Source organism: Abyssibacter sp. (assembly GCF_964229365.1).
GTDB lineage: Bacteria > Pseudomonadota > Gammaproteobacteria > Nevskiales > OUC007 > Abyssibacter.
This window is the reverse complement of sequence record NZ_CAXRDQ010000054.1, coordinates 1-57,671: the sequence shown is the minus strand read 5'-3', so window position 1 is coordinate 57,671 and position 57,671 is coordinate 1. Positions and strand designations below refer to the sequence as shown.

The 57,671-nt window shown below is 62.3% G+C and carries 50 protein-coding genes (1 of these 50 running past the window's edge); 30 read left to right on the top strand and 20 right to left on the bottom strand.

All coding sequences use genetic code 11. The annotated features are described in order from the left end of the window. The 6 genes in view from ACE1EY_RS09075 to bcsD are tightly spaced (at most 52 nt apart) and all read right to left on the bottom strand, a layout consistent with a single transcriptional unit that may run on beyond the window. Positions 1–3,609, bottom strand: partial view of a cellulose synthase subunit BcsC-related outer membrane protein gene (locus ACE1EY_RS09075; RefSeq protein ID WP_370300000.1) — the 5' portion only. It extends 729 nt beyond the left edge of the window; only the first 3,609 of its 4,338 coding nucleotides appear in the window; the start codon lies at positions 3,607–3,609; its stop codon lies off the left edge, out of view. Beyond that, complete coding sequence (gene bcsZ / locus ACE1EY_RS09070) at positions 3,582–4,691, bottom strand: cellulose synthase complex periplasmic endoglucanase BcsZ (RefSeq protein ID WP_370299999.1); 1,110 nt, start codon at positions 4,689–4,691, stop codon at positions 3,582–3,584. Before bcsZ ends, ACE1EY_RS09075 begins: the two co-directional genes overlap by 28 nt. 49 nt (positions 4,692–4,740) lie before the next feature. Further along, complete coding sequence (bcsA, locus tag ACE1EY_RS09065; RefSeq protein WP_370299998.1) at positions 4,741–9,228, bottom strand: UDP-forming cellulose synthase catalytic subunit; 4,488 nt, start codon at positions 9,226–9,228, stop codon at positions 4,741–4,743. Beyond that, on the bottom strand, positions 9,225–10,010 hold the full coding sequence (bcsQ, locus tag ACE1EY_RS09060) for a cellulose biosynthesis protein BcsQ (RefSeq protein ID WP_370299997.1): 786 nt from the start codon (positions 10,008–10,010) through the stop codon (positions 9,225–9,227). Before bcsQ ends, bcsA begins: the two co-directional genes overlap by 4 nt. Before the next feature lie 52 nt (positions 10,011–10,062). Then, positions 10,063–11,022, bottom strand: a complete 960-nt coding sequence (locus ACE1EY_RS09055; protein WP_370299996.1) for a hypothetical protein — start codon at positions 11,020–11,022, stop codon at positions 10,063–10,065. Between the two features lie 26 nt (positions 11,023–11,048). After that, a complete protein-coding gene (bcsD, locus tag ACE1EY_RS09050; protein ID WP_370299995.1) occupies positions 11,049–11,531 on the bottom strand; it encodes a cellulose biosynthesis protein BcsD in 483 nt (160 codons plus the stop codon). Positions 11,532–11,673: 142 nt separating this feature from the next. Between bcsD and sthA the strand changes: the two genes are divergently transcribed. Further along, positions 11,674–13,074: a Si-specific NAD(P)(+) transhydrogenase gene (gene sthA / locus ACE1EY_RS09045; RefSeq protein ID WP_370299994.1), complete on the top strand. Its 1,401-nt coding sequence runs from the start codon at positions 11,674–11,676 to the stop codon at positions 13,072–13,074. A 64-nt stretch (positions 13,075–13,138) separates the two neighbouring features. On the opposite strand, the gene ACE1EY_RS09040 is transcribed toward sthA, so the two are convergent. Further along, complete coding sequence (locus ACE1EY_RS09040; protein WP_370299993.1) at positions 13,139–14,326, bottom strand: OmpA family protein; 1,188 nt, start codon at positions 14,324–14,326, stop codon at positions 13,139–13,141. Between the two features lie 118 nt (positions 14,327–14,444). Continuing rightward, complete coding sequence (locus ACE1EY_RS09035; RefSeq protein ID WP_370299992.1) at positions 14,445–15,518, bottom strand: quinone-dependent dihydroorotate dehydrogenase; 1,074 nt, start codon at positions 15,516–15,518, stop codon at positions 14,445–14,447. Positions 15,519–15,680: 162 nt separating this feature from the next. Between ACE1EY_RS09035 and ACE1EY_RS09030 the strand changes: the two genes are divergently transcribed. Further along, positions 15,681–15,980 (top strand): hypothetical protein, encoded by a 300-nt coding sequence (locus ACE1EY_RS09030; RefSeq protein ID WP_370299991.1) that lies wholly within the window; start codon positions 15,681–15,683, stop codon positions 15,978–15,980. A 60-nt stretch (positions 15,981–16,040) separates the two neighbouring features. Next, the gene (locus ACE1EY_RS09025) at positions 16,041–17,099 is read left to right on the top strand and encodes a hypothetical protein (RefSeq protein ID WP_370299990.1); all 1,059 of its coding nucleotides are present in this window, start codon (positions 16,041–16,043) and stop codon (positions 17,097–17,099) included. Here the strand turns inward: ACE1EY_RS09025 and ACE1EY_RS09020 are convergent, their stop codons facing one another. Next, entirely contained in the window at positions 17,100–17,381 is a 282-nt protein-coding gene (locus tag ACE1EY_RS09020; protein WP_291514001.1) for a hypothetical protein, read from the bottom strand. 200 nt (positions 17,382–17,581) lie between these two features. On the opposite strand from ACE1EY_RS09020, the gene gtfA reads away from it, so the two are divergent. Beyond that, on the top strand, positions 17,582–19,021 hold the full coding sequence (gene gtfA / locus ACE1EY_RS09015) for a sucrose phosphorylase (protein WP_291514000.1): 1,440 nt from the start codon (positions 17,582–17,584) through the stop codon (positions 19,019–19,021). A gap of 93 nt (positions 19,022–19,114) precedes the next feature. Continuing rightward, entirely contained in the window at positions 19,115–20,635 is a 1,521-nt protein-coding gene (locus tag ACE1EY_RS09010) for a fumarate hydratase (RefSeq protein ID WP_291513999.1), read from the top strand. A gap of 49 nt (positions 20,636–20,684) precedes the next feature. On the opposite strand, the gene ACE1EY_RS09005 is transcribed toward ACE1EY_RS09010, so the two are convergent. Next, positions 20,685–23,099, bottom strand: a complete 2,415-nt coding sequence (locus ACE1EY_RS09005) for a GGDEF domain-containing protein (RefSeq protein WP_370299989.1) — start codon at positions 23,097–23,099, stop codon at positions 20,685–20,687. 305 nt (positions 23,100–23,404) lie between these two features. On the opposite strand from ACE1EY_RS09005, the gene ACE1EY_RS09000 reads away from it, so the two are divergent. The 3 genes from ACE1EY_RS09000 (at position 23,405) to ACE1EY_RS08990 (ending at position 27,399) form a co-directional block, all read left to right on the top strand. Next, a complete protein-coding gene (locus ACE1EY_RS09000; protein WP_291513997.1) occupies positions 23,405–24,607 on the top strand; it encodes a DcaP family trimeric outer membrane transporter in 1,203 nt (400 codons plus the stop codon). Between the two features lie 122 nt (positions 24,608–24,729). Beyond that, positions 24,730–26,679, top strand: a complete 1,950-nt coding sequence (acs, locus tag ACE1EY_RS08995; protein ID WP_370299988.1) for an acetate--CoA ligase — start codon at positions 24,730–24,732, stop codon at positions 26,677–26,679. Positions 26,680–26,685: 6 nt separating this feature from the next. Further along, on the top strand, positions 26,686–27,399 hold the full coding sequence (locus ACE1EY_RS08990; RefSeq protein WP_370299987.1) for a response regulator: 714 nt from the start codon (positions 26,686–26,688) through the stop codon (positions 27,397–27,399). A 62-nt stretch (positions 27,400–27,461) separates the two neighbouring features. Here the strand turns inward: ACE1EY_RS08990 and ACE1EY_RS08985 are convergent, their stop codons facing one another. After that, complete coding sequence (locus ACE1EY_RS08985) at positions 27,462–30,866, bottom strand: PAS-domain containing protein (RefSeq protein ID WP_370299986.1); 3,405 nt, start codon at positions 30,864–30,866, stop codon at positions 27,462–27,464. 295 nt (positions 30,867–31,161) lie between these two features. Between ACE1EY_RS08985 and ACE1EY_RS08980 the strand changes: the two genes are divergently transcribed. From ACE1EY_RS08980 to ACE1EY_RS08950, 7 genes are all read left to right on the top strand, one after another. Beyond that, complete coding sequence (locus ACE1EY_RS08980; RefSeq protein WP_291513993.1) at positions 31,162–31,428, top strand: DUF4212 domain-containing protein; 267 nt, start codon at positions 31,162–31,164, stop codon at positions 31,426–31,428. 6 nt (positions 31,429–31,434) lie between these two features. Then, positions 31,435–33,210, top strand: a complete 1,776-nt coding sequence (locus ACE1EY_RS08975; protein ID WP_291513992.1) for a sodium:solute symporter family protein — start codon at positions 31,435–31,437, stop codon at positions 33,208–33,210. 154 nt (positions 33,211–33,364) lie between these two features. After that, positions 33,365–35,140: an SLC13 family permease gene (locus ACE1EY_RS08970; protein ID WP_291513991.1), complete on the top strand. Its 1,776-nt coding sequence runs from the start codon at positions 33,365–33,367 to the stop codon at positions 35,138–35,140. Positions 35,141–35,157: 17 nt separating this feature from the next. Beyond that, entirely contained in the window at positions 35,158–35,523 is a 366-nt protein-coding gene (locus ACE1EY_RS08965; protein ID WP_291513990.1) for an ArsC/Spx/MgsR family protein, read from the top strand. Between the two features lie 15 nt (positions 35,524–35,538). Further along, on the top strand, positions 35,539–35,979 hold the full coding sequence (locus ACE1EY_RS08960) for a VOC family protein (RefSeq protein WP_291513989.1): 441 nt from the start codon (positions 35,539–35,541) through the stop codon (positions 35,977–35,979). Between the two features lie 101 nt (positions 35,980–36,080). Next, a complete protein-coding gene (locus tag ACE1EY_RS08955; protein ID WP_291513988.1) occupies positions 36,081–36,959 on the top strand; it encodes a hypothetical protein in 879 nt (292 codons plus the stop codon). An 8-nt stretch (positions 36,960–36,967) separates the two neighbouring features. Beyond that, a complete protein-coding gene (locus tag ACE1EY_RS08950) occupies positions 36,968–37,462 on the top strand; it encodes a hypothetical protein (RefSeq protein WP_291513987.1) in 495 nt (164 codons plus the stop codon). Here the strand turns inward: ACE1EY_RS08950 and ACE1EY_RS08945 are convergent. Further along, complete coding sequence (locus ACE1EY_RS08945) at positions 37,452–38,378, bottom strand: LysR family transcriptional regulator (RefSeq protein WP_291513986.1); 927 nt, start codon at positions 38,376–38,378, stop codon at positions 37,452–37,454. The genes ACE1EY_RS08950 and ACE1EY_RS08945 overlap by 11 nt on opposite strands. Positions 38,379–38,482: 104 nt before the next feature. Here ACE1EY_RS08945 and ACE1EY_RS08940 point away from each other — a divergent pair, with 104 nt between their 5' ends. The 12 genes from ACE1EY_RS08940 to ACE1EY_RS08885 all read left to right on the top strand — a co-directional run bounded on the left by ACE1EY_RS08940 (position 38,483) and on the right by ACE1EY_RS08885 (position 51,510). Further along, entirely contained in the window at positions 38,483–39,175 is a 693-nt protein-coding gene (locus tag ACE1EY_RS08940) for a histidine phosphatase family protein (RefSeq protein ID WP_291513985.1), read from the top strand. An 8-nt stretch (positions 39,176–39,183) separates the two neighbouring features. Further along, positions 39,184–39,954: an SDR family oxidoreductase gene (locus ACE1EY_RS08935; protein WP_291513984.1), complete on the top strand. Its 771-nt coding sequence runs from the start codon at positions 39,184–39,186 to the stop codon at positions 39,952–39,954. Between the two features lie 15 nt (positions 39,955–39,969). After that, positions 39,970–40,809 carry an SDR family NAD(P)-dependent oxidoreductase gene (locus ACE1EY_RS08930; RefSeq protein ID WP_291513983.1) on the top strand — a complete coding sequence of 280 codons (840 nt, stop codon included), beginning with the start codon at positions 39,970–39,972 and terminating at the stop codon, positions 40,807–40,809. A gap of 35 nt (positions 40,810–40,844) precedes the next feature. Next, complete coding sequence (locus ACE1EY_RS08925; protein WP_291513982.1) at positions 40,845–41,828, top strand: NADPH:quinone oxidoreductase family protein; 984 nt, start codon at positions 40,845–40,847, stop codon at positions 41,826–41,828. A 1-nt stretch (position 41,829) separates the two neighbouring features. Further along, complete coding sequence (locus tag ACE1EY_RS08920; protein ID WP_370299985.1) at positions 41,830–42,903, top strand: phosphotransferase; 1,074 nt, start codon at positions 41,830–41,832, stop codon at positions 42,901–42,903. 350 nt (positions 42,904–43,253) lie between these two features. Then, positions 43,254–44,471 carry an acyl-CoA dehydrogenase family protein gene (locus ACE1EY_RS08915; RefSeq protein ID WP_291513980.1) on the top strand — a complete coding sequence of 406 codons (1,218 nt, stop codon included), beginning with the start codon at positions 43,254–43,256 and terminating at the stop codon, positions 44,469–44,471. Positions 44,472–44,490: 19 nt separating this feature from the next. After that, the gene (locus ACE1EY_RS08910) at positions 44,491–45,495 is read left to right on the top strand and encodes an NADP-dependent oxidoreductase (protein WP_291513979.1); all 1,005 of its coding nucleotides are present in this window, start codon (positions 44,491–44,493) and stop codon (positions 45,493–45,495) included. A 90-nt stretch (positions 45,496–45,585) separates the two neighbouring features. Beyond that, on the top strand, positions 45,586–46,542 hold the full coding sequence (locus ACE1EY_RS08905) for an alpha/beta fold hydrolase (protein WP_370299984.1): 957 nt from the start codon (positions 45,586–45,588) through the stop codon (positions 46,540–46,542). A gap of 69 nt (positions 46,543–46,611) precedes the next feature. Further along, entirely contained in the window at positions 46,612–47,979 is a 1,368-nt protein-coding gene (pncB, locus tag ACE1EY_RS08900) for a nicotinate phosphoribosyltransferase (RefSeq protein ID WP_370299983.1), read from the top strand. Positions 47,980–48,035: 56 nt separating this feature from the next. Continuing rightward, a complete protein-coding gene (gene pncA, locus ACE1EY_RS08895; RefSeq protein WP_291513976.1) occupies positions 48,036–48,653 on the top strand; it encodes a bifunctional nicotinamidase/pyrazinamidase in 618 nt (205 codons plus the stop codon). 153 nt (positions 48,654–48,806) lie between these two features. Beyond that, the gene (locus ACE1EY_RS08890) at positions 48,807–50,756 is read left to right on the top strand and encodes an aconitate hydratase (RefSeq protein ID WP_370299982.1); all 1,950 of its coding nucleotides are present in this window, start codon (positions 48,807–48,809) and stop codon (positions 50,754–50,756) included. Between the two features lie 400 nt (positions 50,757–51,156). After that, positions 51,157–51,510 carry an EF-hand domain-containing protein gene (locus ACE1EY_RS08885; RefSeq protein WP_370299981.1) on the top strand — a complete coding sequence of 118 codons (354 nt, stop codon included), beginning with the start codon at positions 51,157–51,159 and terminating at the stop codon, positions 51,508–51,510. 93 nt (positions 51,511–51,603) lie between these two features. Here the strand turns inward: ACE1EY_RS08885 and ACE1EY_RS08880 are convergent, their stop codons facing one another. From ACE1EY_RS08880 to ACE1EY_RS08870, 3 genes are read right to left on the bottom strand one after another with little or no spacing between them, the layout of a single operon-like run. Further along, positions 51,604–51,882, bottom strand: coding sequence for a hypothetical protein (locus tag ACE1EY_RS08880; RefSeq protein WP_370299980.1), 279 nt, complete (start codon positions 51,880–51,882; stop codon positions 51,604–51,606). Continuing rightward, positions 51,879–52,343 carry a biopolymer transporter ExbD gene (locus ACE1EY_RS08875; RefSeq protein WP_291513972.1) on the bottom strand — a complete coding sequence of 155 codons (465 nt, stop codon included), beginning with the start codon at positions 52,341–52,343 and terminating at the stop codon, positions 51,879–51,881. The genes ACE1EY_RS08880 and ACE1EY_RS08875 overlap by 4 nt, the downstream gene beginning before the upstream one ends. A gap of 3 nt (positions 52,344–52,346) precedes the next feature. Next, positions 52,347–52,994 carry an outer membrane beta-barrel protein gene (locus tag ACE1EY_RS08870; protein ID WP_291513971.1) on the bottom strand — a complete coding sequence of 216 codons (648 nt, stop codon included), beginning with the start codon at positions 52,992–52,994 and terminating at the stop codon, positions 52,347–52,349. A gap of 78 nt (positions 52,995–53,072) precedes the next feature. Between ACE1EY_RS08870 and ACE1EY_RS08865 the strand changes: the two genes are divergently transcribed. Then, on the top strand, positions 53,073–53,618 hold the full coding sequence (locus ACE1EY_RS08865) for a hypothetical protein (protein ID WP_291513970.1): 546 nt from the start codon (positions 53,073–53,075) through the stop codon (positions 53,616–53,618). On the opposite strand, the gene ACE1EY_RS08860 is transcribed toward ACE1EY_RS08865, so the two are convergent. Continuing rightward, entirely contained in the window at positions 53,615–54,400 is a 786-nt protein-coding gene (locus ACE1EY_RS08860) for an NAD-dependent deacetylase (RefSeq protein WP_370299979.1), read from the bottom strand. The two genes, ACE1EY_RS08865 and ACE1EY_RS08860, sit on opposite strands and share 4 nt — an antisense overlap. Positions 54,401–54,477: 77 nt before the next feature. On the opposite strand from ACE1EY_RS08860, the gene ACE1EY_RS08855 reads away from it, so the two are divergent. After that, positions 54,478–55,113: a TetR/AcrR family transcriptional regulator gene (locus ACE1EY_RS08855; protein WP_291513968.1), complete on the top strand. Its 636-nt coding sequence runs from the start codon at positions 54,478–54,480 to the stop codon at positions 55,111–55,113. Between the two features lie 9 nt (positions 55,114–55,122). On the opposite strand, the gene ACE1EY_RS08850 is transcribed toward ACE1EY_RS08855, so the two are convergent. Continuing rightward, a complete protein-coding gene (locus tag ACE1EY_RS08850; protein ID WP_291513967.1) occupies positions 55,123–55,458 on the bottom strand; it encodes a hypothetical protein in 336 nt (111 codons plus the stop codon). Beyond that, the gene (gene orn / locus ACE1EY_RS08845; RefSeq protein WP_370299978.1) at positions 55,455–56,027 is read right to left on the bottom strand and encodes an oligoribonuclease; all 573 of its coding nucleotides are present in this window, start codon (positions 56,025–56,027) and stop codon (positions 55,455–55,457) included. Before orn ends, ACE1EY_RS08850 begins: the two co-directional genes overlap by 4 nt. A gap of 167 nt (positions 56,028–56,194) precedes the next feature. Here orn and ACE1EY_RS08840 point away from each other — a divergent pair, with 167 nt between their 5' ends. After that, positions 56,195–56,479 (top strand): 4a-hydroxytetrahydrobiopterin dehydratase, encoded by a 285-nt coding sequence (locus ACE1EY_RS08840; protein WP_370299977.1) that lies wholly within the window; start codon positions 56,195–56,197, stop codon positions 56,477–56,479. 30 nt (positions 56,480–56,509) lie between these two features. Here the strand turns inward: ACE1EY_RS08840 and recR are convergent, their stop codons facing one another. Together recR and ACE1EY_RS08830 are read right to left on the bottom strand one after the other, a co-directional pair. Next, complete coding sequence (recR, locus tag ACE1EY_RS08835) at positions 56,510–57,109, bottom strand: recombination mediator RecR (protein ID WP_370300035.1); 600 nt, start codon at positions 57,107–57,109, stop codon at positions 56,510–56,512. A gap of 17 nt (positions 57,110–57,126) precedes the next feature. Then, complete coding sequence (locus ACE1EY_RS08830; RefSeq protein ID WP_370300034.1) at positions 57,127–57,450, bottom strand: YbaB/EbfC family nucleoid-associated protein; 324 nt, start codon at positions 57,448–57,450, stop codon at positions 57,127–57,129. Positions 57,451–57,671: the final 221 nt, after the last annotated feature.

Sequence of the window (57,671 nt, the reverse complement as noted above, 5' to 3'; positions counted from 1 at the left end):
GCTGTCGGAGACCGAACGGCGCGAAAGGTCCAGCTGCCAGATGAGATCCCCTGTCCGTGGCGCCCAGCGAATACCGCCTTGCAAATCTTCCTCCCGGAAGCCCAGCGGTGTCGAGCCGGCGTCCAGCCGCAGATTGGCCACTTCATAGACCAGCCCAACGGCAACGCCAGCGTCGTCCTGGGAAAAGCTCAAGTCCTCGCGGTCACCAGCCACAACGCCTTCGACCAACGGCAAGGCGCCAAAGAAGGCCAACTCGCGTCCGTCCAGATTTCCGGCATCGAGAAACACCGGTACGGCGCGCAAACGAATGCGACCAGCCGCTGGCGCAAAACTGAATTCGACCGGCAATTCGAGGTCGGTCAACTCGTCCAGACCACGTTGACCATCCCGCGTCCGTAAACTCAGACCGCCGGCTCCGTAAGCGCTGCGCTGAGCACGAATCTCGGAAATCTCGCGCAGGATGTCGTCGCGCGGATCGGTGGATACTCGCGCGGCCCGTCGCGGTTGGATCTGCACAGGGGCCGGCCGCAGCGGCTCGCGCGCCGGGTATTCATAGATGACGGCCGGACGCTGCGGTGCGGGCTCCGTTGCCGGTAGCGTGCGAACCGAACTCGGCGCTCTCTGCTGGATCGGGTAGGTCGGCGGCGGTGGAACAGCCGCGCCCTGGTAGCTCGGATAGGTTAGCGTTTCGTAAGTGTTGCTACGACCTATCCCCGGCTGGGACAGTTGCTCGTCCAGCGCATAGGGCGCGGACTCATAAACGATTTCGCCCTCGTAAGGACCTTGAGGGCGAATCGGGTACACGCTGGAATCAGAGGGCCTTCGCGTCTCGATCCGAGGGGCCAATGTGGCATCGAACCGATTCGACGATAGCCTCGCTGGCGAATCTCGCGGTTCGCCACTGCTGCCGTCGGCCGGTGCACCGGTTCGCTCGAACGAAAACGCGTCCAGCCTGCGGTTCGTGGCCACGGTGCGAACCGACTGAGAAGCCGCGCCTGGACTCACAACAGCCCGATCATCCTTAAGCTGGGTATCAAGCGCGAGCGAATCGCCCACGCTCGAACGGTTGCTGCCAAGCTGGGCTCGTTCCGGATCGATCAGATAAAGCGTGGGTGCGTGACGCCAGCTGTCGCTGCCCCCCAACTCGCCGCGGTTGTTCTCAGCATCGAGCGCCAGCGCCTGTCGAAAATATTCCAACGCTTGGCCATCCTGGCCGCGAATCCTGGATAGGCGGCCTGCGAGAGCATAGAGACGGGCGTTGCCCGGCTCAATCTGCAAGGCCTGATCCAGCAGCGCCCCTGCCCGGTCGTGCTGCTGCAAGGAAATCGACGCAGCGATGGCCCCTTTGTAGGCATCGATGCTTTCCGGGTCGATTCGAAGTACCCGATCGTAAATCTCCAGCGTTCGGTCATATTCCCTGGCATCGCTGTATAGACGCGCCAAGGCCATCAGCAGCCGCGGATCGTTTGGGTTGACCTTCAGCAGCGGATGCAGATATTCGTATGCCAACGCCAGGTCGCCTTCCTCGCGCACGACATCGGCCTGGCGCAGTCGGTGAGCAACTTGGAGATTGGCCAGATCCTGGCGCTGCTGGGGCGTCAGTCTCGGCTCGTCCTGCAGGTCGTCAACCTGGACTTCAAACTCGGCATCCTGGCGTAGTTTCAACAGCAACGACGCGTACTGCAGTCGGGTTCCCGGATCGGGCACGGACTGTCTGGCTAATGCCATTCGCATATAGCGCAGCGCCTCGCCCTCTTCGCCGATCTCGGCGAGTGAGGTCGCCAACGCACCCAACAATTCTGGAGACTCGCCAACCAGCGGTTCGATCTGGCGCAGAATCTGCGCTGCCTGTTCGGGGCGGCCGAGACGGGCGAACACGGCCGCTCGCTCCGACTGATAACGGACCCAAAGCCGCTTTTGCAGGTTGTTCATGTAGTCGGTGCGCGACTGCAACGGCACCTGCTCCAGCAATTGCAGGCCTTCGTACCAACGTTGGTTCTCGCTGACCAGCAACGCTTTGACGTAAAGCGCCTCTGACATTCGAGGATTCGAATCCAGCAACCCGTCGATCAAGGTGTTGGCCTCACGGGTCCGTCCCTGGCGCTGGTATATCCGCGCCAGATCAAGCCGTACCCACGGCGACTGGGGATCGAGAATTAAGGCTTCTTTGAGCAAACGCTCTGCTTCGACAAAGTTCTCGGCGCTGCTGGCTTCGGTCGCCTGGTCCCGCAGGTACTGGGCCTTCAATGTGCCCAGATTTCCCAGTTCCCCGCGCAGACTCTGCGGTACCCGTTCAGCCAAGGCCAGCGCTTCGCGCATATGGCCCTGTTGGGTCAACACACCGATGAGACCGCGCAACGCATTCACGTTGTCTGGCTGCGCAGCCAGAATCGCACGGTACGCGGCATCGGCACGGTCCAGATAACCCGCTTCCGCATACAGATCACCCAGGGAGCTGCGCACACTGAGTTCGTTGGGCCGTTCTGCGATGGCTTGTTCGTAGAGCTGAATGGCTCGATCAGGATCGCCGGCCGCGCGTGCGGCCTCTCCGCTGCGAACGGTCATCCAGAACCGGGCGCTGTCCAGGGCCTCGGTCCACCGGTGACCGCGGCGCGAATCCGCTGCCTTTGCGCGCTCCAGATACTGGGCGGCTTCCGAAAACTGTTCCTGGCGCAGCAGGATGATGCCGATACCACCGAGGGCGTCCGGGCTGCCCGGTTCCTGGCGCAGAACTTCCTGGAACTCGGTGTAAGCAAGGTTCAGGTCACCAGCATTCAGGTTCCGGTAGGCCTGGGCGATCAGGTCATCTTCGGTGGCTTCCACCGGGCGGTCGAGCGACGCGAGCCGCTGCGAGATCTCGCTGTCCTGGCCGAAGCGGTTGAGGAACGCACGGTAGTAGCGCTCGTCCCCGGCTTTGGGCGTCAACCACACCAATGCCTGACGCCAACCAGCCTTAGCCTGTTCCGCGACCACGGCGTTATCGACCAGTTGCGCCAAGTCGCTAATCCCCTGGCGCCGGGTTTCTTCGCGGTAGGTCAGATGCTGTGCCAGCGCGAGTTGGTAAACCGGCTGATCCGGATAGGTTTTAGCCAATTCGGCCAGTCCGTTGCGCGCCTCACCCCACCCGTTCGTGGCGCCAGCCAGGGTTTGGTAGTACTCCAGCGCGAGCCGGCCATCCGGACTAACGTCCCCAAATGCATCGCGATAGGCCTGCACAGACTCGTCGTACTGGCCGTCCTGAGCGAGCTGACGCGCTTGATTCAAGCGCTGTTGATCGACCGCGCTCTGGGCAATGGCCGATTGCAGTTCACGCGCACCAGAGTGGTTCGGGTGGCTGGAAGACAATTGATCCAGATATTGCTGTGCGACACCTAGCCGCCCCGCACGCGCTTCCATGCCCCCAAGCCCCGCCAGCGCGGCCGGATTCTCTGGATCAGACTGCAACAACTTCTGCCAGGCTTCACGGGCCAGATCAAAGCGTCCGCGGTTCTCCCAATAACGCGCTTGTTCGGCGACGCGCGTCTCCGCGGCGCTTTGCGCATACGTGGGGCCTACGCACGCGGCGGCAAGCACCGCAGCGATCAGCAATCCCCGAAAATCAACCAGCATGAACGCTCCCACTTCGGAATAAGTCGACCAGATTCGTCGATGCCATACCAGCCATTGGCATGGCCCTCACCAAACAACGACAACACATGGTCATAGTATGCAGGCACATCGCCGAGCAGACCCCCATGATCGGCTTCCTCAATCAAGGATTGTTGAGCACGAATCGCCGTATCATCACCTAAAGCCTTGAGATATGGCAACAAAGCGGCACTGAAACCCAGCGGCCCACCGCCCGACAAAACGTCCCCGCTCAGTACGTCTACTCGCTCCGGCGGGCGGTTGTTGTCCGCCAGCAACCGGCTCATGCCACCCAGCGCCGACAACACCTCAGACCCCGGTGTCATGCCGGCCCAGAGATAAACCCGAATGGCGTCGTAACTGCCCGTGATGGGCTTTCCGTCAGAAAACTCGACGCCATCGGGGCCGAAGATCATCCAGTCGGGCGCCAACCCCGCCCCCTGCGACACGGCCATCAGCAACTTGTTGTGATTTGCCAACAATGTCGACCACTGTCCAACCGGATGCCGCTGATCCAGGTATCGAAACTGGAACTCGGGCAGGTAGCTCGGGTTCAATCGGACCCGACCGTCTTCGAGACGAAACCCGTGCGGTGCTGGAAGCAACAAGCTGACGCCATCGCCGGTTGTCACGACTTCATGCTCAAGCACATTTGCGAGCATGGCACGCGCGACGACTTCGTACTGCTGGACGTCCCAAAGCCGCGCCGCTTCCAGCAGCGTGTAGGCAATCCACAGGTCTGCATCACTGGCAGGATTGGGGTCAACGACCCCCCAGCTTCCATCGTCGCGTTCGCCCCAGAGCCAGGCGGGCAAATGCTCTAAGAGATCACCCTGGGCAAGATTCGCAGTGGTCCACGACAGGACGCTCGCAAACACATCTGGACGGTTGGCCACCAAGGCGAAGAACAGGCCATAGGCTTGCCCTTCGGAGGTTGACCGAGCGCCGTCGGTACGGTCGATCACACGGCCGTCGTCCTGCACGAAATGTTTGTGGAACGCCTCCCAGCGCTCCCAATCCTGGTCAAACCACCCGCAGGCCGACAAATTCAGGGCAAGCGCCACCAAACAAGATGACGCTCCCCACCGAAGGCTGCCCACGGAAATCCCCGCCTTACCGCTTCCCTTCATGGCGGGCGAGCGCCATGCGACGCAATGCCCGATAGACAGCAGCGGCGATAATCAGGGCGACCACTAGCATCAGGATCAACATGCCCAAGGGCTTGGTCGAGAACCAGTGCTTCAAGCCCATGAAGAACGGCAAACCGCCAACCTTGAACTGATTACCCAGCCGGTAGTGATTGATCTCGGAACCGTTAAGTAGAACCAGATCACCTTGCAGGAACTGACGATCACCGGCGTCCAGCAGCAGATTCGCCACGTTGCGGAGTCGCTCACCAGTGCCTGCGGTCAGGACGACCACGGCCTTGTCGCTGGACACCGGTGACTCGAAGCTCATGATCGCGCCCAGTGCACCGCCCGCTTCCAGCAAGACCTGTCCCGCGTGGTCCACAGCGGCATCAAGATCGTATCCGCGCCAACGCCCCAGCAGTCGCTCGATCGGACCGATGACACGAAGCCGCGCGGTACCACCCACCAGGCTTAGCGGCATCTCGTCAGCCCAGGTTTCGAGCAACGGCTGATTACCGGCACTTCCCAGCACGATCACATGCTTGCCTTTCAGTTGCGAGGCATCTCCGCCCTGAACCAGCGCCACACGTGTTGCCGGGTAGCCAGTGGCGTTGCCCAAATGGCCCATGACCGACAAGTAGGTCGCTACCTCATCCGAGGACAAGGTCCTCGGCAGAACAACCGCAGTGTCGTTCATGTCTGCCAGACGACTGTAGGGGAAAGCCCCATTGGCAAACAACGCGAGCTCCGGCAGCGCCGTGTAATGCGGAAACTGGCTGAAATCAATGGTGGAGCCTGGGTCAATCACGCCCCGCAAGTTATCCAGGACGGCATCCTTACATTCGCCGAGCTTCTGACGCTCAAAGTAATAGTGGAACTGTGCCTGATTGCTACCGGAGACTTTGAAGTACGGAATATGCACCGTGGTTTCGTTGACCGATTCCAGCTGGCTCAAGAACGGGATCTGGATGCGCCGCTTGATCTCTGATTGAACCGATGTGCTATCGCCGCCCTTGGCTAACGGAATCGCCTCAACGAACTCGTTGTTGATGTTCACGTTCAGCGTCGACTTCGGCCCGATGGTTGGCGTGTAGCGGTACTTGAGGTCCATCGGGACGCCCTTGGACTCCCAGGCGTACAAATCCGGCGGCACATGGAAATTGACTCGGATCAGGTCCGGATAGAGCCCACGCACTTCCAGCTCCCGGCTCGGCACCAATTCGCTGAACTCGACCGGACGATCCGTGGGCACCCAACGCGGCGCGTCGTAGGGTGCGCGAGGTTCTGGCTCCTGCAGATTGCGGATCACGGCGGAACGGCCCGCCAAGGCCTCCGCCCCCAGGCTGAGTGCACGCGCAGCGGTGATCAATCCCTCACCGGAATTGCCGGACACAACCAACAGCTTGGATGTGGGATGCGTCGGGTTGTCGACGATGGAGACTGTGGACTCACCATTGCTCGGAATCGCCAGCCCGCCCACGCGGCTTCCGGCCGTCCCGATCACTACAGCATGGCCGTCCGGCAGTTCGCCGTTGGTGGACACCGGAAATTTGGCACCCCGATAGGCCGCCTGCGCCCCAAACCACGAAGCCACAATACCCGCCGCTTTCATCTGCTCGATGCTCGGCTCGCCGGAGAACACAAACGGCAACTCCAACATGGCCTGGTCCCGCCGGTCAAAGAACGGCTGAGGCAACAAATTGAGTTCATTCGCCAGCTTCAGCGGCTGAGTAGTTAGCGTCAGGGAACTGGTTTTGCTGATATTGGCCCAAAGCGAGGTATGGGCAGGGTCTTCACATTCATACGTGTAGTGCCCAATGAACTGCAGCAGAATCGTGTTGTAGCGAACGAATAACCGCGGGTCGAGCTTGAATGTCCGCTCACCGCCACTGGCAGATTGCTCTGTGAGAGGAATCGTTGTGACCAGCTCGGAGTTTACGAACACATTGATATGAGATAGATCGAAGACCAGCGACGGCGAATGGGCATAGCGCAGGGTCATCTCTGCCTTGGTGATCACCTCGTCATCCCGAACCGAGACCGGCAATGAAATCTCGCCCTGAATGCCCCGCAATCGAATGGAGTCCTGCACCCCGCTAAGTTCTTCCAGCGTCACTGAACGGATCACCTGTGGCAGACGCTCAGAGGCGTTGCCAGCCGCGCCCTGGGCATCGGCAGACATTGGATGCAGGGTTGCCAACACACCGATCGCCGCTAACAAGCTCGCGGCGAAAGTGATTCGCCGAACGAACTTGGAGACCGCTCCCCGCATGCCAGAGAGGAACCGGCCCAAATACATTTCGATCACGCGATAAACCCCGTAGTAGCCGAAGGACAACACTTCGATAAATGCCCGACCTGGATGATCCACATCACGGTTGCTGGCCCAGGTGACCCATGCATCCGCTCGCCCAAAAATACAGTGAAGCAAGTGCTTCTCTTGTTCAATGTCCAGCGGTTCGAATTTCAGGCTCAAGGTGTCCCCCGCCGATCGTGTCACGGTGCAATTCCATACAACGTCGGTCTTGCTGGGCAATACGCAGACATCCACGGTAGAACCGCGCTCCAACTGCAGCGACTGCTCCATGCGCACGGCGCAGCCACCTTCCGAAAGGTCTAGCGTCCGCGCCGAGAGGACCGTGCCGTCATGAAGCCGTACTTCCGCCTCGAGATCCGAGTCCACGCGAATGGTGCGCCGAACCTGCTTGGATTCCCATGCCACGGCAAGCGCAGCGCCGATAATGATCAGGTTGTAACCGGACCAGATCATATTCAAAAGCACCGTGTCGAGTTCGTGTGTGCTCCAGAAGAAGAGTCGGCCGATACCCACCGCCACACCGCCGAGATTGGCCGCTACCAGTATGAGATACGGGATCGCCATTTTCTGGTCGAAGTACTCGTCCTCGACGATGCCGCCCTTGGCAGTCACGTTGAACGAACCCAGCTTCGGATTGATCAGCGCCAGCAGCGTCGGGGCGGTGATATAGGTGGCGAGTACCGTCTCGTAGACCTCGGCCCAGAACGAGTGGCGGAAAGGCCCCTGCAGCCGGGAGTTGGTCATGTTAGCGATCAGCAAATGCGGCAGTGCGTAGGCCGCGATCATCAACGCCTGCGCCTGAATGATCTTCGCATCGAACAGCAGATACGACAGGGGCGCCGAGAGAAACACAATGCGCGGCAAGCCGTAGAAGAAGTGCAACATTGCGTTCGCATAGCAAAGCCGCTGGCCGAAGCGCAGGCCTCGCTTGAACAACGGATTGTCGACACGGAAGATCTGGGCCATTCCGCGCGCCCAGCGAATTCGCTGACCGATATGGGCGGATAGCGATTCGGTCGCCAAGCCGGCAGCCTGCGCCACGTTGATGTACGCCGAGCGCCAGCCGCGACGATGCATCTTCAACGCCGTGTGCGCATCCTCGGTGACGGTCTCCACCGCGACGCCACCGACCTCTTCCAACGCTTCGCGACGCAGCACCGCGCAGGAACCGCAAAAGAACGTGGCGTCCCAGAAATCGTTGCCGTCCTGGAGCAGGCCGTAAAACAGTTCGCCCTCGTTGGGCACCTGCTTGAAGGTGCCCAGGTTGCGTTCGAAAGGATCCGGCGAGAAGAAATGATGAGGCAGCTGAACCAGAGCCATCTTCGGGTCTTTCAGGAACCAACCGACGGCAACCTGCAGAAAGGATCGGGTCGGAATGTGGTCACAATCGAAAATCGTGACCAGTTCACCCGAGGTTTTCGTTAAGGCCTTGTTGATATTGCCGGCTTTGGCGTGCGTGGATTCCTTGCGTGGCAGATGCACGGCCCCCACTTCTTCGCAGAAGACGCCGAACTCGTCACGGCAGCCATCGTCGAGGACATAGACCTTGATCTTGTCTTCAGGCCAGTCGATTTGCAGCGCCGCCAACACCGTCGGTCGAACAACCTCCATGGGTTCGTTATAGGTCGGCACGAACACATCGACCGTCGGCCACTGGCTTGTATCTTCGGGTAGCGGGTACGGACGCCTGTGCAACGGCCACAGCACCTGGAAGTAACCCAGGATCAGCACAAGTACGGCGTAAAACTCCGCGAGCACGAGGCCGACAGCGAAAAACAAATCCACGTACGACACGCCGGGCGTACCGAACCCGATGGTTTCGGTGACGCGCCAGTAGAAATACCGGAACGAGGTCAGCAACGAGATCGTCATCAGCGCGATCGAAATCAGATGGCCCTCGTAGCGGCGCATCCACGAACACAACGCGAAGGAGCCCAGCGCGAATAGCGCCTGCCAGCCCAGGCCGACCGGGGTTGTGATGATCACCCAGCAAGGTGCGGCGGCGATGACCACAGCGAACAGCAGGGCCAGCCGTGACTCCCACACGCCGAGACCCGCCAGCGCGTCGATATAACGCATGGCACCACCGGTGCGGCGCCATTCAGCCTCTGGAGTCAGCGATGACTGTTCCGCACCCACCGACGCATCGCTCATCGCAGTGTTTGCTCCATCCAGGCGGCCAACGCGTCGAAATCGGTGGCCGCTCGGCCTTCGGGCTCATAGGCCAGAACGGTTTGCTGCGCGGCCAGAGCTTCCTCGGCCGCCGCGTCAAATCGAACAGCCGCTGGCACCAGACGCTCACCAAGGCGCTGGGACAGCATCGCGCGCACGTCCCTGCAAAGGACCCGGCCCTCGTTCATCCGGTTGACCAGGAAGAACAGCCCCTTGAAGTCCCGACTTGCTGTCCCTGCGTACGATTCGATGGTGCGCTCCACCGTGGGCACGGTGATAAACGATGCGGCGTCGGGCAACACGACGACAATGACCAGATCCGCAAGCTCGACCGCAGCGCGCTGGAACTCCGACGGGCCAGGCGGCGTATCGAAAACCGTGAAGTCGATGTTCTTCGCATCGACGGTGGATAGCCCATCGGAAAGCCAGGCGGGGCCGTCGACAACGGCCGCCTCGAATCGAGCGCGGTGCGCTTCAGACAGGAATCCGTATGGCAGGAATCGCAGCTTGTCGATGCCCTGCCGGGTCACGCTGCTCCAATCATCCGCGCGCAAGGTCGCAGAAGCGAGCCCTGCCGGATCGACCGGATCGGACGACAGATGGAACTGCAATGCGTTTTGCGCATCCAGATCGACCGCGCAGACGCGATGACCACGCCCCACCAGCGCTTCGGCCAGATTCGCGGTGACGGTGGTTTTGCCTACGCCGCCCTTGGGCGACACGACGGCAATGCGCTTGGGCCGCTTGTTCGACTTCCCCAGCATAGTCCCCTGATGTCCTTGTTCCGTTTCCGGCTGTTCGGATAATTGTTGCGGCTTAGTCGACTCGTGACTTTTCAAGACGCCCAAAAACTGAAGGCAGGCTTTGATCCAGGTGAGTCTCTGCCACCACGGGTGCTTGTCGACGTTCATAGTGTAGTTTCAACTTGGCGCCGTCCGGTCTGCGCTGCGCCGGTGGCTGACCCAGACGACCCATCAGTTTGGCAATTGCACCACTGGTGGGCCTCACGGGCCGCGCAGATGACTCTTCCGAATCGCTGGCTTCTCGCGCTTCAGACGATGAATTCATAGCGGCCCCTTCGGCTGCTGGGATGGACTCAGACTTTAGCGGTGCCGACCGATGTGCTGCGGCTGCTGGTGCCGCTTGGACCTCGGGGGTCTGCTCTGAGACCGGGCCAGGTGCCTCATCGGTGTCGTCATCATCGCCCGAGACGAGCTGCCGCGCCGATTGTGCAACGCGTTCCGTGCCGCGCACCAACGCCGCCAGGCTGCCAGCCCGACGCAGGCGGGGCGTGTCCTGCTCCTCGCTGACACCGCCGGGGACTGCTTGGCTCCATTCGCCAAGCTCTGCCGGCTCTTCGGGAATATCAGCGACTGGAAATTCCTGCTGCCCCAATGAGGCCAACAACGACCACCGATCCGGCATCGCGTCTACTAGTGCCAATTCTTCAGCCTCAGGCTCCGCCTCGGGCTCAACAATTTCATCCACGACAGGTTCCGTCCTCTTCGGCGCAGGTTCCGGCACCGCTTCTGGCGCGGCCGAGCCGATGGGTTCTTCGGGCACCGGGGCTGATTCAGCCTGCTGAACACGCGGAGGCGGTGGATAGGCATCGGGATCGACGACCGGCTCGTCCGGTTTGGCGGGCGCCGTGCGCTTCTTCCCCACCCGGCCCTCGACCTCGTCCTTGTCACCTTCGCCCTTGAGATCGCGATAGCTGGACGGATCAAGTCCAAGGTGGGCGAATAGCTGTTTGACGTCTTCGCCTTTATTACTCACCTGCGACTCCTAGAATTGGGCGCACATCAACCGAACATCGATCGATGCGCAAGCCGGAATCGATAACTGTCGATCTCCCCCTCTTCTATTTCGATCTGCCGGAGCACTAGATCGTCGCCGGCGCCAAAGGCCTCGAACCAGCGACTGTAGATGCCTTCCAGCAAGGCGCCAGACCAAGTGACGCCTGATTCTCCGAACGCCACACGAAACGGCGCGCAGTCATGCACGATCTCCAAACTGGTCTGGACATCCTTGAAACGAACAAGGCCCCAGTTCCAGTCTGACCAGATTGCATTGGCAGCCTGCTCCATGTCTTCCAATGTTTCGGCTTCGCCCGGCTCCACCGAGGCACCCATGCGCCGGCCAAGCACGTACATAAAGGACTGAATCTCATCGTCCGACATCTGCTCGGCAAGCTCTTCGGCCAAGGCCGACAGAAACGTCCGCCACTGGCGGCCGCACTGCTGCTCCGAGAAATACGCCAGTTGACTGCCGAAGCCGTTCGACATGCGAAATCCTCAATTCCGTGAAAGCGAATATTTACGTGGCGTTTATATCACACACCATCGGTAAACGAACGGTTAACGCGATCTGAACAACCCTCTGCAGTGCTATGATTTAACGCGAATTTAATGAGTTGGAGATGGGATTTTGGTGAAGCGCAGCTCGCACTACGACGTCTTGGTAATCGGTAGCGGCCCAGGTGGCGAAGGCGCCGCCATGATGGCCGCAAAGAATCGGAAGACGGTTGCGGTGGTGGAGCGCTACATCGATGTGGGCGGCGGCTGTACGCATTGGGGGACGATTCCGAGCAAGGCATTGCGGCACGCCGCCCGACGCTACTCCGAAATCCGCAGGGAACCGTTGTACCAGCAGTTCCGCAAGGACCTGCACCTGACCTACCCGGAAATCCTGCGCAACGCTGACGGCGTCGTGAGCCGTCAGGTAGCGCTACGCCGCGGTTACTACGAACGTAACCATGTTCCGCTCATCGAGGGCACGGCCCGATTCGTCGATGTGCAGACGATCGAGGTCTCGGCGCCTGGCGTACCGACACAGCGCATCACCGCGGACTCCATCGTGCTCGCCACCGGTTCACGTCCGTATCGACCGCCAGAGCTCGATTTTTCGCACCCTCGAATACACGACAGCGACACGATCCTGCAATGCGAGGAGCACCCGCGCTCCATTACCGTTTACGGCGCCGGGGTCATCGGCTCGGAGTATGCGTCGATCTTCAGCCACCTGGGCATCCGCGTGAATCTGGTCAACACGCAATCGCGCCTGCTGTCGTACATGGACGACGAAATCACCGAAGCCCTGTCCTACCACTTGCGCGATCGCGGTGTGAACATTCGCCACAACGAGCGCATGGCGCGGGTCGAGGCGCGTGATCACGATGTTGTGCTGCACCTCGAATCGGGCCGGCGCATCAAGTCGGACTACCTTCTCTGGGCGAATGGGCGCACCGGCAACACCGATTCGCTGGACCTGGCCGCCGTCGGGTTACAAGCTGATGGCCGCGGCCAGCTCAAGGTGAACGAACAGCATCAGACCGATGTGCCGTCCATCTATGCAGTCGGCGATGTCATCGGCTTTCCTGCGCTGGCGTCCAGCGCCTACGATCAGGGCCGGTTTGCGGCCGGACATATCGTGTCCGGTGAAGCAAGGTCGTTGCGCTTCGACCTGATGCCGACCGGCATCTACACCATCCCCGAGATCAGTTCGGTCGGCAAGACTGAACGCGAGCTGGCGGAAGAAGGCGTGCCGTTCGAAATTGGCCACGCCTTTTTCAAGCACCTAGCCCGCGCCCAGATGGTCGGCGAAACCGTAGGGATGCTGAAGTTGATCTTTCACGTCGACACACTGGAAATTCTTGGCATCCACTGTTTTGGTGAAGCGGCCTCAGAAATCGTCCACATCGGTCAGACGGTGATGGCGCGCGGCGGCGAGCGCCAGTTGCAGCATTTTATCGACACGACGTTCAATTATCCCACTATGGCAGAGGCGTATCGCGTCGCCGCGCTGAACGGGATGAATCGTCTGGTCTGATATCTGCGACCGCCAGACACAAAAAAGCCCCGGACCAGCCGGGGCTTTTTTCATTCGCGCTTGCTTACTCGGCGATCACCCGCAGTTCAACACGGCGGTTGAGTTCGCGACCTTCCTCGGTCTCGTTACTGGCCACCGGCTCGAACTCGCCATAACCGCGGGCGGTGAGGCGTGATGCGGGGACACCCTTGGCGACCAGATAGTCAACCACGGCCTGGGCGCGATCCTGGGACAACTTCTCGTTGTACTCGGCAGTACCGCGAGAATCGGTGTGGCCGGCCACTTCGACCAGCGTGGCACGCTGACCCTGCATCTTCTCGGCTTGGCGGTTCAACACGATCTCGGCATTGGCCGTTAGTGTGGCCGAGCCGGTTTCGAACGTGACGCCACGCAGCACGATGACCTCTGGCACCTCGCAACCCTGCTCATCGACCTTCGCGCCGGGTGCGCTATCCGGGCAGCGATCAAAGGTGTCGGTGACGCCATCGCTATCGCTGTCCTTGGCCTTGGCCAGCGGACAGCCACTCGCGTTAACCACTGTGCCCAGGGGCGTGCCGGGGCAGTTGTCTTTCGGATCGATCACGCCGTCCTGATCGGTATCGACGACGCAGTCGGTGCGGCCGGTCTGGGGATCGATGACGGTGAGGTCGCAATCCTGTTTCACCGGTTCAGCCTTGGCGGCCCCGTAGTGCCACGACAGTGGGATCTGCACACCCAGATTGATGCGCAAATCATTGACCATGTTCTCGTCGTCGTAGTGTTCGCTGTTGAACTGGGCGAGATAGCGAGCCTCCGCGCGTAGCGCGAAGCCGCCAAAAAACGGCAGCGGCACCAGAACGCCACCACCCGCATTCAGCGCCGGGTGAATGTCGTTGTTGGCGAGGATGTCGTCCTCGGTCATGCCAACACCGGCTAGCAGAAACGGCTTGACCGGCAGGTTTCCGACCAACCCGGCGAGATCGTAGACGTAATCAACGAAAATGCCTGCCTGGTAGTCGTCCTCGCCGTCCAGGTCACGCTCCAGCGAGTTGCTGAACAGGCTGATTTCCAAGGCGCTGTTGTCGTATGCCAACGGAAAACCCAAGCGTACGCGGCCACCGATGCCGTCGTCGTTCTCGCGGATCGAGTCCACCGAGACAAACTCGCCGCTCACACCCACATAAGGAATGTCGAAGCCGTCGGTGTTGACGGCGGCCGCGGGGCCCGAGGCGAAGGCGACGGCAAGCGCCGACGCAGAGAGCAAACGTTTCATGGAGTCATCCTTGATGGGTAGGTATTGTGCAGCTGGCGTGTCGGGTCCCGTCCATCCCCTTGGGTAACCGACAGTCAATCCGCCATTAATAAGCCGAATAGCTTGCAGTATCAAGGTTTCACTTGAGTGAAACGGACTGTTGCATGGCCTCGACGCTGGCCTTGACCAAGCCAGGCCCGGCATAGATGAATCCGGTGTACACCTGCACCAGGTCCGCACCGGCGTTCAGCTTGTCCACAGCGTGTTCCGCTTGCATGACGCCACCGACGCCGATTAACGCACAGGCGCTGCCAACGTGATCGCGCAGCAAACGGATCATCCTGGTGGAGGCCTCGCGGACAGGCTCGCCGCTAAGCCCGCCCATCTCCTGCGCATATCGATGACCGGCCACCGCGTCGCGCCGGATCGTGGTGTTCGTGGCGATGATCGCCTCGAAGCCTGATTCGATCACCGCGTCTGCCAAGGCGCGCGCCTCATCCGGCTCGAGGTCCGGCGCGATCTTGATCGCCACAGGTACCTGGCGACCATGCCGGTCGGCCAACTCGCGGCGGCAGATGGACAATCCACGCAGCAGGACGTCGAGCGCCGCCCCGCCCTGCAGGTCGCGCAAGCCTTTGGTGTTCGGGGACGAGATGTTGATCGTCAGATAATCCGCGAGCGTATACGCCTGCTCCATGCCCATCCGGTAGTCATCCAGCGCCTGATCGGCCGGCGTCACCGCGTTCTTCCCGAGATTGATCCCCAGCCGGGATTCTCCTCGGTCCGCGCGACGGATGTTGGCCAATACCGCGTCAAGCCCAGCATTGTTGAACCCCAGCCGGTTAATGATCGCCCGGTGCTCCGGCAGTCGGAACATGCGGGGCTTGGGATTGCCGGGCTGCGGACGGGGGGTGACCGTCCCCACTTCGATCAGGCCGAACCCGAGCCGGGACCAAGCGTCGATGCACTCGGCATTCTTATCCAGGCCTGCAGCCAGCCCCAGGCGGTTTCGGAACCGCAGCCCCATGACCTCCACCGGATCGGCCCCGGCTCGTCCGAATGCGCTGGTCAGCCCAGGCGCGCGGCTGAGCACTCCGAGCGTGATTCGATGAGCGGACTCTGCATCCAGGGCGAACAGAGCGGGTCGCGCCAATGTGTACATGTTGCTCTCTGTGCGGGCGGCGGCGCGAGCATAGAGTGCTGCCTCGATCACGCCAAGCAGACGGCGCTATGCGCGACTCGTGGCACGCCCGGCGGGTGGTCGATTGATCGGGTTTTTTATCGAGGTCGTTCGGGCGAAGGTCAAATTGACTCGTCCCTCTGGCTTGGGCACAGTCATCGATTCGGCTAATCAAGAATTTGGACTGGGGACATCATGCTGCGCATAGGCACTCTGATCATGTTTCTCGTGGCGATTGGTGTCGCCTGCGGCACAACGTTGGCACTGGATCTACTGGTCGATCGCTCGGCCTCCGACACCGCTGAGACCCAGGTGGATGCCGATGCCATATTTGGCTCCACCGAGCCGGCGAAGCTGACCGCCAACGCGAAGGAGTCCAAACAGGTGTCGGCTGATGAGGCCGAGATTCGGCGCATCGCCCGGCAGGTCGCCGAAGCGACGGCCGCGCGCGTGGCCACCGAGATCGCCCGTGAGGAAGTCTCCTCGCAGCTGTAGTTGTCAGCCGGCGCGTCCTGTCAGGTCCGCCGATGCATTTCCATCCGAACCGTGTCTTCCATGACGAATCCCCAAACCATGCGTGGTGGGGTGATTGGCGCTTTCCTGACGCTAGTTGCCATCGCCGCAGTCGCCGTTGTTGTCTTTGTGGCCGTCGACATCCTATTACTGGGCTCGACCAACCTGAACCGCATGACCGGCCAGTCATCATCGCTATTCGCCTCCGCCCAGGACGAACAGGCGATCAGTGCAGCTGATGCGGTGCGCATGGGCCGCGAGGAGGCGGAGCGCGTAGCTGCGGGTGTTGCGCGCGATGCCGCGCGGCAGGCGGCTCGGAGCACCATCGCCGAACGCACCGGTGAAGCCGCGCCAGATGGCGTCGTCAAAGCCGACTCGCCGTCACCGGCACTGAACACTTTATCGGGCTCGCAACAGATCGCCGCCCGCGAAGCGCAGCGCGTGGCCGAACGTATCGCCGATCAGATCGCACGCGATATCGCCACCGACGAGCTAATGGCATACGTCGATTCCGTCACGGGTTATGCCGGCGAGTCGGCAAGCGATGACGCACCGGCCGACGAAGATCAGCAGGCATCTGCCGACGAGACGAGCGCCGATGAACCCGTTGAGACCGTCGCTACACCCGAGCCGAGTCCACGCCCGGCGCCACCAAAACCGAAAGCTTCGGCACCGCCCGCCCCCACAGCAACAGCCTCGTCAGCGAACCGACCCGCACAACCCGAACGCAGCGCACCGGCGCGCCGACCGGCGCCGAAACCGTCCGCTCTGGACCTCAAGCCCTGGTGGCCAAACCCGGCCCCCGCGGGCGAGCTAAGCCTGCGGTTCGCGGGTCAAGCTCAGTCCGACAGCCATGGCATCGCGTTGCTGTTCACCGCGCCGCCGGCCTCACTCGACGCCGTGGCATCCCAGGTCCGGGTGCTGAATGATTCGGGCGAAGCGATTGAGGTGAGCTGGAGCAGCGGGCGCAATCCAGCCTTGGTGCAGACCACCGCGCTGCCCGCCGGCCGCTACGTGGTCATCATTAACCAGGGTCTGCGCTCGGAAACCGGCGAGGCGATGCCCCGCAAGCTGGAAGGTCCGGTCTTTGTTCGGCCCTGATCAGTCCCCGTAAATATCGGGATCAAACTGGATCACCCGCTCCGGCGAGATCGTCAGATAAGGCGTGTCAGAGGACTTGGCCACACGATAGCGACGAACGGGTTCATCGAGTTCGCGCAGCGGCATGCCGTGATAGCCGGATGACGGATCGCCAAAAAAGCCTTCGCTGGAATCGCCGAAGTACTCAATGCCGTCGAACCGACCGTCGTGCCGCGCCTGAGCCTGCGCGACATTCGGCAGCAGCATCAATCCAATCATCAGCAGTCCGAACAGTGTTCGCATGGCTTCGCTCCGATTCCGTGAAGCCGAAAGTATAAACCCGCCGGCCTAACCATTCGGGTTCGCAACACGCGGCCGCTGACGGTAGAGTCATTGCAACCAAGTCTGTGAGGCGCCGGGTCCCGTCGGGACTTTGCGGTGCGACCGGATGGCGACTCGGCCTCATCGACGATCCGTTACTCACTGTCATAAGGACGCTGTCGATGCTCAAGAATCAGGTGCAACTCATCGCCTACCCGAATCGGATGGGCGACAACCTTGCCGACCTCTACGGCATTCTTGAACAGTACTTCTCCAAGGCCGTCGGCGGTGTTCACATCCTGCCGATTTACCCGTCCAACGCCGACGGCGGCTTTTCGCCGCTGACGCACAAGGAAGTCGACCCGAACTATGGCTCCTGGGACGACGTGGAGCGGATCTCGGAAAAATACGATCTGTGCCTGGATCTCACGCTGAACCACACGTCGGACGAGTCCGAAGAGTTCAAGGATTTCGTCCAGAAGGGTTACAAGTCAGAGTACGCGGATCTGTTTGTCCATATCCATGAAATGGGCGAGATCACGTCGGATGACATGGCCAAGATCCACATCCGCAAGGAGAAGGAACCGTTTCGCGAAGTCGAGTTTGCCGACGGGTCCACCGGCCAAGTCTGGTGCACCTTCACCGAGCATCAAATCGACCTGAACTACAAGAGCGAGAAAACCTACGCGCTCATGGAGGAATACATCCAGTTCCTCACCGCGCGTGGGGTCAAACTGTTCCGGCTGGATGCCTTCGGCTACACCACCAAGATCATCGGCACGAGCTGCTTTCTGGTCGAGCCACGCGTCTACGAAATTCTGGAATGGATTAACAACGTGGCCCGCGAGCACAACGCGGAGGTGCTGCCCGAGGTCCACGACCATTCCAGCTACCAGTTCGCGATCGCCAACCGCGGCATGTGGGCTTACGGCTTCGCCCTGCCGCCGCTGCTGCTCTACACATTGCTGGATAACAACACCGAATACCTCAAGAACTGGCTGCGGGTCTGCCCGCGCAACCAGTGCACCGTGCTCGACACGCACGACGGCATCTGCATTCCCGATGTGGAGGGCATTCTGCCCAAGGAAAAGATCCAGGCGATGGTCGACAACGTGCAGGATCGTTCGGCTGATCCCATCCTGCGACGCTCGGCTGCCAATGTGCACAGTGTTGGCGCGATCTACCAGCTCACCTGCACCTTCTACGATGCAATCAAGCAGAACGATGACGCCTACATCTGCGCGCGGGCTATCCAGTTCTTCACGCCCGGCATTCCGCAGGTGTACTACGTCGGTCTGCTCGCAGGGATCAACGACGACATGCTGATGAAGCGCACGGGTGAACTGCGCGACATCAATCGTAAGTTCTACACTCACGATGAGGTCGAGGAAGCGGTGCAGCGGCCGGTGGTCAAGCGGCTACTCAAGCTGATGGAGTTCCGCAATACGTACCCGGCCTTCGATGGCCGTTTTGAACTGAACTACTCCAACAACAGCAGCGTTTCGATGGCTTGGCGCAAGGGCGAGTACTACTGCAATTTGTTCGTCGACATGAATTTCAAGAAGGCGACGATCAAGTACTTCAACCCGAAAACGCGGATCAAGCTCAACATGACCTGCTAGCGGTTGGGCGGCGCGGGGCGGGGTCGGTCTGCCGCCGGCCCCGCAATCGCCTACAATCCGCGCCCGAAAATGCATTCCATTCGGGAGAACCGCATGACCGTCATCCGTCAGGACGACCTGATCGATAGCGTCGCCGACGCGCTGCAATTCATTTCGTACTACCACCCGCTGGACTTCATCCAGGCGGTGCATGCGGCCTACGAGCGCGAGGAGAACCCCGCCGCCAAGGACGCCATGGCGCAGATCCTGATCAACTCGCGGATGTGCGCCGAGGGCAAGCGCCCTATCTGCCAGGACACGGGCATCGTCACCGTGTTCATCAAGGTCGGCATGGATGTGCAGTGGGAGGCCGATCTGTCACTCACGGACATGATCAATGCAGGCGTGCGCCGCGCCTACCAGCATCCGGATAACGTACTGCGGGCGTCGATTCTTGCCGACCCCGCAGGCAAGCGGCAGAACACGCGCGACAACACGCCTGCCGTGATCCATATGGAAATCGTGCCCGGTGACACGGTCGATGTGCAGGTTGCGGCCAAGGGCGGTGGCTCGGAGGCAAAGAGCAAGTTCGTGATGCTCAATCCGTCGGATTCCATCGTCGACTGGGTGGTCAAGACCGTGCCGACCATGGGCGCCGGATGGTGTCCTCCGGGCATGCTCGGCATCGGCATTGGCGGCACCGCTGAAAAAGCCATGGTCATGGCCAAGGAGTCGCTAATGGATCCGGTGGATATCCAGGACCTTCGAGATCGCGGGGCGCAGACACGTGCGGAAGAACTGCGGCTGGAGATCATGGATGCCGTCAATGCGCTCGGCATCGGCGCCCAGGGTCTGGGCGGCCTGACCACGGTGCTGGACGTGAAGATTCGCGACTACCCGACTCACGCGGCCAACCTGCCGGTGGCGATGATTCCGAACTGCGCCGCAACCCGCCACGCCCACTTCGTGCTGGACGGATCCGGGCCGGCGCTGCAAACACCCCCGTCGCTGGACGACTGGCCGGTCGTGAGCCGTGACGGCGGCGGCGCTTCGCGGCGTGTCGATCTGGATACCGTCACCGCCGAGGACGTCCGCAGCTGGAAGCCAGGCGAAACCCTGTTGCTCAACGGCAAGATGCTCACCGGCCGCGACGCGGCGCACAAGCGCCTGACCGGGCTGCTGGAATCCGGTGAAGGCCTGCCGGATGGTTTGGACCTGAGCGGCCGCTTCATCTACTACGTCGGGCCGGTTGATCCGGTCCGCGATGAAGTGGTGGGCCCGGCCGGCCCCACCACCGCGACGCGGATGGACAAGTTCACCGACTACATCCTGGAGCAGACCGGCCTGCTGGGCATGGTCGGCAAGGCCGAGCGCGGCCCGGTTGCCCGTGAGGCCATCAAACGGCACCAGTCGGTGTACCTGATGGCCGTCGGCGGCGCGGCCTATCTCGTGTCCAAGGCCATCGTCGGGTCACGCGTGGTCGCTTTCGAAGACCTCGGCATGGAGGCCATCTACGAGTTCGAGGTCAAGGACATGCCGGTCACTGTCGCAGTCGACAGCACCGGCGAATCCGTCCACGAGACCGGGCCGGCGACGTGGAAGATTCGCATCGAGGAACTTCGTCAGGCGGGTTAGCTTGTCGCCGCCAGCAGCGCAGCATCGGCAACCTGCGCCTTACGGAGACTCAGGTTTCCGACACCTCACGTTCACCGTGGGATCCGAGCGGGTCGGTCCCGCGGGATACGCTGAGCTGGTTTCGCCCGCCGGATTTGGCTTCGTAAAGAGCTGCATCAGCATTGCTGATGAGTCCGGCGCTGATGTCAGCCGACCGCGTCGCCAATGATGGCGACTCGACGTGAACAAGCCCGCCTGACGCCGTCACCAGCGGGCCATGGGCTGGCGCCGCCGTGATCGCGAGCGCTTCGATACCCGCACGAAGCTGCTCCGCCATCCGATGGGCGTTACCCGGCTGTGCATCGAACCACACCGCCGCGAACTCCTCGCCGCCAATCCGCGCCGCGAAATCCAGGGGGCGGCGCATTGATCGACTCAGGTGGGCGCCGATCTGCTTGAGGCATTGATCCCCGGCCGGGTGCCCAAAGTGGTCGTTGAACGACTTGAAGTGATGGATATCCAGGAGCAGTAACGACACGCTGCGTTGTTCCCGTGCGGCGGTCCGCAGGACCCGCTCGAACGCGGCATCGAACTTCCGCCGATTGGGGAGACCGGTCAACGCATCGGTGTGCGCGAGTTCATGCAGGTAGTGCTGGTACTTCCAGCCGACCCGCGTGGAGCGTTCCAGCTTGTAAGAGAAGCTCAGCGTCACCAAAACCATGAGTGCAGCGGTCGCCACGTCCAGCAATCGGTGGCTGGTCAGTTCGAACGCCCAGAGCTCGACGCCGACGACGCCGATTAGACCCGCTGCCAGCGCAGGCGCCATCAAGCCATAGCGGATCTGCACGACGCTCAGGCTGAGCAATACCGAGATCGGCATGATGAAAGGCACCATATCGTGCCCCTTCGGCAACTGGATGACCCGCTCCCACATTTGTGCTGTGAGGATCACAGCCACCGCCCCGACATAGAGCACGGCTGACCAACGGAACAGCGAGCGGATCAAGGTGCCTAGCAACGCAAGAATCGTCGCCGGGGCGAGCCCAACGACCAGGGTCGCCGCGCCGATGAAGTATTGATCCTTCGGGACCTTCAGCACCGGAATCGCGATGACGAGAATAATGCCGATGACCAGCAACAGACCGGTCAGAATCAATCGCCTGGAACTGCGTCCCTGGGCATCGAACGCGGCTCTGAAGTCGCTTTCCCATGGCTCCCGGAACTGTAGGCCCTGACGTAGCTGTGCAAAGACTTCTCTAAGCCCTCTACCGCCCTGCTCCCGTGTCGTCGCCTCACCGTCGCCGTCAAACGCGTCATCGCTTGGCAATGGCCGGGTCAGAATCGCGTCCGTCCCGCGCTCACTCACGACGACTCGGTTCCTGCCCTGCGCCTTGGCGCGGTATAGCGCATCGTCCGCGAACTTCATCATCGGTGCGAGAATCTGGTCGACGGGACCCTCATGAGGAATTTCGCGGGCATGAACAACGCCACCTGACGCCGTGACGGACGACCCGCCCTCGGGCGGTGGCACAAGACCCAGATCGGCGATGCCGCGGATCAACCCATCCGCCACACGCGGAACGTCGTCCGCCTTCAAGTCGAACCAAACGACGGCGAACTCTTCACCGCCGATCCGTGCCGCGAAATCCTGCGGCCGGCGCATCGCGACTCTGAGGTAGTTCCCGATGACGTTCAGGCAGTGGTCACCCGCAGGATGTCCGAAATGATCGTTGTAGACCTTGAAGTGGTCTACATCAAGAATCATGAGAGTCACCGATTTTCCCGAACGAACCCCCGCCCTCAAGGTTTCCCGGAAACGTTCTTCAAAGCTCCGGCGCGTCGCTAGGCCCGTCAGCTCATCCAGTTCGGCGAGTTCATTCAGGCGCCGCTGGCGCTGCCAGCCGATACGCGTCCAGCGTTCGATATCGTAAGCCGGAGTGAGCGCGACAATCACGAGTGCCATTGCGGCAGCCAGCTGGAACAACCCGTTGCTGCTCAGATCGAACGCAAGCAACTCGACGCCGACGATGCCCGTCAGTCCGACCAGAACGACAGGCACGAGCAGAACAAATGGAATCTGAACAACGATCAGACTCAGCAAAATCGCGACGGGGATGATCAGAGGCACCACGTCGTACCCGGCACGTATACAGGCCACACGCAGCACCAGCAGGCAGACGATATCGATGTAGGCCGCGACGATATACAGCTCGGTCGCCAGATGGTGAAAAGGCCGGCCCCGCACGCTGAGGCCACGGAGAATGGCCGGCACGATCACGCCGGCGAGGATCATCTTGCCGAGAGGCACGACGTCGGGCGGCAGTTGCAGAAACGCGCCATGAAACGCGATGACCACGGCCATGCTGACGAGCAGGATAATCCAGAGTTCTGCCCTCGATTTCTGGCTTTGTTCTTCGAAATAGGCCCGGAATTCCGACTCCAGCGGCTCTTCGAAACGCACGTGCTGCAGTATCTTCCAACTCATCCCTGACGTCCTCCACCGTCCTTAGCCGATGTTCAGCTCATCCCGCTGGCCTGCCATCCAGGCACCGGCCATCTGGTCAATTAGCTAGGCAGTTGACCAGCCCCGTCGCGGCAAATCATAGCCTTCGCGACGCTGGCCGACTGCCCCAGATGCCTTTCAAGCAACGCTCCGCTCCGGCGCGGGCCAAGTTGCCACCTGGGGTACGACCTTGGTCTAAGGCCTTGGCGATTTCGACTAAAGGCCAATAGACGGCCTGGCCGGCTCGACAAATGATCGCCGACACACAAAAAGGAGGAGACCACCCCATGTCCGCTTTGCGACCTCGTATCCCCTGCCTGGTTTTCGGCTCGGCCCTGTTGCTGAGCAGCACCGCTGTGCTCGGCCAGCAGGCGACGCCCGTTCAGTCCGGTCAGTACCTCAGTCCAGATCAGCAACCCGCGCAAAAGGCACCGCCACATCGCAGCCTGCAAGTCGGCAGCACCACGGTATCCATCAAGGGCTATATCAAGCTGGATGCGATGATCACCGACTATGAGGCACGCCCGGCCGCTTCTCTGGAACCGCTCGGACGCGACTACTACGTTGGCCCGCGCGGTGTGCCGCTGGATGATGGCTCGGGCGGCGTCACCCTGTACGACATGCATGCCAAGCAAACCCGGCTGATCGTCGGCACGGCGACGGCGCTGGACAACGGCCAGACCATCAAGACGCATCTGGAAGTCGATTTCCAGAACAGCGACGCCGGCAACGAGTCCATCAGCAACTCCTATCAACCGCGTTTGCGACAGGCCTACTTCACCTATGGCAACTGGCTGTTTGGTCAGGCCTGGTCAACCTTCCAGAATGTCGGTGCCCTGCCGGAAACCCTGGATTTCATCGGCCCGACCGAAAGCACGGTGTTCATCCGTCAGCCGATGGTTCGTTACACCGCCGGCGCGTTCCAGATCGCGCTGGAGAACCCGGAAAGCCGCATTGCTGGCGATGGGACCACCGATGACAATTCGCTGCCCGACATTGCACTGCGCTGGAACGTCGGGCCGCTGGTCATCGCCGGCTTGCTGCGCTCCATCGAATCACAGGACCCGGGTGGTGTGGATGATTCTGTCGTCGGCGGTGGTGTCAGCGTATCGGGCAAGTTCGCGGTCGGTCGGGATGACATCAAGTTCATGGCGACCACCGGCACCGGCCTGGGCCGGTATCTCGGCGTGCTGGCCAACTTTGACGCCGAAGTCGACGGCAACGGCGATCTGGAAGCCATCGACAGTACGGCTGCGTTTCTGGCATATCGACACTTCTGGACCAGCAAGACTCGCAGCTCGCTGGTGTACGGCTTTTTCGACGGTGATGGCGATGTCGAATCGGCCTCGTCCATCCATGTGAATCTATTGCATTCGCTGACCAGTTCGCTGACAACCGGCATTGAGTTGATGCATGCGGAGCGCGAGATGGCGACCGGCGCGGAAGGCGCGATGGATCGCCTGCAATTCTCGGCTAAATATGCGTTCTAAGGCCAAAGTCGAATAGGCTATACGCCATCTTCACTGTCCAATAGAGACAGCACGCAGACGCACCGGGCAATGTCCCGGTGCGTCTGCGATACGAATCCGAGAACAAGCGCAGGAGACAAGCCGTGTCAGATCAAGCCCTCTACCCCGTACCGGACAGCTGGACCGGTAACGCCCTCATCGACGAAGCCCGCTACGAGGCCGAATATGCGGCCTCGATTGAGGATAACGAGGCGTACTGGGCCAAGCAGGCCGAGCGCATTGACTGGCTGCGCGCACCGACCAAGATCAAGGATGTGAACTTCGGCCCCGGCGACGTACATATTCGGTGGTACGAAGACGGCCAGCTCAATGTCTGCGCCAACTGCGTCGACCGACACCTGGAGAATCGCGGAGACCAGACCGCGATCATCTGGGAAGGCGATTCACCGGACGAACACCAGGAAATCACCTACCGCGAACTCCATGCCCAGGTCAGCCGCTTGGGCAATGTGCTGAAGACCATGGGCGTCAACAAGGGCGATGTGGTCACGCTGTACATGCCGATGATCCCTGAGGCGGCCTACGCCATGCTCGCCTGCGCGCGCATCGGTGCAGTGCACTCGGTGGTGTTTGCCGGCTTTTCACCCGACGCACTGGCCGGCCGGATCGAAGATGGCCAGTCGCGCTTCGTGATCACGGCCGACGAGGGCTATCGCGGTGGCAAGACCATCGCCCTCAAGAAGAATGTCGACGCCGCCCTACAGCGTCCGGGCGCCCAGCATGTGGACAAGGTGCTGGTCGTGCGCCGCACCGGCGGTGATGTGCAGTGGTCGGATCGTGACCTCTGGTACCACGAGGCCATGGGCACCGTTTCCGCAGACTGCCCACCGGAGCCGATGAATGCCGAGGACCCCTTGTTCATTCTCTATACCTCCGGCTCCACCGGTCGGCCAAAGGGTGTGCTGCATACCTCGGGCGGCTACATCGTCTACGCCTCACTGACCCACCAGTACGTTTTCGACTACCACGATGGTGATCGCTACTGGTGCGCCGCGGATGTCGGCTGGGTCACCGGACACACGTACATCGTCTATGGCCCGCTCGCGAACGGGGCCATCACGACCATGTTTGAGGGCGTGCCCACCTATCCGGATGCGTCGCGGCTGTGGCAGGTCGTGGACAAGCATCAGCTGAATTCGGTTTACACCGCGCCCACTGCCATTCGTGCGCTTATGCGCGAAGGCAACGATCCGGTCAGCCGCACCTCCCGCAGCAGCTTACGGCTGCTGGGCAGCGTCGGCGAGCCGATCAACCCGGAAGCCTGGGAGTGGTATCACAAGGTGGTCGGCGAGGAACGCTGCCCCATCGTGGACACCTGGTGGCAGACCGAGACAGGCGGCATTCTGATCACTCCCCTGCCTGGTGCGCGGGGCCTGAAGCCCGGCTCGGCCACCAAGCCCTTCTTCGGCATCCAGCCCGCTCTGGTCGATGAACAGGGCAATCTCAAGCAAGGCGCGGCCGAGGGCAATCTGGTGATCCTGGATTCCTGGCCAGGCCAGATGCGCACGGTGTATGGCGATCATGAACGGTTCGTCCAGACCTATTTTTCGACCTATCCGGGCCGTTATTTCACCGGCGACGGCGCTCGGCGCGATGCCGATGGCGACTACTGGATCACGGGGCGCGTCGATGATGTGCTCAATATATCCGGGCATCGGCTGGGCACGGCCGAAATCGAGTCAGCCCTGGTGGCGCACGAAGCGGTGGCCGAAGCGGCCGTCGTCGGTTACCCCCACGAGGTCAAGGGCCAAGGCATCTATGTGTATGTCACCACATCGGCTGGCGTGGACGAAACCGATGCGCTGGCCGCCGAACTCAAGCAATGGGTTCGTAAGGAAATCGGCCCCATTGCCACACCCGATGTGCTGCAATGGGCGCCGGGGCTGCCGAAGACCCGATCCGGCAAGATCATGCGCCGCATTCTGCGCAAGATTGCCGAGAACAGCTTCGACAACCTGGGCGATACATCCACGTTGGCGGACCCCGAGGTCGTCGACCATCTAATCCAGGGACACAAGGCCCTCGCGGCCTGAGCGCTGATGCCCGACCGCGCATCCAGCATGGCCGGCCACGCGGTGATCGTCGCCGACGACCACCCTCTGTTCCGCTCCGCATTGCGAGGAGCCGTGGAGCAGGCGCTGCCGGATGCGCAGGTCACCGAGGCTGACTCAGCGCAAGCCGTACAGGCGGCGGTGAGGATGGTGCCGGACGCCGACCTTTGCACGCTGGATTTGCGCATGCCGGGCGCTTACGGATTCTCCACCCTGGCCTTTCTCCGCGGGAACCACCCGAGCCTGCCCGTAGTGATCGTGTCTGCGGTGACCGACCCCAGCGTGATCCGGCGCGCCGAAACGCTCGGCGCCGTGGGTTACATCCCGAAGTCGGCGCCACCCCAGGTGATCGCCCAGTCAATCCAGCGTGTATTGGCCGGCGACACGGCGTTCCCGGACACCGGGGCCAACCCGACGCTGTCTCCGGCCGAAACCGCAGATCAGGCTCTGGCCGAACGTATCGCGAGCCTGACGCCGCAACAATTTCGGGTCCTCACCCTGCTGGCCGACGGTCTGCTGAACAAGCAAATCGCCTATGAGATGAACGTCACCGAGGCCACCATCAAGGCCCATGTCACCGCGATTCTGCGCAAGCTCAAGGTCAGCAACCGGACCGCCGCAGTGATCGCCGCGCGCAAGCTGGATGTCGACGACACCGAGGCCGGGCTCGACGGTGCGCAACCGCAAATGACCGCACCGTAATGCCGACGCAGCCGATTCACCCCGGGGAGTGACGGCGCCGGCGGCTTGATACCGCCAGCGAATCACGATGCCTGCTGCGTGAGCTGCCCCGCCTGCCGGATCGCACCGCGCAAGGTCGCAGGTTTCACTGGCTTGTGCAGTAGTACCATCCCGGCGCCAACCGCGGCCTGACGTACCTCGTTGGTCCGATCTGCCGTGATCAGAATCGCCGGCACAGGTTGCCGCCAAGCCTGCTGAAGTCGTTCCAGCACCTCGGTGCCTAGAACCCCGTCGTCCAGCCGATAGTCGATAATCGCCAAGTCAGGCGGGTCCGCACAAACCGCGAGAGCGCTGTCAATCGAAGCAGCGCAGCGGGTCTGCGCGCCCCAGCCCCGCAGCAGTAATGACAGGCCATCAAGCACCCCGGGGTCGTTATCCACGCAGAGAATGCGGGCACCCGATAAAGCATCCTGCCGATCTCCATCCGGCGTGGCCGACGTGATCGCCGGTGAGGCTTCGCCCCTCGGCAGATTGATCCAGAAACATGAACCGCGGCCGATCACCGAATCCAGACCGATCGTGTGGCCAAGCAACCGAGCCATGCGTTGCACGATGGCGAGGCCCAGCCCCAGGCCCTTGCCCGCCTGTGCGTCGGCGATTGGCAGGCGCTGGAACTCCAGGTAGATGTCGTCCCGCCGGTCCAGCGGAATGCCGGGGCCAGTGTCATACACCACGACCCGCACTTGGCCTGCGACACGGCGTGTACCGACCAGCACGGCACCATCACTGGTATAGCGCAATGCGTTCGACAGGTAGTTCTGGACGATGCGCCGTAGGTGCAATCGTTCCGTGCGCACGTGCACCGAAGCGATCCGCTCACGAAGCTCGATGCCGCGCGCCCGTGCGATCGGGCGGCATTCTTCGATCAACGGAAGCAGTTCATCGCGCAGGTTCACCGTCTCGTGCCGCACGGGGACACGACGCGCGTCCAGTCGATTGATCTCCGACAAGTCGCTGAGCACAGCTTCAGCACCGTCCAGTGCGGACGCAATCCGCTCCGCTGTGGTCCGGACCTCCTCATCGTGGGCCCGCTCGATCAAAGAGGACGCGAACAGGCGAGCGGCGCTGATGGGCTGCATCAAATCGTGGCTGGCCGCCGCGAGGAACTGGGTCTTGCTGCGGTTCGCCCGTTCGGCGGCTTGCTTTGCCTGACGCAGTGCCCGCGTGCGCTCCAGCACAGTGGCTTCCAGATTTTCGTTGGCAGCCTGCAATTCGCGCTGTACCCGTTTGTGGTCGGTGATGTCGGCAAAGCTGGTGACATAGCCGCCGCCCGGCAGGCGCTTGCCTTGCATTTCAATGACGGTGCCATCCGGTCGCGTCCGCTCGTAGCGATGTGCGGTGCCGGCACGGACATGCTCCAGGCGTTTCTGCACGTGGTCATCCGCCAGTCCCGGCCCGCAAAGTCCGCGCTGCGCGTTGTATCGGATCACGTCGGCCAGCGGCCGCCCGACCGTGATCAGACCGGGCGGATACTGGAACAGGTCCAGGTATCGCTGATTCCATGCCGCGATACGCAGGTCATTGTCGATCACGCTGACACCATGGTTGACGTTATCCAGCGTGGCCCGCAACAGCCGCCGGCTAAGGCGCAGGTCTTCCCGGGTACCGTCGAGAATGGTCGCGACCTCCTCGATCGATAGCTCGATGTCCTGCAGGGCGCTGTCGAGCACCATCCTCGCGGAGGTGGTGCCCACGGCACCAGCCAGCTGGCGCTCGGCAGCCTCCAACAATTCCGGCGATGCCCGCCCCATTGGCAACAGCTGATGGCCGGTCGCCACCTCAACCTGTCGCACAACCTGGGACGTTCTCATATCTCCGACGAAGCGATCGAGCAGGAACAGCACGTCCTGCACGCGCGCATGCGCGCCGGCGCTTGCGCTGGGTGTCAGCGAAAGGTCACGGCGGCAGAACTTGTTGGCCTGTGCCTGTTCCACCACCGATCGGCGGCTGAGCAGCGACACCAGGACCACGAGGGTGAGGTTCAGCGACAGCGAAACCCAGGTCGCCACCGTGACCAAGCCCCATCCCAATGTTTCGGGAATGCTGCCCGGTAGTACTGCAGCGGGCACCATCATCGGCAGCGCCAGCCACAACGCCCAGACGCAAAATCCCGCTGAGATGCCGGCGATGGCACCGCGCGCCGATGTCCCACGCCAGGCCAGACCCAGTAGGAACGCCGGCGCAAGCTGAGCGACGGCCACGAACGCCAGCAAGCCCAGCCCGGCGAGGTTCCGGGTGTCGGCCGCGAGCAGGTGAAACCCGTATGCGCCCAGAATGACGAGCGCGATCACACTGCGGCGCACGTTCAGAATCACCGCGTCCAGTCGCCGCGTGCGCGCATCCCGGCCGGAACGCAGCAACCAGGGCAGCACCCACTCGTTGCTGATCATGATGCTCATCGCCAGCGCCGAGACGATGACCATGCCGGTGGCTGCGGCCACACCGCCCAGGTAGGCGAGCAAGGCCAGGCCGTTCTCACCAAAGGCCAGTGGCAGCATCAGGACATAGCGGTCCGGGTCGAAGCCCTGTGCCGCCAGTCGATTGTCACCGGCGATCGAGATCGGCAACACGCTGATACTCAGCAGCAGCAGGTAAAGTGGAAAGAGCCACCGCGCCGTCCGCATGCCCCGGTCGGTCGAATGCTCGACCATGGCGATGTGAAACTGCCTGGGCAGCAACACGATCGCGAATGCAGACAGCAGCGTGTACGTCCAGAAGTCCGTCCCGAACGAGGTGTGGCTGAGCGCATGCCCGCCCTCGACATCCGTCAGCTCGCTCCACAGCCCGCTCGGCCCGCCAACGACTTCATGCAAGGCAAACCACGCGACGGCGAGCAAGGCGACCAGTTTCAGTACGGACTCCAGCGCGACAACCCGTACGACGCCGGGGTGCTTCTCACCGCGGCTCAGATGGCGTGCACCGAAGATCAGCGAGAACACCAGCATCACGGCGGCGATGCCAAACGCTGTTTCCAGCCCCCCTGCCGTGGTCGTCGGCGCCAGGATCTGGAACGTCGATTCGACCGCCCGCAACTGCAGCGCGATGTACGGCAACGTGGCACAAAGGCAGAGGCCGGTCGCCAACGCGCCCAGCGCGGAGCTATGACCGAAACGCGCCGCCAGAAAATCGGCAATCGAGGTGAGGTTGTTACCGTGGCTGATCTCGGCGATCCGGCGGATCAGCTTCCAGCCAAGCAGATAGACCAGCGCCGGCCCGAGGTAAATCGGCAGATAAAGCCAGCCGTTCACGCTGGCCGAACCGACCGCCCCGAAAAAAGTCCAGGTGGTGCAGTAAACCGCCAGTGACAGCGCCTGAACACTGGCCTGGAACCGCCCGTCGCCGCCCGCACGCCGATCACCATGCCAGGCCACGGCGAACAGCAGCGCCATATAGGCCGCTAGCGTAAGCCCGATCAATGGTCCGTTCATGCCGCGGTCTCCCCCGCCCAGATATCCCCGTTGGTGGCGGACACACCAAGCGGGCTATGAGCCCACATTCGACCAAAGTCTTGGTCGCTGTCAAGGCGAACAAGTCAGCCGACAAATACGACTTATTTATTTGATTTATATAAAGAAGCTGGATCCGCTTCGGCCGGATACGTCCAGTTGCTACGACTAAAGTCGAGCTAGGACGGCCACGTCCGACTTCATACAGTCGACCGGGTTCCGATGACGCGCGTGTCGCCCACCGGACCAACAAGATCAAAGACTGGAGGAGTCAACCGTGAACAACGCGCCCAATCCGGGTGCCGCCGCCTACTGGAAAGAGAATGTCCGACTGCTGACGATCCTGCTGATCGTCTGGTTCGTCGCTTCCTACGGTGCCGGCATCCTGCTCGTCGACCTGCTCAACCAAATCCCGCTCGGGGGCTACAAGCTCGGGTTCTTCTTCGCCCAGCAGGGCTCCATCTACATCTTCGTCGCGCTGATCTTTGTGTATGTCCACAAGATGAATCAGCTCGATCGCAAGTACGACGTTCACGAGGAGTAGGCTTCGATGGATACACAAACCTGGATTTACCTGGTCGTCGGCCTGACCTTCGCGCTGTACATTGGTATCGCGATCTGGGCACGCGCCGGCTCGACGCAGGATTTCTACGTCGCCGGCGGCGGCGTCAACCCGATCTCCAACGGCATGGCCACGGCAGCGGACTGGATGAGCGCCGCCTCGTTCATCTCCATGGCCGGACTCATCGCGTTTCTGGGCTACAACGCCTCGCCCTACCTGATGGGGTGGACTGGCGGCTACGTGCTGCTGGCCCTGTTGCTGGCACCGTATCTCCGCAAGTTCGGGAAATTCACCGTCCCCGAGTTCATCGGCGACCGGTTCTATTCCAAGACCGCACGAATGGTGGCCGTGCTGTGCCTGATCGTCGCCTCGATCACCTACGTCATCGGACAGATGAAGGGCGTGGGCGTGGCCTTTGGCCGGTTCCTGGAAGTGGAGTTTGAAACGGGCGTGATGATCGGCATGGCGATCGTCTTCTTCTACGCCGTGCTCGGCGGCATGAAAGGCATCACCTATACGCAGATCGCGCAGTACTGCGTACTGATCTTCGCCTACACCGTTCCGGCAATCTTCATCAGTTTTCAGCTCACCGGTGTCCCGCTTCCACAGCTGGGTCTGGGTGCCAATATGGCCGATGGCACGCCGATTCTGGACAAGCTCGATCAGGTGGTGACGGATCTTGGCTTCGCCTCGTTCACCGATCCTGACGGCAGCATGATGAACATCTTCCTGCTCACCATGTCGCTGATGATCGGCACCGCGGGCCTGCCCCACGTGATCATCCGCTTCTTCACCGTGCGCAAGGTGTCCGACGCGCGCCTCTCGGCCGGCTGGGCGTTGGTCTTCATCGCCATTTTGTACACGACGGCACCGGCGGTCGGCGGCATGGCGCGGCTGAACCTGATGGAAACCATTCAGACCGGCCCCGTGGGCGCACCCGAGGCCAACCTCGAGTACGAAAACCGACCGGAGTGGTTCCGGAACTGGGAGAAAACCGGATTGCTCGCGTTCGAGGACAAGAATGGCGATGGCCGCATCCAGTACTACAACGATGCGAATCCAGAATTCGCGGCACAGGCAGCCACATGGGGCTGGCAAGGCAATGAAATGGTCACGGTCGACCGCGACATCATGGTGCTGGCCAATCCGGAAATCGCACAGTTGCCCGGCTGGGTGATCGCTCTGGTCGCTGCAGGCGGACTTGCCGCCGCATTGTCCACCGCAGCCGGGTTGCTGCTGGCGATCTCGTCTGCGATATCGCACGACCTGCTGAAAGGCATGTTAATGCCGCACATCGACGAGAAACAGGAACTGCGAGCCGGCCGAATCGCCATGGCAGGCGCCGTGCTGGTGGCCGGCTACATGGGCATGAATCCACCCGGATTCGCCGCCCAGGTCGTGGCGCTCGCCTTCGGGTTGGCGGCCTCGTCGATCTTCCCGGCGTTGATGATGGGCATCTTCAGCAAGCGTGTGAACAAAGCGGGCGCTATCGCGGGCATGCTGACCGGCTTGTTCAGCACCATCATCTACATCTTCGTGTTCAAGGGCTGGTTCTTCGTCCCCGATACCAACTGGTTCCCGAACACCGCGGAGTACTGGTTGTTCGGTATCCAGCCAGAGTCCTTCGGTGCCATCGGCGCCTTGCTGAACTTCGCGGTCGCCTTTGGCGTGTCGAAGGTCACCAAGGAACCGCCCGCGCATATTCAGGAACTCGTGGAAAGCGTTCGCATCCCCCGTGGAGCCGGTCTACCGACCGGACACTAGCCTCTCCGGCACCTAACTCCTTCGGAGAGCGCTGGCCCCGCCCCTGTGGCGGGGCTTTTTTGTGAGCTGTCCTTATTCCAAATGCGATCTGTCCTACACAATCAACCTGCCCCACGTGGAATAATCACCCCTTCATCCGCCCGGAATCTCTCGCATGTCGATCGAGGCATGGATTGCTATTGCCGTCACCGTAGGCACGCTGGCTACTTTGCTGCTGGTCAGCCTGCCCCCCTATCTCGTCATGATGGGTTCGCTGACGATTCTTTCGGTGACCGGCGTTCTGACCGGGACCGAGGCCTTCGCGGGTTTTGGCAACACAGGGTTGATGACGGTTGCCGTGATGTTCGTCGTCGCCGGCGGCATCACCTCCACCGGCGGTGTGCATTGGCTGGTGCAGAACGTGCTCGGCAGCCCGACCAACATCCGCTCGGCGATTTTTCGGGTGTACGCGCCCGTGGCTGCGCTCAGCGGCTTTCTGAATAACACGCCGGTTGTCGCGACCATGATTCCAGCCATCACCAGCTGGTGCCGCCGCATTGATGCCGCGCCGTCCCGGTTGATGATTCCATTGAGTTATTCCGCCATCCTCGGCGGCACGCTGACGATGATCGGTACCAGCACCAACCTGGTCGTCAACGGCCAGTACGCGGATCTGACCGGGGAACCCGAATTCGGCCTGTTTGCGATCACCATCGTCGGCCTGCCTGTGGCCCTGGTCGGCGGCCTGCTGATCGTCTTTGTGCTGCCCAGGATTCTCCCCGACCGACGGTCCCCCACAGCCAGCGAATCGCTGCGGGAATTCACTGTCGAGGTCGCCGTTGATGCCAGCGGACCACTGGTGGGCAAGACGATCGAGCAGGCAGGACTGCGCAATCTGCGGACCTTGTTTCTGGTGGAGATCGGTCGTCAGGGCTCCGTGCTAACGGCCGTATCCGGCGAAGAGCCACTGGCGGGGAACGACCGACTCGTGTTCGCGGGCGACCCCGATGCCATCCAGGACCTGCTGGCGGTCCGCGGCCTGGTGCCGTCGATCGGCGCCAAGCAGCAGCCGACGATTCTGGAGAGCCGGCCCGAGCGCCGGCTGGTCGAAGCGGTGGTCTCCCCCAACTGCGAGGCGGTCGGCCGCACCTTGCGTGACTCCCAGTTCCGCGAGCGTTATGGCGCGGTGGTGCTGGCCGTCTCGCGTAACGGCCAACGCATCAAGGGTGGACTGGGGAGCATTCGTATCGAAGCCGGTGACACTCTGTTGATGGAAGCCCGCCCCGGCTTCGTCAACAAGCTGCACAACAGCCGTGATTTCCTGTTGATCAATGACCTCGACGTCGATCGGCCTCGCCATGACAAGGCCTGGCTGGCCTGGTCGATGCTGGCCGCCGCAGTCACGGCCGCCGCCACCGGGTGGCTCAGCATTCTCGATGCCGGTCTGCTGGCCGCCGCCGGCATGCTGCTGACCCGCTGCATGACGCCGGCTCAGGCGCTGCGCACCGTCGACCTGCCCGTGCTGATCACGATCGGCGCATCACTCGGTCTGGGCACGGCGCTGGCCACCAGTGGTGCCGCCGCGGCCCTGGCGCATCAGGTCGTGCTGTTCTCTGGGGACAACCCCGTGCTGTTGCTGATTCTGATTTACATCACCGTGCAGCTATTGACGGAAATGATTACCAACAACGGCGCCGCAGTGATCATGGTGCCGATTGCGCTGAGCATCACTAGCGAGTTGGGCCTGGCCACCGAACCCTATATGTTCGCGGTGATGATGGCGGCCTCTGCCAGTTTCGCGACTCCGCTGGGTTACCAGACGAACCTGATGGTTTACGGGCCGGGCCGGTATCAGTTCACCGACTTTCTCAAAGCCGGCATCCCGATGAACATCGCCGTGGGAATCACCACGATACTCACGATCGTGCTGACCTTCGATCTCAGAGCCTGACCGCCACCCAATTTGCCATGAAACGAACGATTTTCGGCATCAAGCAATGCGACACAGTTCGCCGCGCGCTCAAGGATCTGCAGCAAGCAGGCATCGAGCACCGGTTCCACGATTTTCGGGTCGACGGGCTGGACAGGTCCACGGTCCGGGCCTGGGTCGATGCGCTCGGTCTGGACACCGTGCTCAACCGCCGAGGGACCACGTGGCGGCAGGTGAGCGATCAGCTCCCCGACAACGCGGATGACGATGCCCTGATCGACCTGATCGTCGCCCACCCCACCCTGGTCAAGCGACCGGTGTTCGATCGCGGCGACCAATACCGCATTGGCTACCCGGCGAAGAGCGCCGAGGCGACACTGAACTGGCTTGCCGCGGCTGGCTGAACAAGGAAAACAGTCATGGAATACCTGCACACGATGGTCCGCGTCTCCGATCTCGACGCATCGCTACGCTTCTATTGCGATGCGCTAGGCATGGAAGAGATGAACCGTTACGACAGCGAGCAAGGCCGCTTCACGCTGATCTTTCTTGCCGCCCCCGGCGACAAGGCACGCGCCGCGGACCGCAAGAGCCCGCTGATCGAACTGACGTACAACTGGGACCCCGAAGACTACGACGGCGGCCGCAACTTCGGTCATCTGGCGTTCCGTGTCGACAATATCTATGCCGCCTGTGAACGTTTGCAAGCCGCCGGGGTGACGATCAATCGCCCGCCCCGCGATGGCCACATGGCGTTTGTTCGGTCGCCAGACCTCATCTCCGTCGAGCTGCTACAGCGAGGCGACGCACTGCCCCCGGAAGAACCCTGGGCATCCATGGAGAATACGGGGGCCTGGTAGCACTCATCGCGATCACGTTGGACAGCCCCGCAGCCGCCACCTATTGTCTGTACTGCTACAAGTTCAGGTTCTTGGCAGGTTCTTGATACAGGACGCGCAGAGTGGGCTTTTCCTTCCATGCAGACGCCGATTGCAATCGGATTCTGAATTTCATCAATCGTGATTGCCATGACCTCATCGAGGGCGTGTCACGCCGCTTGGTGGACTATCACTGGTCATTGGCGGGCGGTGACGAGACTCGCCTGAACGTCGCGTACCAGACCCTGGTGAGCGATGGCCTGATCGTGACCACCGGCGAGCACTGCAGACTGACGGCCTCCGGCTATCGCGTAGTGCTGGATCCGGAGTGCGCGGAGGTCGAGGTCGATACCCCCATCGAGGTCTTTCGGCGCAGTGGCCCGCTCACCGAGTACGCCTTGCGCACGCTGATTATCGACGTGCTGCACCGCAATCGGGGCCGCTCGGTCAAGCTCGACGAGCTCACCGAGGAATGGGCCATTTCCGGCCTGCGCGCGGGCGAACTGCGTGACGCGCTCGACTTGCTGTTCCGCGATCAACTCGCGAGCTTCGCGGGGTTGCGTCGGCGCTCCGTCGCGCTGACCAGCGATGGTGTCGCCTACCAGGGCGGCCGCGCTGCTCCGGCCGAGCTCGTCAACATGGCGCCGGAACTCGAGGCGGAAGATCTCAAAGCCCGCAGTGTCGATTCCCGCACGCTATGCCTGTTAGCGGCCTATGCCGCCGGCGATGCAGCCGAATCCCGCAGCGTGAGCTTCGGCGAGATCAGCTACCGCTTGGAGCGGATGAAGATTCCGGGCTTTCGAGTGTTCCACGCCATCGAGCTGGCCCATCGGCTCGGTCACCTCGACTACGATGCCGATACCCGGACGGTCCATCTGAGCAACTCCGGTAAGAAACTCTATCGAGCCGCCAATGGCCGCGCGGTACAGTGGGCCATCGGTCAAGCCGTGCTGGAATCCTGAGGCCTGGCATGAGCGCCGAAACATTGCTCCAGCTGATCGCCCGTCATATCTCCAGCGTCCGCGAAGGTGCCGACGCGGTGGTCGTCCACTATGCATGGCGGCGAGCTGGCGGCGATGACGCGTCCTTTGCCAGCGGCATCGGTGAACTCCATGGGAGCCAATGCCTCGAGATCATCAGTGACAGCCAGTCCTATCTACGCCTGACCGGCCTCGGTTACGAACAGCTGCCGCCAGCGGCAAACGATGAAGACGACGCTGCCGACGAAGAGTCACCACGCCGGCCCGCCCGGCTGTCACCTGTGCAGATGGAGGCGCTGGTCATCGACATCTTCCAGCTCGCCGCCCGCGCTGGCGACACCGGGTTGACCGCCACAGCGCTGGCCGCGATCTGGAAGATTGAATGTCAGCGCGCTGCCGATCTACGCGGCGTGCTCGACAGCATGCTCAGCAACCGCAGCCTGCGCGTCGAACGGGGGCAGCGCACGGTGTTCTTCAGGAACTGAGCGCCGCTCCTGTGGTGCGCGACACCGCGTCCAACAACTGACGACGAAACCAGCGGCTGGCCGGATCGCCGTCCACGTTGCGGTGCCAGTAGAGGTACCCATCGAGCGGCGTCATGTCCACCGGAGCCGCGAGAACCTGGTTGCCCAGACCCGCATTGGCGACGCGGGCGTAATTTTCCGGCATCGTCAGAATCAGGTTGGTCTGGCTGACCACCCGACAGGCTGCAAAATAATGCTGGCAGCGCATGCGAATACGCCGACTCTGGCCTAGCTGCGCCAGGCTCACGTCTTCCATGCCGCCACCGGAGCGCCGCACGGTCGCCAGCACGTGGTCCTGGCGCAGATAGCTCGCCAGATCGATCTGGCCGTGAATATCAGGATGGTCACGCCGAGCGACCACAACGAACCGGTCCAGCACAATTCTTTGTCGGTTCACGCTGTCGGGCAGCGGCAGGAGGATGTCGATCGCGGCATCCAGCTCACCGCTGTCCAGATCAGCCGCCAGCGATCGCCGGTTGGTCTGGACGGCGTCCAGATCGACCAGGGGCGCCGACGCCGAGATACCTTGCATCAACGGTGGCAGCAACACCGATTCCAGCACGTCCCGCACACCCAGACGAAAACGCCGCGGTGTGGTCGCCGGATCGAACTGGTCCACCTCATGCAGCATGATCTCGATGCTGCGCAGCGAGCGCTTTAACGGACGGATCAGGTTCCGCGCCATGGGCGTCGGCACCATCGTCCGCCCTTCCCGCACAAACAGCGGATCGCTGAAGTGATCTCGCAGCCGGTTGAGCGCATGGGTCACCGCCGGCTGGGTGACGTGCAAACGGCGCGCGGCCGCGGTGATTCCACCCTCGGTGTAAATGGCGTCGAGCACGACGAGAAGATTGAGATCCAGTTGGCGAACGTTCATTTGTATTCGTGGCGCTTATGGATGGGGATAGAAAACATTCATTGGTTTGATCGTAACCGCCACTCTATGCTTCGGCCACCGTTTGTTAGCGTCACAGGAAGTGCATGGCCCAGCTGCTGCTCGTTCGACATGGTCAGGCGTCTTTCGGCGCGTCGGATTACGACAAGCTCTCCGATCTCGGCGTCGAACAATCCCGTGCGCTCGGCCAGTTCTGGGCCCGATGTGATTTGCCCATCGACAATATGATCGCCGGCAGCATGCGGCGGCACCGCGAGACAGCGGAAGCGGTTTGCGAGGCCCTGCCCGACGCCCCGCCCTTGCAGATCGATGCCGGATTCAACGAGTACGACTTTCAGGACGTGATGCTGCGGTACCGTCCCGACTTCGCGGAGGGCGGCGTCATGCGCCGCCTCGTCGCCGAAAAATCCAACCCCAAGCAGGCCTTTCAGGAGCTGTTCAGCCGCGCCACCGCGCGCTGGATGAACGGCGAAAGCGACGATGAATACGAGGAATGCTGGCCAGTTTTCCGCGACCGTGTGGTGGCGGCCCTGCAACGCATCCTGGACGACGATTCCAAGCGCCTGACCGCCGTATTCACCTCCGGGGGCCCCATTGGCACGGCGATCCAGTGGGTGTTGGGCCTGGACAATCTGCAAATGCAGTCATTGAACTGGGTGATCGCCAACAGCAGCGTCACCGCGGTCCTGTACCGCCCGGGCCAGGTCAGCCTCAGCTACTTCAACAATTTTGCACACCTGCAGCAGACAGGTGACCGCTCGTTCATTTCCTATCGATAGGAGACCCCATGAGTCCCAACGAATTGTTCGACCTTTCCGGCCGCGTGGCCGTCGTCACCGGTGCCAGCCGCGGCATTGGTGAATCCATTGCCCGAACCCTGGCCGGGGCCGGCGCCCATGTCGTGGTCTCCAGCCGCAAGATCGATGGCTGCGAAGCCGTGGCGGCATCCATTCGTGACGCGGGCGGCAGCGCCGAGGCACTCACCTGCCATATCGGCGACATGGGCCAGATCGAAGCGTTCTGGAAAACCATTGCCGAACAGCATGGCAAGGTCGATGTGCTGGTCAACAACGCCGCCGCCAACCCCTACTTCGGCCCCACGGTGGACACACCGGTGGATGCCTTCGAGAAGACCGTGGACGTCAACATCCGTGGCTATTTCTACATGACGGCACGGGCCGCGAAGATGATGGCCGCCCAGGGCGGCGGCAGCGTGATCAACGTGGCATCGGTCAATGGCAAAAACCCCGGGCCACTGCAGGGGATCTACTCCATCACCAAGGCCGCGGTCATCAGCATGACCCAGTCCTTCGCCAAGGAGATGGGCGACGCCAAGGTCCGCGTCAACGCCCTGCTGCCAGGCATCACCGACACCAAGTTCGCGTCGGCGCTGGTTCACAACGACGACATGCAAAAGCTGCTGATGCCGCATGTACCGCTGCGCCGCGTCGCACAGCCGGAAGAGATGGCGGGCGCCGTGCTCTATCTGGCATCCGATGCCTCCAGCTACTGCACCGGCGCGGCGTTGAACGTCGACGGCGGCTACCTGATCGGTTAGGCAAGGCTTATGAACATGGATGATCTGAACGCCGGCGTTGCCGTCATCACCGGTGGCGGCAGCGGCCTGGGCCGCGAGCTGGCCCTGCAATGTGCCGCCGCCGGCATGCGCCTGGCGCTGGCCGATGTTGATGACACCGGGCTGCAACAAACCCTATCGATGCTGCCCGAGGGCACGGAGGCGATGACCCGCCGCGTAGACGTCTCCAAACCGGAAGCGGTCGAGGCGCTCGCCGCAGACACCTACCAGCGCTACGGCGCTGTCCATCTGCTGTTCAACAACGCTGGTGTGGCGGCATCCGGACCGACCTGGACCACCACAGCGGACGACTGGAATTGGGTGCTGGGCGTGAACCTGATGGGTGTCGTCCATGGCGTGCAAAGCTTCGTGCCACGCATGCTGGAGGGCGGCGAGCCCGGCCGCATCATCAACACCGCCTCGCTGGCCGGGCTGAGCTCGGTTCCGGGCTCCAGCGTCTACTGCGTGAGCAAGCATGGCGTGGTGACCTTGTCCGAATGCCTGCATCACGAACTGAAGACGATGAGGGCGCAGCTCGGCGTATCGGTGCTCTGTCCGGCCTTCTTCAAGACCGGGATCGCGGAATCGGAGCGCAACCGGCCCAGCGAGCTTGCCAACGCGAATCCGCTCGGCGAGGAATACGCCCAGTTTGTCAAAGCGGCGATCGAAGCCGGCCGTCTGTCGGCAACAGATATCGCCCGCATCACTCTGGAAGCCGTCGTCGCGGACCGCTTCTACATTCTCCCGCATGGCGGCGCGGTCAAGCAGGTCGAGACCCGGATGCGCGACATCCTCGAACTGCGTGACCCGACCAACCCGATGCCGGGCGCGGCCTGATCGCCTTCGCCCCCACTCACGCTCAGGAGACCACCTTGAAAGCACTACTTTGCAAACGCCACGGCCCACCTGAAGACCTGGTCATCGAAGACGTTGCCGAGCCGACGCCTGGCGACTGGGACATCGTGATCGAAGTTCACGGTGCAGCGGTGAACTTCCCCGACACGCTGATCATCCAGAACCTCTACCAGTTCAAGCCGGAGCTTCCGTTCTCGCCAGGCGGCGAATGCGCCGGTGTGATCAAGGCCAAGGGGGCCAAGGTGGGCCACCTGAACATCGGCGATCGCGTGCTGGCGTTCACCGGTTGGGGCGGCTTTTCACAATTGGCCGTGGCCGACGCCCGTGCGGCCGTGCCGATGCCGGAGGGGCTGGACTTCGTGACCGCCTCGGCCTTCGTCATGACCTACGCCACCAGCTACCACGCGCTGGCCGACCGCGCTGCCATGCAAGCCGGCGAGACCCTGCTGGTGCTGGGCGCATCCGGCGGAGTCGGTATCGCCGCCATCGAAATCGGCAAGGCCTTGGGCGCAAAGGTGATCGCGGCCGCCTCTACGGCGGAAAAACTCACCGTCTGCAAGGACCACGGGGCCGACGAGCTGATCAACTACAGCGAGGAAGACCTCAAGACACGCGTCAAGGAACTCACGGCTGGCAAGGGTGCCGACGTGATCTACGATCCGGTCGGGGGTGCGTTCTCCGAAGCCGCATTGCGGGCAATCGCCTGGCGCGGCCGTTTTCTGGTCATCGGATTCGCCAACGGCGAGATCCCCAAGATCCCGTTGAATCTCGCCTTGCTCAAGGGCTGCAATATCAACGGTGTGTTCTGGGGTGACTATGCCAAGCGCGAACCGATGAACAACATGAAGGACCTGCGAACGCTGTTCGGCTGGCTGCAGGCCGGCAAGCTCAAGCCCCACATCGCCGGCACCTACTCGCTCACCGATGCGCCCAAAGCCATCCGCGCGCTGATGGACCGCAAGGTGTCGGGCAAGCTGGTCATCACACCGCAGGGGGCCTGAGGTGGCATCGGACCAAAAGGATTTCAGCGGCACGATGCCGGTGCAGGACAAGCATCGCTTTGATGAAGCCGCGCTGGCCGACTACCTCGCCAGTCAGATCGACGACTTCCAAACGCCACTGACCGTGGAGCAGTTCAAGGGCGGCCAGTCCAATCCGACCTACCGCCTGGTCACACCGAACCGTCACTACGTCCTGCGCCGTAAGCCGCCGGGTGATCTGCTGCCGTCGGCGCATGCTGTGGACCGCGAGTACCGCGTGATCACCGCACTCGCCGACACCGATGTACCGGTCGCCCGCAGCTATTGCCTGTGCGAGGACACCAGCGTCATTGGCACGGCCTTCTACGTAATGGACTGCATCGACGGTCGGGTGATGTGGGACCCGACCCTGCCCGGTCACGATCCCGCCGACCGAGCATCGATCTTCGATGCCATGAACGCGACCATCGCCGCGCTGCATACCGTGGACGTGAACGCCGTAGGGCTCAGTGATTACGGCAAGCCCGGCAACTACTTCGAGCGCCAGATCGCCCGCTGGAGCAAGCAGTACCGCGCCTCCGAGACCGAGACCATCGCGGCCATGGACAAGCTGATTGACTGGCTGCCCAAGAACATCCCGCCCGGCGATGAGGTGGCGATCGTCCACGGCGACTACCGGCTCGACAACATCATGTACCACCCGGGCCAACCGAAGATTCTGGCGGTGCTGGACTGGGAACTGTCGACGCTGGGCCACCCGCTCGCGGATTTCGCCTACCACTGCATGACCGGGCATATCCCCCATGGCGTCTTCCGCGGCCTGGGCGGCGTGGAGCTCGCGGATCTGGGCATCCCAGACGAAGCGTCCTACGTTGCCAGCTATTGCCAGCGCACCGGCCGTGACCCGATTGACCCCAGTCACTGGGACTTCTACATCGCCTACAACATGTTCCGGCTGGCCGGGATTCTCCAGGGAATCATGGGCCGGGTGAAAGCCGGCACCGCCTCCAGCAAAAAAGCCGAGGCCATGGGCCGCGGTGCCCGGCCGCTGGCCGAGCTGGGGTGGATGCAGGTCGAAAAAATTCTTGCGCGCTAGGGAAATGCTGATCTATTCCCGCCACCAAGACGGAGCCGGTTTTCCTGCAAGCCAAGACGGAGTGAGTGCGATTTGGTCATTCCAAATAAGCGAACGACACGAATGCGTATGGAACGTATTCGGACGGCCGGAGGCCGGCCCGAAGGGCGAAGCGCATGTACGCGCTTCGCAACGCAGGCTTGCGGGAAAACCGGCCCGTTCCATCCGGATTGCGCCTGAAAACAGGCCATGCGGCGTTGCTCGTCGCTCATTTGGAATGACCACACTTCACTTCTCGCGCCTTTCCTGGCCTGTTTTCAGGCAGCAACTTGGCGGTGGGAATAGATCAGTATTTCCCTAGGGAGCCAACCATGTTCGACTATTCAGACAAGACCAAAGATCTGCTCGCACGCCTCAAGGCTTTCATGGACGAGCACATCTACCCCAACGAGCACCGCTACCACGAGGAAGTGGCCGCCGGTGATGATCGCTGGCAGCCCACCGCCATCGTCGAGGAGATGAAAGCCAAGGCCAAGGCGGCCGGACTATGGAATCTGTTTCTGCCGGACTCCGATTACGGCGCCGGGCTTAGCAACCTGGAATACGCCCCCCTCTGCGAGGAAATGGGCAAGGTGCTGTGGGCGCCGGAGGTGTTCAACTGCAATGCCCCCGACACCGGCAACATGGAGGTCTTCGCCCGTTACGCATCACCGGCGCTGCAGGACCGCTGGCTCAAGCCCCTACTCAATGGCGAAATCCGCTCCTGTTTCGCCATGACCGAACCGGATGTGGCCTCCTCCGATGCCACGAATATCCAGTCGTCAATTGTTCGGGACGGCGACGAGTACGTGATCAACGGCCGCAAATGGTGGACCACGGGCGCGCCCGATCCGCGCTGCAAGGTCATGATTTTCATGGGCAAGTCAGATCCCGACAACGACAATCGGCACAAGCAGCAGTCGATGGTGGTGATCCCCATGGACACCCCCGGAATCACCATGAAGCGCTGGCTGCCCGTGTTCGGCTATGACGATGCCCCGCATGGCCACGCCGAGTTCGTGTTCGAGAACGTGAGGGTGCCGGCCGAGAACCTGCTACTGGGCGAAGGCCGTGGCTTCGAGATTGCCCAGGGCCGCCTCGGACCGGGGCGGATTCACCACTGTATGCGCGCCATCGGCGCCGCGGAACGGGCGCTGGAGAAGATGTGCAAGCGCACGGCCCAGCGCGTGGCCTTCGGCAAACCGATCGCGGCCCAGGGCGTCACCCGCCAGCGGATCGCGGACGCCCGCATCATGATCGATCAGGCCCGGCTGCTCACGCTGAATGCCGCCCACATGATGGACACCGTGGGGAACAAGATCGCCGCCAAAGAGATCGCAATGATCAAGGTCGCGGCGCCCGCCATGGCCTGCCAGGTGCTGGATTGGGCCATTCAGGCCCATGGTGCCGGCGGGGTCAGCGACGACTACGGACTTGCCTACGCTTATGCGCAGCTGCGCACGCTCAAGCTGGCCGATGGGCCGGACGAGGTGCATCGCAATGCCATCGCCAAGATGGAGCTCGCAAAGCACGTCAATATTCAACGATAAACCACTGAACGGAATCAATATGTCTGAATCCAATCGCCAGTATCTTCTCAAATCCCGCCCTACCGGCATGGTGGGGGCGGAACACTTCGAATTCGCCGAGTCGGCCCTGCCACAACCGGGCGAAGGCGAGATGCTTGTCCGCAATCTCTACATCTCGCTGGACCCGGCCATGCGCGGCTGGCTGAACGAGGGCAAATCCTATGTGCCACCGGTGGGCATCGGCGAGGTGATGCGGGCCATCTCCGTGGCACGCGTCGTCACGTCCAATCACTCCGGTTTTTCCGAAGGCGATGTGGTGTCCGGCATTTTCGGCGTGCAGGACTATGCGGTCAGCGACGGTCAGGGCGTGCACAAGATCGACCCGAACCTGGCCCCGTTACCGCGTTATCTCGGCACCTTGGGCATGCCTGGCATGACCGCGTATTTCGGCTTGATGGACATCGGCAAACCGGAGCCCGGTCAGACCGTCGTCGTCTCCGGTGCCACCGGCGCTGTCGGCCAAGTCGTCGGGCAGGTTGCAAAGATCAAGGGTTGTCGTGTCGTGGGCATTGCCGGCGGCCCGGAGAAATGCGACCACGCCACCTCCAAGCTGGGATATGACGCCTGTATCGACTACAAGAATGAAGACGTGAAAAAGGCGCTGGCAGCGCATTGCCCCAAAGGTGTCGATATCTACTTCGACAACGTCGGCGGCGAGATCCTCGACGCCGTACTCACGCGGCTGGCGATGCGCGCACGTATCGTCATCTGCGGGGCCATCTCGCAGTACAACAGCACGGAAGTCCAGGGACCGAAGAACTACATGTCCCTGCTTGTCCATCGTGCCTCAATGACCGGCATGGTGGTGTTCGACTACGTGAAACGTTACGGCGACGCCGCCCAGGACCTTGCAACCTGGATGGCCGAAGGCAAGCTGGCCAGCCAGGAGCACGTTGTTGAAGGCTTGGAAACCTTCCCCGACGCCCTGCTCAAGCTGTTCAGTGGCGAGAACTTCGGCAAACTCGTGTTGAAGGTCGCAGACTAAGTTAGCTAGCTTAGCTAGCTCTAGCTGGCGCCGCGGAGCCTGCCGCGGCGCCAAACCTGAAACTGTTGTTGTTCACGACATCAAACGCCCATGCCTGATAGTTCGTCCACTGCCGTCCACGTCGATCCCACACCCACCGCAACCGATGGCGAGCGCGGCCTGGCGTCATGCGGTGAGGTGCATCTCGCCTATGAGCGAATTGGCGACCGCGAGGACCCGGCGGTGCTGCTGGTCATGGGCCTGGGCTCCCAGCTCGTGTTGTGGCCCGATGCGCTGTGCCAGGCATTGGTCGATGCCGGCTATCAGGTGATTCGCTTCGACAACCGCGATGTCGGGCTGTCGACCAAGCTGGACGGCGTCATGGCGCCAAACATCCCTGCGCTGGTGGTCAAGCAGCGCCTGGGGCTACCGACTACCGTGCCTTACCGGATCAGCACGATGGCCGAAGATGCCGTCGCGCTGATGGACGCCCTGCAGATCGATCAGGCACATGTGATCGGCGCCTCCATGGGCGGCATGATCACGCAGGTCATGGCCGCGATGCAGCCACGGCGGGTGCTGAGCGCCGCGCTGATCATGACCACCACCGGGCATCCACGGGTCAAGCAGCCCAGCTTTAGCTTGCAGCGGCGCCTGGTCCGCAAACGGCCGCGCGCGCTGGACGAAGCAATCACCCAAAGCGTCGCCACCTATCGCCTGATCGGCAGCACCGGCTTCGAACAAACCGACGCGGAAATCCGTGCCAAAGTCGAGCGCCAGATCAACCGCAACGTCTGCCCCGGCGGCACGCTCCGTCAGCTCTCGGCCATTATCGGCTCACCGCACCGGGCGCAGCTCGTGCGTCAGATCAAACAACCCTGCCTGGTCCTGCACGGCAAGGCCGACCCTCTGGTTCCGGTCGAAGCCGCTCACGACCTCAAGGCCAAGATTCCGCATGCACGCCTGGATGTCATCGACGGCTGGGGCCACGATTTTCCCAATGCGCTGGTGCCACGGATCGCGGACACGCTCGTGCGTCATCTCGGTGACGCCAGCCAGCACCTATAAGCTCGCCTCTTACCGACCGGGGTGCCGCTGCTGTAGCGTCGGCCGTCGGTTTTCCGGAGCCCGCGCCAGATGAGCTTGCTGTTCACCGACCTGTACGAACTGACGATGGCCCAGGGCTACTGGGTGCATGGGCGCGCCGAGGAAGAGGCAGTTTTTCACCTCGCCTACCGGGATGCGCCGCCAGAGGCCGCTTGCGTCCTCGCCTGCGGATTGGAGCCCCTGCTCCGTTGGTTGGAAGACTTCGCCCCCACGGCGGACGACCTGTCGTACCTCGCGTCGCTGACCGCACCCGATGGCACCCAACTGTTCCAAGCCGGCTTCCTCGATGCCCTGGCATCCCTGCAATTCACCGCGGATGTCGATGCGGTCCCGGAAGGCACAGCCGTGTTTCCGGGCGGGCCGCTGCTGCGTGTGCAAGGCCCCTTGATGCAGGCGCAGATGATCGAAACAGCGGCGCTGAACCTGCTTGGCTACGCCTCACTCGTCATGACCCAGGCCGCGCAGGTCTGCGCTGCAGCGCAAGGCGATCCGGTGCTGGAATTCGGCCTGCGCCGCGCGCAAGGGCCGGACGGCGGCCACACCGCATCACGGGCCGCTTACCTGGGCGGTTGCACGGCCACATCGAATCTTGTGGCCGCGCAGCGCTGGAATATTCCTGTGCGCGGCACCCATGCGCATTCCTGGGTGATGAGCTTTGACGACGAACAGGACGCCTTCGCGGCTTATCTGGCCAGCGCGCCAAACAACAGTATTCTGCTGGTCGATACCTACGACGTGGCGACCGGGCTGGATCGCGCCATCGCGGCCGGTCAGCAGCTGACGGCTCGGGGTGGTGAGTTCTCAGGCGTACGTCTGGACTCCGGCGATCTTGGCCATTGGGCGCGCGTGGCGCGGCAAAAACTCGACGCCGCCGGTTTCGCCGCCACCCGCATAGTCGCCAGCGGCGGCATCAACGCCCGTGAAGTCCGATCCCTCAAGCGGGACGGCGCACCCATCGACATCTGGGGTGTCGGCACCTGGCTGGTCACCGGCGGCGAAACCGCGGCGCTCGACACCACCTACAAGCTCGGCGCGATCCGCCGTAGCGCCCGTGATCCATGGTCCCCGCGAATGAAGCGCTCTGCTTCTCCCCGCAAGCGATCCCTGCCCGGCCTGCCGCAGATCCTGCGCACCACACGCGATGGGGCCGCGGTGGGTGATGTGGTTTATTCCATCGACGACCCGACGCCCGAGGCACCTCGCGACCATGAGGCCGAGCCCTTGCTTGTGCCGCAGATGCGTGGCGGCCGGCGGGTGGCGACCGCGCCTGGCACCGAACAGATCCGGCAGCACGCCGCCCGGCAGGCTCCGTTGCTGCAGACAGCCGAGTATCCCGTGTCGCATGACCCGGCATTGCGCGAGACGATCAGTCGTCTCTGCGCGGCGGCCGAACCCTGAAGCACGATTGACACGCATGTGAGGATGGTCTGGTCCCGCTATTCGAGGATTCCCTGATGCATACCGCATTGCTGCTCATCGATATCCAGAACGACTTCATGCCCACTGGCTCCTTGCCGGTGGCCGGCGGCGATCAGATCGTGCCCGTCGCCAATCGACTGGCGCAGCGCTTTGACGTTGTGGTCGCAAGCCAGGACTGGCACCCCGCAGGCCACAGCAGCTTCGCGAGCAGTCACCCTGACCGCCAAGCCTTCGATGTGACGACGGTCGATGGCCTGGAACAGCGGCTGTGGCCGGATCACTGTGTGCAGGGCAGCCTTGGCGCTGCGTTTCATGCGGCGCTGGACCTGCAGCCGGTCACGCATGTGATCCGCAAGGGCATGGATGCGCGTATCGACAGCTACAGCGCATTCTTTGACAACGGCCATCGGCGTAGCACCGGGCTGGACGGTTTGCTCCGCGCATTGGACATCGACAGCGTGGTGATTTGCGGGCTGGCCTTGGATGTCTGCGTGCAATTCACCGCGTTGGATGCCGCACAAGCAGGCTTCGCCACCGTGGTGCTGACCGACGCCTGCCGGGGCGTCGATGCCCAGCCCGGCGACATCGACCGTGCATTGACCACGCTGCAATCAGCGGGCGTGCAACTCAGCACCAGTGACGCACTTCTCTGACCACCCACCTCGCATTCCGCGGCGCGAGCGCCTAACCTGATCCCACACCCAAACCCAAAGCGGTTGCACGGCCGGCTGGGGGTCAAGTCCATCGCGGCTTCGACTAGGGGGGAATAGCGGGACATCGCTGGTCAGGCATTCGCGCGGATACGCATGAATGACCACGCAGGCACTGTCGCCCACCAACTGATCGCCGCCCATCTGATCGACGGCGACATGGTCGCGGGCGAGGAGATCGCGCTTCGAATCGATCAGACCCTGACGCAGGACGCGACCGGAACGCTGGTGATGTTGGAGCTCGAGGCCATGCAGCTCGACCGCGTGCAAACCGAGCTGTCGGCACAGTACGTCGATCACAACCTGCTGCAGGAAGACTTCCGAAACCCTGACGACCACCGCTTTCTCAAGAGCGCCTGCAACCGCTTCGGAGTCTGGTATAGCCGCGCCGGGAACGGGGTCAGCCACCCCACTCACATGCAGCGTTTCGGCAAACCCGGCAAGACCCTGCTGGGCTCGGACAGCCATAGCTGCGCTGCCGGCTCGCTGGGCATGCTGGCGATCGGGGCCGGCGGGCTGGAAGTGGCCATGGCCATGGCGGGCGAGCCCTTTTATCTGACCATGCCCGAGATCTGGGGCATCGAACTCACTGGCGAACTGCCCGACTGGGTGAGCGCAAAGGACATCATCCTGGAGTTGCTGCGGCGCCATGGCGTGGACGGGGGTATCGGCCGGATTCTTGAATACCACGGGCCTGGTCTCAACCAGTTGTCGGCGATGGACCGGCATGTCATCGCCAACATGGGCGCGGAACTCGGTGCGACGACCAGCGTATTTCCGGCCGATGAGCAGGTCGAACGCTTTCTCCGCAGCGAGCAGCGCGGCGACGACTTCACCCCGCTCGTCGCCAAGCCGGACGCCAACTACGACCGGACTGATTGCATTGATCTCGCCACGCTGGTGCCGCTCATCGCCCGCCCGTCCAGTCCTGGCGATGTCGTCCCGGTGTCAGAGGTGGCCGGCGAGCCAATTCAGCAGGCGTACATCGGCTCATCGGCCAATCCGGGGTATCGCGATTTTGCGATTGCAGCGGAGATCGTGCGCGATGGCCGAGTCCACGATGATGTCTCCTTCGACATCAATCCCACCTCACGCAGCCTGCTGGAAACCCTGATGCGCGATGGTTACATCGCCCCGCTCATTCATGCCGGGGGTCGCCTGCATCAGGCAGGCTGCAACGGGTGTATCGGCATGGGTCAGGCCCCTGCGTCCGAATCCAACAGCCTGCGCACCACCCCGCGCAATTTCCCTGGCCGCTCCGGCACCCAGGACGATCGGGTATGGCTTTGCAGCCCGGAAACCGCCGCAGCCAGCGCTTTGGCGGGGACCATCACCGACCCCCGCTCGCTGGATCGCCAGGCGCCTCGCATCCCTGAACCGGACGATCCCATCATCAATGCCCACAACCTCATCGCGCCGTTGCCGGAATCGATCGCCCGATCGACCGATCTGGACAAGGGGCCGAATATCCAGTCGCTTCCTGACCTCGCGCCACTCGACGATGAGCTTCGCCTTCCGGTCGGCCTATGCGTCGGCGACGACGTCTCCACGGACGAGATCATGCCGGCGGGCGCTCGCGTACTCCCGTACCGGAGCAACATCCCCCGTATCGCCGAGTTCGTCTACGAAGCCGTGGACCCGGATTACGTCTCCCGCGCCAAGAAACTGGGGGACCACATCATCGTGGGTGGCCGCAACTACGGTCAGGGCTCCAGCCGGGAGCATGCCGCGCTAGCACCGCGTCACCTGGGGCTGCGACTGGTCATCGCCAGGAGCTTCGCCCGCATTCACTGGCAAAACCTGGTGAACTTCGGCGTGCTCCCGCTCACGTTTGAAGACCCTGGCGATGCTGACAAGCTCAAGGCCGGCGACATCGTCGTCTTGACGGCTCTGCACGCACAGCTACGTGAAGGTGGTCCTGTGAGCGCCACGCTGGTCGGCGACGACCACCGGCTGGGTCTGCGGCACCAGCTGTCACACCGGCAAATCGACGTGCTGATCACCGGCGGGTTGATCCCCTGGCAACGCCAACAGCATCCACATTGACACTGGCCGACAACAGCCCTGCCCTGTTGCTATCCGGCGACAGCGTTTATCGGGTCGTAATGGCGGTTTTACCGCCAGTGCCCGAACCCAGGCCCAAACGCCTGTCTGCAATCAGCGACAGGGATGAGTCGTAAGTTTCTGAATTTTCGCTGTATTTTTCTGGCACAGCGCTTGCTCAATAGACAGGGCAAACACAGTTTCAGGCCGCGTTCTGGACATGGAGCTGGAACGCGAGCCGCCGGGCAAGGATGCCCGGTCCGGTGCAGCGACTTCGGTCGCGTCGCCACTCGGAAACTGACCCCGCTCCGGCAGGGTGAGTTCCCGAAACAACCCGAGGCCATGGATGGCCTTTTTATTCCAACGAGCCGACCAAACGGTCGACTCCAACAGGTAGATCGCCATGGAAGAACAAGCTGCGCTTCATCGGTACCTGCCCCGGCTGTTTCTGGGCACCGCCTTGATGTTGCCGATGCTGGCATTTGCCGGCGCGCTGTCGGCGAGCCTGATGGGCGCCAGCGGCTCCGGCGATACCATGCAGTCACCACTGCACGTGGCAAACCTTCAGGAGAACCCGCGCCGCGCCTTTGAGACGCTGGACGCGAATCGAGACGGCTACCTGACTGGCGATGAAACCGCCGCCAGCCGAACCGTTCATCTGCATTTCGGTGTGCTCGATACCGACCGCGATCGCCGCGTCAGTATCGTTGAGTTCCACCGACTACCCGGCATGCTGGAAGACGTTTACGCCGAGTAGAGATCGGATCCCTCCCCGAGCCCCCCAAGGGACTTTGACCGCCGCTACGCCGGCGGTCTTTTTATGCCAAGCGGCCTGAGCCGAAACGCCACGCTAGCCAGTTGCAAGACCGGCCCAGACAGCGGCGAGCGCCGTCAGCACCGACACGGCGACGGCGGCGCGACCTGCCGCGGTGCCGACTCTACGCGCAAGCAGCAAAAAGCTCAGACCCGCCCCCACGAGCAGGCCGGCGGCAGCGGCAAAATCTCCGATATTCCAGACCACCTCATCGGTGAACTGCATGGCGATGGCCGGCACGCTCAGAATCAGCATGGTCGCGATGCCCACGCCAACGGCCGACTTGCCGAGCGGTTGACCAGGATGGGCCGTCATGTGCCGTCTCCACCGTCGCCAAGCGCCTCTTCGCGCGCCATCGACAACGGTGTGACCCCAGCCAGTGTCAGGGTGTCCAGCGCCGAGACGACGGTCTGTAGAGAAACCGACTGCGATGGCGCCACCACCACCGGACCACGCTGGCCGTCTAGCCGCGCCATCACGGCATCAAGCAGACGCTCGCCCTCGTAGAGCGGCACGCCTGCCGAATCACGCAGCACGCCGTCCGATCCCAGCGACAGCGTCAACGTTGGTCGGTTGCCGGTATCCGATGCGAGATCGCTGCCCGACATCAGATTGATCGCGCCCCATTCGACGTAACTGGACGCCAGCATGAAGAACACCAGCAGAATGAACACCACGTCGATCAAGGGCGTCAGGCTGATGCGAACGGGTTCCCGCTGCTCGCCGCCAAAGGCGGGAAGCTCGTGACCAGCAGTCGGGAACTCGAATGACGCCATGAATCAGAGATCGAACGCGTAGAAGGCCGAGATCGAAAAATACTTCACATCGTTCTGAAATTCGAGATATTCCAGCTGCACCATGTTGTGCGTGGCCTTGCTCCAGCGGTAGCCACCCTGTAGCGAATAGACGAAACCGTCGCTGTCCTCGTCCAGTTCGTCGATGTTGGTCGTCATGCCGCCGAACCCGAGGCGGGTGCCGACATAGAAGCTGCCGGGCGTGCGGAATGCCGTGTAGAGGCCGTAGGTGATGGCCTGGAAGTTGTCATTGGAGGCTGTGGCGCCGGGCTGCTCACAACCGAACGGGTTCTGCAACGCAGGACAGTCGTTTCCGCCGGCGGGAATGCTCTGCCCACCGTCGTTTTCACCACCAAACAGCGTGAATCCAAGGTCGAGCTCAAAGCCTACCCAGGATACCCCTGGAATCCGGATGCCAATCGATTGCGCCAACCCGAATGCCGCGTCGAGATTATCCAGGCCCGGATCAACGGACATGAAGGAGGTGCCGCTGTAGAACGGACGATCATCGCGCCCGATACGGTCGTCAGCGTCTTGCGCGTGTGCCATATTGGCGAAACAACCGAGCAGGCCGATGAGAGCCGCGCGGCAGATCGAGTGCATCTGCACCCGGCGTACTGGTCGAAGAGTCATTTACATCCCCAATTTGCTGGTCGAACTAGAATTCATCTATTCGGTCCAATGCCAAGAACCGACGCAACGATGTCGAATATGATCAAACAAACCGCTGGCCTCATTATCGTAACGCTTGCGCTGGGCGCTTGCGCGCTGCAGCCCACGCCGTACAAGCCCAAGGACGACAGCCGCTACGGCTATTCAGAGCAACGTCTTGAGGCCGATCGCTACCGTGTTCGATTTGCCGGCAACGACGTGACCGAGCGCGACACGGTACAGAACTACCTGCTGTTCCGCGCCGCCGAACTCACCCTGGAGAACGGCTTCACTCATTTCCGCATGCTCGACGAACAGGTGGACGAGATCGAGGACGACAAATCCGTCGTGGTCTCCGGCGGGCACGGCATTTACAGCTACCCGCTGATTTTCGGCACCCGTATCAGCACGATCAAGGGCAGCAGCCGCTTCGAGGCCGGCGCTCAGTTCAAGATGCTGAAGTCTCGGCCGGAGAAAGACGACGCCTATGTGTTCGATGCCAATGAGATCAAACGCAACATTGGCCCCACGGTGGTGTTACCGAACGACGGCAAGGGCGTGAACGCCGACGACACCGTGAGCGAGCCCGTCAGCCCGACCGCCTAACCCAGGCGCTGATCAATCGCCGACAGCGCCACCGCCGCCGGGGCGGCGATCCTGATATCTACCCAGCGGGATACCTCTGTGCGCCCCGGATTGATTTCCACGCTCCGCCCGCCCCATTGGCGACACCACTGCACGGGCGCGGCGATGTACGGAAAGACGCTGGTCGTGCCGACCGACAACACCACATCCGGTGTCGAGGCCATCACGCGATCGTACTGATCCAGGGCCGCGTCCGGCAGCATCTCGCCAAACAGCACCACATCGGGCCGGACCACGGCTTCGCAAGCAGGACACCGTGGCACGCCATGATCCAACGCCGCATAATCGGCCACGGAGCTGCGCCACTCGCAGGTGGTGCAGAGCAACCGGCGATAGTTGCCGTGCATTTCGATCACGGTGTTCGAGCCAGCCGAACCATGAAAGCCGTCGATATTCTGCGTCAGCACGGTGATGTCGAACCGCTCGCACCAACCCGCCAGCACCCGATGACCGGCGTTGGGCGCTGCCCCGCGGCAGGCCGATTCGATCTGTCGCAAATGTTTCCAGGTCACGGCCGGATCGGTGCGAAACCGATCACCTGACAGGGCCACTTCGATCGACACGCCATCTTCAGCCTCGCTGTCCTCGTACAGCCCGCCGACACCGCGGTACGTGGGCAGGCCGGAATCGGCTGACAGCCCCGCCCCGGTAATCGCCAGCACACGCCTCGCTTGCCGCAGCGCTGTGGCGGCTGCATCCACGGATGCCTGGATGTCGTCCGGCAGGGATTTCATGGCGCTCATGTTACATTTCCTGCCGCCCTGGGTCGGGCGCTCGCTGCCCGCCCCCATGCCCTACTTCGACGGAAACGACTTTCGACATGCCACGCAAATCGGCTGCTGATCAGGCCGCCACGCTGGACACGATCCGCACCGAGGCCTTTCAGCTATTCGGTGTCTATGGATACGACGGTGTGTCCATTGGCGACATCGCCAAGGCAGCGGGCTTGTCCAAGGGCGCGATGTACTGGCATTTCCAGGGCAAGGACGCGCTCTACATCGATTGCCTGCAACGCCTGCATGGCTACTTCGATCAGCATGTTTTCGATCCCGTAAAGGCCGAACCGGACCCGATCCAACAGATGATGCTGTTCTTTCATGGCATCGCGAATCTGGTGCAGGACGAGGCCCTGAAACACGGGGTCGCCGGCTACTGGCTACGCAGCAGCCGCTCGGACCTTGGCGAGATCGACACCGTGCATCGCGGATTCGAGGAACGGACCGCGGGCATTCTCGAAGAGATGCTGCGCAGGGCGGTGGAGCAGCAGGTGCTGGATCTGGCCGACGACCTGGTGGATATGGCCCGTGCGATGATTTCGGTCATGGAAGCCATTGTGCTGCCCATGCGCGCCCACACCACGAGCGAGGTTTACCAAACGCTCGGCGTGCTGGCGCGAACGATGATGCGCGCCTATACCAAGCAGCCCGTGCTGGTCGAGCTGTTCCGGAAGATTTAAGCGTTTCCCTTAGCGCTTCCGGCCCAATAACGCGCCAAGCCCTTCTTCCAGCAGGTCCGCTCCGCTGCGCGCCATCGCCCGGACCGACTCTTCGACGTGTTCGCCGCGGGCAGCGGTGAGCAGGGCATCCTTGAATCCGGCGGTCACCTGCTGGCGAAACTTCGGCAGCAGTTCCTCGCCTGCCGACAGTACGCCGGCGCGCACCCGCGCCTCCAGCTCGTCGGCCAATACCTCCGCACGACGTTGCAAGCGCGGCTTGAGAACCAGTTCGTAGGCCAGCCACATCACGATCAAAGTGGTGGTCGCGCTGATCAACCCCGTGACGGCGATGGCTGTCCAGTTCACGGCGCGACTCCGGCTTCGCGGTAGTCCGGGGCAATCAGGCTGCTGCGGTAGTAACGCAACTCGTTGATGGAATCGCGGATATCGGCCAACGCGAGATGCTCCGATTCCTTGGTGAACCCACCAGCAATATCGGGGGCCCAGCGACGCGCGAGTTCCTTGAGCGTGCTGACATCCAGATTGCGGTAGTGAAAGTACGCCGCCAGCGCCGGCATGCCTCGAACCAGAAAACGGCGATCCTGGCAGATGCTATTGCCACACATCGGCGATGCACCGGACGGCACCCAACGCGCCAGAAACTCCAGCGTCGCGGACTCGGCCACCTCGATCGACACGCTATCGCTGCGAATCCGATCCACCAGCCCCGAAGCGTTGTGCTGCCGCGTGCACCAATCGTCCATCTTGTCGAGTTCGGCCTCGGGCTGGCTAATCGCCAGAGAAGGTCCTTCCTCGAGGATGTTCAACTGGGCGTCGGTGACGATGGTGGCGATCTCGATGATCACATGGGTGTCAGGATCCAACCCGGTCATTTCCAGGTCGATCCAGATCAGGTTGTCAGGATGAATGCTCATGCTGTGAGTCTATGGAAACACCTTCGAGTTCGCGAGGCTTGCCGCACTGGACGTGAGACCGGCACGTTCTGTACGGTCGCCTCCCCTTTCAAGTTCCGTGGAGATCACCTATGACATCGGATTTAGCACAGAAACGTTGCGTGCCTTGCGAGGGGGACACGCCCGCCATGGACTCAGACACCGTCAAGGCGCACCTGGAACAGGTGAGCGAGCGCTGGGAAGTGGTCAAAGATGGCCAGGCGATCCGGGCCGAATTCCGGTTCAAGGGTTACGCCAAGACCACCGGCTTCATCAACGCCGTTGCGTGGATCGCGATGAATGAAAACCACCACCCGGACATCAGCTTCGGCTACAACACGGCGACCGTGCTGTGGGCCACCCACGCCGCGGATGGCCTGACAGAAAACGATTTCATCTGCGCCGCCAAGGTCGACGCACTGGTCGACGGCTAGGCTACGGATCGTCCTCGCCGGACCGCGCCGTCAGAGGACGTGGCGGCCCCGAAACGCATGCGATAGCGTCCCGGCGTCCACATACTCCAGCTCACCACCCATGGGAACGCCCTGGGCAATGCGGCTCACCGACACGCCGGCGGCACGGGCCAGCTCGCCCACATAGTGGGCCGTGGCCTCGCCTTCTACCGTTGACCCGGTAGCGATGATCACTTCCTTGAGTTCCGGCTCGGCCAGCCGTTCGGCCAATCGAGGCAGCCCGATTTCATCGGGCCCGACACCGTCCAGTGGCGATAGACGCCCGTGCAGCACGAAGTACAGGCCGCTGTAGTCTGCGCCCTGCTCCACCGCGACCAAATCAGCCGGCGACTCGACAATGCACATGCTGGACCGGTCCCGACGCGCCGACACGCAGACCGGGCAGCGTTCAGCCTCGCTGAACATACGGCAATCCACGCAACGCCGAAGACCCTCCAATGCGGTGCCCAATGCCTCGGCGAGCCGCTTGGCGGCCGGGCGGTCGTGCTCCAGCAGGTGGAACGCCATGCGTTGCGCCGATTTTGGACCAACGCCGGGCAGCGCGCGCAGCGCATCAATCAGCGCCTGCAGGCGCGCGGGATAAATCACGATGGATTACGCCGGAGCGATCAGAACGGCAGATTCATGCCGGGCGGCAGGTTCAGGCCGGAGGTCAGATCGGACATGACCTCCTTGTTCTGCTCCTCGACCCGGGCGACAGCGTCGTTGACCGCAGCGGCGACCAGGTCCTCCAGAAACTCCTTGTCCTCTTCCAGCACGGACGGGTCGATGGTCACGCGCTTGACCTCGTGGCGGCCATTCATCACCACCTTGATCATGCCGGCGCCGGATTGACCTTCGGTTTCCTTCTCAGCCAGCTCCTGCTGCTTTTGCTGCATCTTCGACTGCATCTCCTGCGCCTGACGCATGAGATTGCCGAGTGCTCCTTTCATCTGAGACATCGTGTTGAATCTGCTTAATGGATGGAATCGTTGGATTGTGGCACAGGCGGTTGGTGCAGTAGGGACACTCTGATCTATTCCCGCCGCCAAGTTGCCGCCTGAAAACAGGCCAGGCAAGGCGCGAGAAGTGAAGTTTGGTCATTCCAAATAAGCGACGAGCAACGCTGCATGGCCTGTTTTAAGGCGCAATCCGTATGGAACGGGCCGGTGTT

Excerpts from the sequence above, each read along its gene's own strand:
- bcsA (WP_370299998.1), bottom strand. The coding sequence starts at position 9,228 with ATGAGCGATGCGTCGGTGGGTGCGGAACAGTCATCGCTGACTCCAGAG.
- bcsQ (WP_370299997.1), bottom strand. The coding sequence starts at position 10,010 with ATGCTGGGGAAGTCGAACAAGCGGCCCAAGCGCATTGCCGTCGTGTCG.
- bcsD (WP_370299995.1), bottom strand. The coding sequence starts at position 11,531 with ATGTCGAACGGCTTCGGCAGTCAACTGGCGTATTTCTCGGAGCAGCAG.
- ACE1EY_RS09040 (WP_370299993.1), bottom strand. The coding sequence starts at position 14,326 with ATGAAACGTTTGCTCTCTGCGTCGGCGCTTGCCGTCGCCTTCGCCTCG.
- ACE1EY_RS09030 (WP_370299991.1), top strand. The coding sequence starts at position 15,681 with ATGCTGCGCATAGGCACTCTGATCATGTTTCTCGTGGCGATTGGTGTC.
- ACE1EY_RS09025 (WP_370299990.1), top strand. The coding sequence starts at position 16,041 with ATGACGAATCCCCAAACCATGCGTGGTGGGGTGATTGGCGCTTTCCTG.
- ACE1EY_RS09020 (WP_291514001.1), bottom strand. The coding sequence starts at position 17,381 with ATGCGAACACTGTTCGGACTGCTGATGATTGGATTGATGCTGCTGCCG.
- gtfA (WP_291514000.1), top strand. The coding sequence starts at position 17,582 with ATGCTCAAGAATCAGGTGCAACTCATCGCCTACCCGAATCGGATGGGC.
- ACE1EY_RS09010 (WP_291513999.1), top strand. The coding sequence starts at position 19,115 with ATGACCGTCATCCGTCAGGACGACCTGATCGATAGCGTCGCCGACGCG.
- ACE1EY_RS09005 (WP_370299989.1), bottom strand. The coding sequence starts at position 23,099 with ATGAGTTGGAAGATACTGCAGCACGTGCGTTTCGAAGAGCCGCTGGAG.
- ACE1EY_RS09000 (WP_291513997.1), top strand. The coding sequence starts at position 23,405 with ATGTCCGCTTTGCGACCTCGTATCCCCTGCCTGGTTTTCGGCTCGGCC.
- ACE1EY_RS08990 (WP_370299987.1), top strand. The coding sequence starts at position 26,686 with ATGCCCGACCGCGCATCCAGCATGGCCGGCCACGCGGTGATCGTCGCC.
- ACE1EY_RS08985 (WP_370299986.1), bottom strand. The coding sequence starts at position 30,866 with ATGAACGGACCATTGATCGGGCTTACGCTAGCGGCCTATATGGCGCTG.
- ACE1EY_RS08975 (WP_291513992.1), top strand. The coding sequence starts at position 31,435 with ATGGATACACAAACCTGGATTTACCTGGTCGTCGGCCTGACCTTCGCG.
- ACE1EY_RS08970 (WP_291513991.1), top strand. The coding sequence starts at position 33,365 with ATGTCGATCGAGGCATGGATTGCTATTGCCGTCACCGTAGGCACGCTG.
- ACE1EY_RS08965 (WP_291513990.1), top strand. The coding sequence starts at position 35,158 with ATGAAACGAACGATTTTCGGCATCAAGCAATGCGACACAGTTCGCCGC.
- ACE1EY_RS08960 (WP_291513989.1), top strand. The coding sequence starts at position 35,539 with ATGGAATACCTGCACACGATGGTCCGCGTCTCCGATCTCGACGCATCG.
- ACE1EY_RS08950 (WP_291513987.1), top strand. The coding sequence starts at position 36,968 with ATGAGCGCCGAAACATTGCTCCAGCTGATCGCCCGTCATATCTCCAGC.
- ACE1EY_RS08945 (WP_291513986.1), bottom strand. The coding sequence starts at position 38,378 with ATGAACGTTCGCCAACTGGATCTCAATCTTCTCGTCGTGCTCGACGCC.
- ACE1EY_RS08940 (WP_291513985.1), top strand. The coding sequence starts at position 38,483 with ATGGCCCAGCTGCTGCTCGTTCGACATGGTCAGGCGTCTTTCGGCGCG.
- ACE1EY_RS08935 (WP_291513984.1), top strand. The coding sequence starts at position 39,184 with ATGAGTCCCAACGAATTGTTCGACCTTTCCGGCCGCGTGGCCGTCGTC.
- ACE1EY_RS08930 (WP_291513983.1), top strand. The coding sequence starts at position 39,970 with ATGGATGATCTGAACGCCGGCGTTGCCGTCATCACCGGTGGCGGCAGC.
- ACE1EY_RS08915 (WP_291513980.1), top strand. The coding sequence starts at position 43,254 with ATGTTCGACTATTCAGACAAGACCAAAGATCTGCTCGCACGCCTCAAG.
- ACE1EY_RS08910 (WP_291513979.1), top strand. The coding sequence starts at position 44,491 with ATGTCTGAATCCAATCGCCAGTATCTTCTCAAATCCCGCCCTACCGGC.
- ACE1EY_RS08905 (WP_370299984.1), top strand. The coding sequence starts at position 45,586 with ATGCCTGATAGTTCGTCCACTGCCGTCCACGTCGATCCCACACCCACC.
- pncB (WP_370299983.1), top strand. The coding sequence starts at position 46,612 with ATGAGCTTGCTGTTCACCGACCTGTACGAACTGACGATGGCCCAGGGC.
- pncA (WP_291513976.1), top strand. The coding sequence starts at position 48,036 with ATGCATACCGCATTGCTGCTCATCGATATCCAGAACGACTTCATGCCC.
- ACE1EY_RS08890 (WP_370299982.1), top strand. The coding sequence starts at position 48,807 with ATGAATGACCACGCAGGCACTGTCGCCCACCAACTGATCGCCGCCCAT.
- ACE1EY_RS08885 (WP_370299981.1), top strand. The coding sequence starts at position 51,157 with ATGGAAGAACAAGCTGCGCTTCATCGGTACCTGCCCCGGCTGTTTCTG.
- ACE1EY_RS08880 (WP_370299980.1), bottom strand. The coding sequence starts at position 51,882 with ATGACGGCCCATCCTGGTCAACCGCTCGGCAAGTCGGCCGTTGGCGTG.
- ACE1EY_RS08875 (WP_291513972.1), bottom strand. The coding sequence starts at position 52,343 with ATGGCGTCATTCGAGTTCCCGACTGCTGGTCACGAGCTTCCCGCCTTT.
- ACE1EY_RS08870 (WP_291513971.1), bottom strand. The coding sequence starts at position 52,994 with ATGACTCTTCGACCAGTACGCCGGGTGCAGATGCACTCGATCTGCCGC.
- ACE1EY_RS08865 (WP_291513970.1), top strand. The coding sequence starts at position 53,073 with ATGATCAAACAAACCGCTGGCCTCATTATCGTAACGCTTGCGCTGGGC.
- ACE1EY_RS08860 (WP_370299979.1), bottom strand. The coding sequence starts at position 54,400 with ATGAGCGCCATGAAATCCCTGCCGGACGACATCCAGGCATCCGTGGAT.
- ACE1EY_RS08855 (WP_291513968.1), top strand. The coding sequence starts at position 54,478 with ATGCCACGCAAATCGGCTGCTGATCAGGCCGCCACGCTGGACACGATC.
- orn (WP_370299978.1), bottom strand. The coding sequence starts at position 56,027 with ATGAGCATTCATCCTGACAACCTGATCTGGATCGACCTGGAAATGACC.
- ACE1EY_RS08840 (WP_370299977.1), top strand. The coding sequence starts at position 56,195 with ATGGACTCAGACACCGTCAAGGCGCACCTGGAACAGGTGAGCGAGCGC.
- ACE1EY_RS08830 (WP_370300034.1), bottom strand. The coding sequence starts at position 57,450 with ATGAAAGGAGCACTCGGCAATCTCATGCGTCAGGCGCAGGAGATGCAG.